This window comes from Pseudoalteromonas sp. SR41-4 (assembly GCF_014163985.1).
GTDB lineage: Bacteria > Pseudomonadota > Gammaproteobacteria > Enterobacterales > Alteromonadaceae > Pseudoalteromonas > Pseudoalteromonas rhizosphaerae.
The window spans coordinates 115,344-173,014 of sequence record NZ_JACJEI010000003.1; the positions used below are offsets into that span (position 1 = coordinate 115,344).

57 protein-coding genes (2 of these 57 cut by a window edge) are annotated in these 57,671 nt (G+C 40.4%); 26 read left to right on the forward strand and 31 right to left on the reverse strand.

All coding sequences use genetic code 11. The annotated features are described in order from the left end of the window. The 3 genes from H5180_RS03550 to H5180_RS03560 all read right to left on the reverse strand — a co-directional run. A protein-coding gene (locus H5180_RS03550) for a response regulator transcription factor (protein ID WP_016709350.1) crosses the window boundary here: on the reverse strand, positions 1–552 show its 5' portion. It extends 123 nt beyond the left edge of the window; 552 of the gene's 675 nt are visible here — the first part of the coding sequence; it begins with the start codon at positions 550–552; its stop codon lies beyond the left edge, outside the window. A 3-nt stretch (positions 553–555) separates the two neighbouring features. Beyond that, the gene (locus tag H5180_RS03555; RefSeq protein ID WP_145233630.1) at positions 556–819 is read right to left on the reverse strand and encodes a PepSY domain-containing protein; all 264 of its coding nucleotides are present in this window, start codon (positions 817–819) and stop codon (positions 556–558) included. Between the two features lie 218 nt (positions 820–1,037). Beyond that, positions 1,038–1,340 (reverse strand): YciI family protein, encoded by a 303-nt coding sequence (locus H5180_RS03560; RefSeq protein WP_145233632.1) that lies wholly within the window; start codon positions 1,338–1,340, stop codon positions 1,038–1,040. 316 nt (positions 1,341–1,656) lie between these two features. Here H5180_RS03560 and H5180_RS03565 point away from each other — a divergent pair, with 316 nt between their 5' ends. Further along, positions 1,657–3,081 carry a sodium-dependent transporter gene (locus tag H5180_RS03565; protein WP_145233634.1) on the forward strand — a complete coding sequence of 475 codons (1,425 nt, stop codon included), beginning with the start codon at positions 1,657–1,659 and terminating at the stop codon, positions 3,079–3,081. 66 nt (positions 3,082–3,147) lie between these two features. Here the strand turns inward: H5180_RS03565 and H5180_RS03570 are convergent, their stop codons facing one another. Both H5180_RS03570 and H5180_RS03575 read right to left on the reverse strand, forming a co-directional pair. Further along, complete coding sequence (locus H5180_RS03570) at positions 3,148–3,789, reverse strand: CPBP family intramembrane glutamic endopeptidase (RefSeq protein ID WP_145233636.1); 642 nt, start codon at positions 3,787–3,789, stop codon at positions 3,148–3,150. 60 nt (positions 3,790–3,849) lie between these two features. Further along, positions 3,850–4,443 (reverse strand): inner membrane-spanning protein YciB, encoded by a 594-nt coding sequence (locus H5180_RS03575; protein ID WP_182757683.1) that lies wholly within the window; start codon positions 4,441–4,443, stop codon positions 3,850–3,852. A gap of 174 nt (positions 4,444–4,617) precedes the next feature. Here H5180_RS03575 and H5180_RS03580 point away from each other — a divergent pair, with 174 nt between their 5' ends. Then, positions 4,618–4,887 carry an HU family DNA-binding protein gene (locus H5180_RS03580; RefSeq protein WP_145233641.1) on the forward strand — a complete coding sequence of 90 codons (270 nt, stop codon included), beginning with the start codon at positions 4,618–4,620 and terminating at the stop codon, positions 4,885–4,887. A 60-nt stretch (positions 4,888–4,947) separates the two neighbouring features. Here the strand turns inward: H5180_RS03580 and trpA are convergent, their stop codons facing one another. From trpA to H5180_RS03610, 6 genes are read right to left on the reverse strand one after another with little or no spacing between them, the layout of a single operon-like run. After that, the gene (gene trpA / locus H5180_RS03585) at positions 4,948–5,778 is read right to left on the reverse strand and encodes a tryptophan synthase subunit alpha (protein WP_145233643.1); all 831 of its coding nucleotides are present in this window, start codon (positions 5,776–5,778) and stop codon (positions 4,948–4,950) included. Beyond that, a complete protein-coding gene (gene trpB / locus H5180_RS03590; protein ID WP_145233645.1) occupies positions 5,775–6,959 on the reverse strand; it encodes a tryptophan synthase subunit beta in 1,185 nt (394 codons plus the stop codon). The genes trpA and trpB overlap by 4 nt, the downstream gene beginning before the upstream one ends. 7 nt (positions 6,960–6,966) lie before the next feature. Further along, positions 6,967–8,331 carry a bifunctional indole-3-glycerol-phosphate synthase TrpC/phosphoribosylanthranilate isomerase TrpF gene (trpCF, locus tag H5180_RS03595; protein ID WP_182757684.1) on the reverse strand — a complete coding sequence of 455 codons (1,365 nt, stop codon included), beginning with the start codon at positions 8,329–8,331 and terminating at the stop codon, positions 6,967–6,969. After that, complete coding sequence (gene trpD, locus H5180_RS03600) at positions 8,324–9,352, reverse strand: anthranilate phosphoribosyltransferase (RefSeq protein ID WP_149981183.1); 1,029 nt, start codon at positions 9,350–9,352, stop codon at positions 8,324–8,326. The genes trpCF and trpD overlap by 8 nt, the downstream gene beginning before the upstream one ends. Positions 9,353–9,405: 53 nt before the next feature. Beyond that, positions 9,406–10,023: an aminodeoxychorismate/anthranilate synthase component II gene (locus tag H5180_RS03605; RefSeq protein WP_145233649.1), complete on the reverse strand. Its 618-nt coding sequence runs from the start codon at positions 10,021–10,023 to the stop codon at positions 9,406–9,408. Between the two features lies 1 nt (position 10,024). After that, on the reverse strand, positions 10,025–11,593 hold the full coding sequence (locus H5180_RS03610; RefSeq protein WP_145233651.1) for an anthranilate synthase component 1: 1,569 nt from the start codon (positions 11,591–11,593) through the stop codon (positions 10,025–10,027). 423 nt (positions 11,594–12,016) lie between these two features. On the opposite strand from H5180_RS03610, the gene H5180_RS03615 reads away from it, so the two are divergent. The 5 genes from H5180_RS03615 to H5180_RS03635 all read left to right on the forward strand — a co-directional run bounded on the left by H5180_RS03615 (position 12,017) and on the right by H5180_RS03635 (position 15,658). Further along, positions 12,017–12,874, forward strand: coding sequence for an RNase RNM (locus H5180_RS03615; RefSeq protein ID WP_145233653.1), 858 nt, complete (start codon positions 12,017–12,019; stop codon positions 12,872–12,874). Continuing rightward, the gene (locus H5180_RS03620; protein ID WP_145233655.1) at positions 12,867–13,487 is read left to right on the forward strand and encodes an L-threonylcarbamoyladenylate synthase; all 621 of its coding nucleotides are present in this window, start codon (positions 12,867–12,869) and stop codon (positions 13,485–13,487) included. The genes H5180_RS03615 and H5180_RS03620 overlap by 8 nt, the downstream gene beginning before the upstream one ends. A gap of 15 nt (positions 13,488–13,502) precedes the next feature. Beyond that, positions 13,503–14,336, forward strand: coding sequence for a ScpA family protein (locus tag H5180_RS03625; protein ID WP_182757685.1), 834 nt, complete (start codon positions 13,503–13,505; stop codon positions 14,334–14,336). Between the two features lie 185 nt (positions 14,337–14,521). After that, positions 14,522–15,076, forward strand: coding sequence for a cytochrome b (locus tag H5180_RS03630; protein WP_182757686.1), 555 nt, complete (start codon positions 14,522–14,524; stop codon positions 15,074–15,076). A 3-nt stretch (positions 15,077–15,079) separates the two neighbouring features. Further along, entirely contained in the window at positions 15,080–15,658 is a 579-nt protein-coding gene (locus tag H5180_RS03635; protein ID WP_145233661.1) for a YceI family protein, read from the forward strand. Between the two features lie 50 nt (positions 15,659–15,708). Here H5180_RS03635 and H5180_RS03640 read toward each other — a convergent pair whose 3' ends face one another. Together H5180_RS03640 and H5180_RS03645 are read right to left on the reverse strand one after the other, a co-directional pair. Then, the gene (locus tag H5180_RS03640; RefSeq protein ID WP_145233663.1) at positions 15,709–16,566 is read right to left on the reverse strand and encodes a TIGR02285 family protein; all 858 of its coding nucleotides are present in this window, start codon (positions 16,564–16,566) and stop codon (positions 15,709–15,711) included. 126 nt (positions 16,567–16,692) lie between these two features. Then, positions 16,693–16,836, reverse strand: coding sequence for a hypothetical protein (locus tag H5180_RS03645; RefSeq protein ID WP_182717921.1), 144 nt, complete (start codon positions 16,834–16,836; stop codon positions 16,693–16,695). Positions 16,837–17,285: 449 nt separating this feature from the next. Between H5180_RS03645 and H5180_RS03650 the strand changes: the two genes are divergently transcribed. The 5 genes from H5180_RS03650 to H5180_RS03670 all read left to right on the forward strand — a co-directional run bounded on the left by H5180_RS03650 (position 17,286) and on the right by H5180_RS03670 (position 26,229). Further along, positions 17,286–17,837, forward strand: a complete 552-nt coding sequence (locus H5180_RS03650; RefSeq protein ID WP_182734834.1) for a dienelactone hydrolase family protein — start codon at positions 17,286–17,288, stop codon at positions 17,835–17,837. Between the two features lie 69 nt (positions 17,838–17,906). After that, positions 17,907–18,863 carry an acetoacetate decarboxylase family protein gene (locus H5180_RS03655; protein WP_182757687.1) on the forward strand — a complete coding sequence of 319 codons (957 nt, stop codon included), beginning with the start codon at positions 17,907–17,909 and terminating at the stop codon, positions 18,861–18,863. A gap of 9 nt (positions 18,864–18,872) precedes the next feature. After that, on the forward strand, positions 18,873–21,119 hold the full coding sequence (locus tag H5180_RS03660; RefSeq protein WP_182757688.1) for an NAD(P)-binding protein: 2,247 nt from the start codon (positions 18,873–18,875) through the stop codon (positions 21,117–21,119). A gap of 106 nt (positions 21,120–21,225) precedes the next feature. Beyond that, positions 21,226–23,496, forward strand: a complete 2,271-nt coding sequence (locus H5180_RS03665) for a TonB-dependent receptor (protein WP_182757689.1) — start codon at positions 21,226–21,228, stop codon at positions 23,494–23,496. 30 nt (positions 23,497–23,526) lie between these two features. Next, entirely contained in the window at positions 23,527–26,229 is a 2,703-nt protein-coding gene (locus tag H5180_RS03670) for a 7TM diverse intracellular signaling domain-containing protein (RefSeq protein WP_182757690.1), read from the forward strand. Here H5180_RS03670 and H5180_RS03675 read toward each other — a convergent pair. Next, positions 26,218–27,030, reverse strand: coding sequence for a hypothetical protein (locus H5180_RS03675; RefSeq protein WP_182734826.1), 813 nt, complete (start codon positions 27,028–27,030; stop codon positions 26,218–26,220). The two genes, H5180_RS03670 and H5180_RS03675, sit on opposite strands and share 12 nt — an antisense overlap. A gap of 167 nt (positions 27,031–27,197) precedes the next feature. On the opposite strand from H5180_RS03675, the gene icd reads away from it, so the two are divergent. Next, positions 27,198–28,457: an NADP-dependent isocitrate dehydrogenase gene (icd, locus tag H5180_RS03680; protein ID WP_182757691.1), complete on the forward strand. Its 1,260-nt coding sequence runs from the start codon at positions 27,198–27,200 to the stop codon at positions 28,455–28,457. Position 28,458: 1 nt separating this feature from the next. Here the strand turns inward: icd and H5180_RS03685 are convergent, their stop codons facing one another. Beyond that, entirely contained in the window at positions 28,459–28,908 is a 450-nt protein-coding gene (locus tag H5180_RS03685; protein WP_149981184.1) for a hypothetical protein, read from the reverse strand. A gap of 149 nt (positions 28,909–29,057) precedes the next feature. Next, positions 29,058–30,005 carry a LysR family transcriptional regulator gene (locus H5180_RS03690; protein WP_145233680.1) on the reverse strand — a complete coding sequence of 316 codons (948 nt, stop codon included), beginning with the start codon at positions 30,003–30,005 and terminating at the stop codon, positions 29,058–29,060. A gap of 104 nt (positions 30,006–30,109) precedes the next feature. Here H5180_RS03690 and aceK point away from each other — a divergent pair, with 104 nt between their 5' ends. From aceK to H5180_RS03710, 4 genes are all read left to right on the forward strand, one after another. Next, on the forward strand, positions 30,110–31,897 hold the full coding sequence (gene aceK / locus H5180_RS03695; RefSeq protein ID WP_182757692.1) for a bifunctional isocitrate dehydrogenase kinase/phosphatase: 1,788 nt from the start codon (positions 30,110–30,112) through the stop codon (positions 31,895–31,897). 82 nt (positions 31,898–31,979) lie between these two features. Continuing rightward, a complete protein-coding gene (locus H5180_RS03700; RefSeq protein WP_182757693.1) occupies positions 31,980–32,372 on the forward strand; it encodes a hypothetical protein in 393 nt (130 codons plus the stop codon). A 21-nt stretch (positions 32,373–32,393) separates the two neighbouring features. After that, positions 32,394–33,356 (forward strand): zinc-binding dehydrogenase, encoded by a 963-nt coding sequence (locus tag H5180_RS03705; RefSeq protein ID WP_182757694.1) that lies wholly within the window; start codon positions 32,394–32,396, stop codon positions 33,354–33,356. Positions 33,357–33,418: 62 nt separating this feature from the next. Next, positions 33,419–33,673 (forward strand): DUF2999 family protein, encoded by a 255-nt coding sequence (locus H5180_RS03710; protein WP_145233688.1) that lies wholly within the window; start codon positions 33,419–33,421, stop codon positions 33,671–33,673. Between the two features lie 54 nt (positions 33,674–33,727). On the opposite strand, the gene H5180_RS03715 is transcribed toward H5180_RS03710, so the two are convergent. Then, complete coding sequence (locus H5180_RS03715) at positions 33,728–34,453, reverse strand: flagellar brake protein (RefSeq protein ID WP_259397101.1); 726 nt, start codon at positions 34,451–34,453, stop codon at positions 33,728–33,730. Between the two features lie 163 nt (positions 34,454–34,616). Here H5180_RS03715 and lepB point away from each other — a divergent pair, with 163 nt between their 5' ends. Together lepB and H5180_RS03725 are read left to right on the forward strand one after the other, a co-directional pair. Beyond that, on the forward strand, positions 34,617–35,267 hold the full coding sequence (gene lepB / locus H5180_RS03720) for a signal peptidase I (RefSeq protein ID WP_182757695.1): 651 nt from the start codon (positions 34,617–34,619) through the stop codon (positions 35,265–35,267). A gap of 347 nt (positions 35,268–35,614) precedes the next feature. Next, positions 35,615–36,043, forward strand: a complete 429-nt coding sequence (locus H5180_RS03725; protein WP_182757696.1) for a hypothetical protein — start codon at positions 35,615–35,617, stop codon at positions 36,041–36,043. A 636-nt stretch (positions 36,044–36,679) separates the two neighbouring features. Here H5180_RS03725 and metG read toward each other — a convergent pair. Next, entirely contained in the window at positions 36,680–38,704 is a 2,025-nt protein-coding gene (gene metG / locus H5180_RS03730; RefSeq protein WP_182757697.1) for a methionine--tRNA ligase, read from the reverse strand. A 176-nt stretch (positions 38,705–38,880) separates the two neighbouring features. Between metG and apbC the strand changes: the two genes are divergently transcribed. The 3 genes from apbC (at position 38,881) to H5180_RS03745 (ending at position 43,290) form a co-directional block, all read left to right on the forward strand. Continuing rightward, a complete protein-coding gene (apbC, locus tag H5180_RS03735; RefSeq protein WP_182757698.1) occupies positions 38,881–39,960 on the forward strand; it encodes an iron-sulfur cluster carrier protein ApbC in 1,080 nt (359 codons plus the stop codon). A 3-nt stretch (positions 39,961–39,963) separates the two neighbouring features. Continuing rightward, complete coding sequence (dcd, locus tag H5180_RS03740; protein ID WP_145233702.1) at positions 39,964–40,551, forward strand: dCTP deaminase; 588 nt, start codon at positions 39,964–39,966, stop codon at positions 40,549–40,551. Positions 40,552–40,821: 270 nt separating this feature from the next. Beyond that, a complete protein-coding gene (locus H5180_RS03745; RefSeq protein WP_182757699.1) occupies positions 40,822–43,290 on the forward strand; it encodes a bifunctional diguanylate cyclase/phosphodiesterase in 2,469 nt (822 codons plus the stop codon). On the opposite strand, the gene H5180_RS03750 is transcribed toward H5180_RS03745, so the two are convergent. Together H5180_RS03750 and H5180_RS03755 are read right to left on the reverse strand one after the other, a co-directional pair. After that, positions 43,241–44,020, reverse strand: a complete 780-nt coding sequence (locus tag H5180_RS03750; RefSeq protein WP_182757700.1) for a CLCA_X family protein — start codon at positions 44,018–44,020, stop codon at positions 43,241–43,243. The genes H5180_RS03745 and H5180_RS03750 overlap by 50 nt on opposite strands. Then, positions 44,017–44,622 carry a tRNA-uridine aminocarboxypropyltransferase gene (locus H5180_RS03755; protein WP_145233708.1) on the reverse strand — a complete coding sequence of 202 codons (606 nt, stop codon included), beginning with the start codon at positions 44,620–44,622 and terminating at the stop codon, positions 44,017–44,019. Before H5180_RS03755 ends, H5180_RS03750 begins: the two co-directional genes overlap by 4 nt. A 150-nt stretch (positions 44,623–44,772) precedes the next feature. On the opposite strand from H5180_RS03755, the gene H5180_RS03760 reads away from it, so the two are divergent. Together H5180_RS03760 and H5180_RS03765 are read left to right on the forward strand one after the other, a co-directional pair. Further along, positions 44,773–45,117 (forward strand): Hpt domain-containing protein, encoded by a 345-nt coding sequence (locus H5180_RS03760; RefSeq protein WP_145233710.1) that lies wholly within the window; start codon positions 44,773–44,775, stop codon positions 45,115–45,117. Positions 45,118–45,223: 106 nt separating this feature from the next. Then, positions 45,224–46,441 (forward strand): pyridoxal phosphate-dependent aminotransferase, encoded by a 1,218-nt coding sequence (locus H5180_RS03765; RefSeq protein ID WP_145233714.1) that lies wholly within the window; start codon positions 45,224–45,226, stop codon positions 46,439–46,441. 71 nt (positions 46,442–46,512) lie between these two features. On the opposite strand, the gene H5180_RS03770 is transcribed toward H5180_RS03765, so the two are convergent. From H5180_RS03770 to H5180_RS03785, 4 genes are read right to left on the reverse strand one after another with little or no spacing between them, the layout of a single operon-like run. Then, entirely contained in the window at positions 46,513–46,980 is a 468-nt protein-coding gene (locus H5180_RS03770) for a glycine zipper 2TM domain-containing protein (protein WP_149981188.1), read from the reverse strand. Positions 46,981–47,000: 20 nt separating this feature from the next. Next, positions 47,001–47,636, reverse strand: coding sequence for a penicillin-binding protein activator LpoB (gene lpoB, locus H5180_RS03775; protein WP_145233716.1), 636 nt, complete (start codon positions 47,634–47,636; stop codon positions 47,001–47,003). Positions 47,637–47,647: 11 nt separating this feature from the next. Beyond that, positions 47,648–48,073: a YcfL family protein gene (locus tag H5180_RS03780; RefSeq protein ID WP_182757701.1), complete on the reverse strand. Its 426-nt coding sequence runs from the start codon at positions 48,071–48,073 to the stop codon at positions 47,648–47,650. 8 nt (positions 48,074–48,081) lie between these two features. Further along, positions 48,082–49,446: a tetratricopeptide repeat protein gene (locus H5180_RS03785; protein ID WP_182757702.1), complete on the reverse strand. Its 1,365-nt coding sequence runs from the start codon at positions 49,444–49,446 to the stop codon at positions 48,082–48,084. Between the two features lie 340 nt (positions 49,447–49,786). Here H5180_RS03785 and H5180_RS03790 point away from each other — a divergent pair, with 340 nt between their 5' ends. Further along, positions 49,787–50,668: a DMT family transporter gene (locus tag H5180_RS03790; protein ID WP_182757703.1), complete on the forward strand. Its 882-nt coding sequence runs from the start codon at positions 49,787–49,789 to the stop codon at positions 50,666–50,668. Here the strand turns inward: H5180_RS03790 and H5180_RS03795 are convergent. The 7 genes from H5180_RS03795 to H5180_RS03825 all read right to left on the reverse strand — a co-directional run bounded on the left by H5180_RS03795 (position 50,649) and on the right by H5180_RS03825 (position 57,308). After that, the gene (locus H5180_RS03795) at positions 50,649–51,350 is read right to left on the reverse strand and encodes a M15 family metallopeptidase (protein WP_182757704.1); all 702 of its coding nucleotides are present in this window, start codon (positions 51,348–51,350) and stop codon (positions 50,649–50,651) included. The two genes, H5180_RS03790 and H5180_RS03795, sit on opposite strands and share 20 nt — an antisense overlap. Continuing rightward, entirely contained in the window at positions 51,347–52,477 is a 1,131-nt protein-coding gene (gene dapE, locus H5180_RS03800; protein ID WP_182757705.1) for a succinyl-diaminopimelate desuccinylase, read from the reverse strand. Before dapE ends, H5180_RS03795 begins: the two co-directional genes overlap by 4 nt. Next, positions 52,474–52,821, reverse strand: coding sequence for an ArsC family reductase (locus H5180_RS03805; protein ID WP_182757706.1), 348 nt, complete (start codon positions 52,819–52,821; stop codon positions 52,474–52,476). The genes dapE and H5180_RS03805 overlap by 4 nt, the downstream gene beginning before the upstream one ends. 5 nt (positions 52,822–52,826) lie before the next feature. Beyond that, a complete protein-coding gene (locus H5180_RS03810) occupies positions 52,827–53,321 on the reverse strand; it encodes a PTS glucose transporter subunit IIA (RefSeq protein WP_145233732.1) in 495 nt (164 codons plus the stop codon). Continuing rightward, complete coding sequence (locus tag H5180_RS03815) at positions 53,321–53,719, reverse strand: ACT domain-containing protein (protein WP_182730970.1); 399 nt, start codon at positions 53,717–53,719, stop codon at positions 53,321–53,323. Before H5180_RS03815 ends, H5180_RS03810 begins: the two co-directional genes overlap by 1 nt. A 224-nt stretch (positions 53,720–53,943) precedes the next feature. Further along, positions 53,944–56,094 (reverse strand): phosphate acetyltransferase, encoded by a 2,151-nt coding sequence (gene pta, locus H5180_RS03820; RefSeq protein ID WP_182730969.1) that lies wholly within the window; start codon positions 56,092–56,094, stop codon positions 53,944–53,946. 2 nt (positions 56,095–56,096) lie between these two features. Further along, positions 56,097–57,308 carry an acetate kinase gene (locus H5180_RS03825; RefSeq protein WP_145233739.1) on the reverse strand — a complete coding sequence of 404 codons (1,212 nt, stop codon included), beginning with the start codon at positions 57,306–57,308 and terminating at the stop codon, positions 56,097–56,099. Positions 57,309–57,626: 318 nt separating this feature from the next. Here H5180_RS03825 and yfbV point away from each other — a divergent pair, with 318 nt between their 5' ends. Next, positions 57,627–57,671, forward strand: the 5' end (the start) of a protein-coding gene (yfbV, locus tag H5180_RS03830) for a terminus macrodomain insulation protein YfbV (protein ID WP_145234096.1). Its footprint extends 402 nt past the window's final position; only the first 45 of its 447 coding nucleotides appear in the window; it begins with the start codon at positions 57,627–57,629; its stop codon lies off the right edge, out of view.

A 57,671-nucleotide genomic window follows, 5' to 3' on the forward strand; every position in this document is an offset into this window, starting at 1 on the left:
ATCAAAGTCCTGATCGTATATGTGCTCTGTTAGCTCAGATTTGGAAATCACTTTTTGTGGATTAACCATTAAATACTCAAGCACTTTGTATTCGTATGCGGTGAGACTTAGCTCTCGGTCATCAACCCAAACTTGTTGTGAGCGGGTGTGAATTTTAATAGGCCCAGCAGTCATTTCAGGATTTGCTTTACCTGCGCTACGACGGATCAACGCGTTACACCGCGCTATTAACTCTTCAACATGAAATGGTTTAGTTAAATAGTCATCAGCACCAGCATCAAGTCCTTCAACTTTATCTTGCCAACGGTCACGTGCTGTTAAAATCAGAATTGGAATTGTAATCCCTTGTGCGCGGGCTTTATTGATCAGTTCAATACCGTCAATTTTTGGTAAGCCTAAATCAACTACCGCCATATCAAGAGGATATTCTGTGATGTGAAATAAACCAGCTTCGCCATCATGACAGAGATCGACACTATAACGTTCTTTTTCTAATGCATTACGCAGATTGTCTGCTAAGTGTAAATCATCTTCAATTACTAAAATTCGCATTTCTTAATCCTTCTTCACTTCGCCGGTCTTTTTATTGACATGAACGTCGACGACATGGCCGTCCGATTTTAATATTCTTACAGTATAAATATCGTTAAGTACGGTAATTTTAAGAGTTTTACCATCTTCGACTTTTTTAGCAAGCTCAACAGCTTGTTTTTTATTTATCTCAGCTTTATTGACTTGAGATGCAGCTTGGCTACTAGTCGAAAAAACACTCGAGAATAGCACAGTGATGGCGACGCTGAGAGCTAACACAGTACGCATGATGAGAAACTCCTAAACCAGACCTGAATAGTTTAATGAACCAAGTAGCTATAATTCAAGTGAAAAATCACTAAATCTGATGATTCAATGCAGCAGAGTTTAATTAACATCCGGTGAACAAACACTGAATTGTGGTGATTTGACTCAAAGTCTTATACCCATTGCATTAAAATCTGGTTCATTTAAATAGTATAATCCTGTTTGATTGTTGGTTTTACTTAGCCAGGAAAAACTTTTTTAAACGGTTTAACTTGTGAGTTTTCATATACGCCGCCGTTGACGTAAGGATCTGCTGCAGCCCATTCGCGAGCTGCTTCTAATGAGCTAAATTCTGCAATCACTAAAGAACCAGTAAAACCAGCGTCAGCTGGCTCGGCGCTATCAATGGCAGGTAATGGACCTGCTGTCAGTAATCGGCCTTGCTCGTCTAATTCTTGTAAGCGTGCTAAATGAGCAGGGCGGGCGGCTTTTCTTAATTCTAAGCTATTTTCAACATCAGTTGAGTAAATCATATACAACATGGTGTGTTCTCTGGATTTGAATATTATTGGAATTATGCTGATATTAGCACAGCAAAATTAATAGGCGAATAAATTACGATTAGTTTAGAGCGCTATTAAAGCGCGAAAGCTTTACGCAGTTTTTAGTTAACTTTCGAGGCTGTAAATTGATGCTGCGATTTAATCACTGTTAGCTTGAACAAATTTTAATCTTAAAAGAACAACAACCTCTAAGGTTTACAGTATCATTATATTTTTAAGCGGAATCTGCTTGAAAAGCCCAGCACAACACTGGTAGAGTCGCTTGAATGGTACAAAATAATAATAAGGTTTTTAAATGAGCGATACTCGTGAGCATTTTAGCTCCCGCCTTGGATTTATATTAGCAGCTGCTGGCTCTGCGGTCGGTATTGGTAATTTGGTTGGTTTTCCAGTCTCAGCAACAAAAAATGGTGGTGGTGCTTTTTTGCTCGTTTACGCGCTGTTTGTTGTGTTTATTTGTTTGCCAGTAATGATGGCAGAGATGGCAATGGGACGCCAAGCACAAAAAGATCCATTAGGCTCTTACAAGTTATTATCTGGTAATGATACTAAGTGGAGTTTTGCTGGCTTTTTAGCAGTATTAACCCCGTTTATGATTGCTGTGTTTTATATGGTTATCACGGTATGGATTTTTGGTTATTTAAGCCAAGTTGCGGTTGGTAACTTAGATGTGTTGGCTGATCCAAAAAGCTTTGGGGTGTTTATTAATAGTTCCAGCGTGTTTGCGTATATGGCTGCTGTGGCATTAATTGTTAATTTGATTTTAGTCGGTGGTGTTAAGCAAGGGATTGAAAAAGCAGCTAAGTTTTTAATGCCAGCATTGTTCGTATTGCTAATCGCATTAGTGGCGTATGTATTGACGCTAGACAATGCTATGGCTGGCGTTAAGTACTATATTATCCCTGATTTTTCTAAGATGAATGCCAGTGTCTTGAACGGTGCATTAGCGCAAGCGTTTTTCTCATTGTCGTTGGGTATGGGTATATTGATGACTTACGCTTCATATATCTCGAAAAAGGATGACATTGTTGGCAGTGCTAAAATGGTTGCACTGACTGATTCACTGGTGGCGTTTATTGCCGGTCTTATGGTGCTACCAGCTATATTTAGTTTTAACCCAGATACTGATCCTACTAAATTGTCTGACTCATCTGTGTCGATGATTTTTGAGTTTTTACCAAAGATTTTACTCGCGCTACAAACTGATATTGGCTATGTTGGTGCATCAATTGTTGCGTTTGTGTTTTTCTTGCTGGTATTTTTTGCTGCAATTACCTCGTTGGTATCCATCGTTGAGGTGCCAACAGCTACGCTAAGTGACCGTAAAGGCATAAGTCGTAAAATGGCGTTACTGATATTAACTGGTAGCATCGGTGTACTGACAGTGTTATGTACTATGTCGTTTGGTATGGTTGAAGGGTTAACTTCATTTACTAACTATGGCGGAGCGTCTAAAAGCTTATTTGATATTGTGTATGATGTATTTTACGACACTATCTTGCCATTGAATGGTTTAATGGTGTGTTTATTCGTGATGTATCGCTGGAAAAAAGTACGTTTAAGTGAAGAGCTTAGCCAAGGTTGTCCAGGCTATGCAGGTAGCTTTACTGAAAAATACGTTAACTTTTCGCTATCAACCTTTATTCCGGTAATTTTAGTAGTTATATTTATTAATACCGTAGCGACTAAGTTTTTTGCTATGAGCATTTTCGGTTTTTAATTAATACAACTAATTGAGCTTCCCATAATTAAGCCGTGTTAAGTATCATTAGCACGGCTTTTTCAGTTAAGAGATTGTTGCAGAATCTAAGTACTGACCTATTCCTAATGTAAACATCCACAGTCCCCATAAGCTGTGTTCGATAACGCAGACAAACGTGGAGCGGCTTTGAGCATAGGTAAATGCAAATAATAACCCGCCTATAAATGCCAGTAGTACTGCTACCCAATTAGCATAAACAATATGCGCTAAAGCAAATACTGTGGCGCTAACAATTATGCGCACCGTTTTTTTTGGCATGATGCGTTTATAACGATGAAAAAAATAGGTTCGAAATATCAACTCTTGCGGCATGACTGACAATAATGGATAGAACGCGAGTAACATTAACCAGTCATTAAATGAGTTTCGAGGCAGCATAAACCAATTACCTTGATTAATGATCCCGTAAAAAACCCCTGAAAACAGTGCGCCGATAAAAAAGAAACTAAACAGTCGGCGTTTCACTGCGGAAAATTGACCAAGGCTGGTAAGTCTAAAGCGTTTAAAGTGGGGATCGCCTAGCAGCAACATACCGCAGACACTCATTAACACGATTAACGCGGGGATCAGCCAATTAGCAAGGTAGGCACGAAGGTAAAAACCCAGCAAAGGAAGGCATACAAATATAAAGGTAAATTCAAACCAGCGGTATTGATTGGCGTTCAAGGTCGTCTCAGCGTGATTTTGTATACTAGGCTAACAAGCTAAGACGACATATTTATGACATTAAGAGCGCTTTTTATTGTCTACTTTGGGCTCATCTTCATCGGGTAAATATTTATACAACATGATGATAGTGGCAAAAAGACTGACAAATGTGATCCCCATTAAGCCAAACACTTTAAAGTTAACCCAAAAATCGAGAGAAAAGTTATAAGCGATATAGATATTTAACGCTGATATTCCCGCTGTGATCGCTATCCACAATATGTTGAGTTTATCCCAAAGCGACTCAGGTACGGTAATTTCTTGCTCAGAGTTTGATGCATTATTTAAAATGGCACTGAGTGCTTGTTTAACTAAATTTTTACCAAGAAAGTAGCGACTGATCAATAAGCTTAATGAGAGCACAGCGTAGATGATAGTGGCTTTCCACTTCACAAATTGTTCATCATGAAACACCAGCGTAAGAGTGCCTAAAATCACTGCAATGGCAAAAAACAACCATTGGCGTGTAGGTACTTTGCCTATTTTAAAATAAGAATAAGCGACCTGCAGAAAAGTGGTGCCCATTAATAATGCCGTTGCCCAGTAAATATCAACTAACTTGAATACCGCAAAAAATAAAATTAGCGGAATAAACTCAATTATTGCATGCATAGAATGCCCAAAAATTTAAAACCAAAAATAGTTGCAGAGGTTGTATCAACTTATTGTGTTGTTTACAAGGTTGACTTAGTAGTTACTAACCCTTAGCCTGCGTGCCTTTGTATTCAATCATTACCAAAATCTGCTGAACAGTGACTGAGTAAGCGGTATTTTTAGGAGCATTTTATGAATAAAGCACAACTGATTAGTGCAATGTCTGCACACAGTGAATTAACTAAAAAAGATTCTCAAGCGGCGTTATCAAGCATGCTTGCAGCCATCACTAAATCATTATCAGAAGGTGATCAAGTGCAAGTAAATGGCTTTGGCACGTTTGCGTTAAGTTATTATCCCGCACGTACAGGACGCAACCCACAAACGGGAGAGGCAATAGACATTGAAGGCGCTAACAAACCTGTATTTAAAGCAGCAAAAGCGTTGAAAGAGAGTCTTTAACGCGTTTGATTACCAGAAAAGGGCCGCAACAGGCCCTTTTCTTATTTTCGAAGTATGAACTTACAGCGCAGTTGCAGCTTTCATGCTCGCTACGAACTCTTGTAAACCACTGAGCATAGCTTGAGGGGTATCGAGATTCGCTTCAATAATTTTCACTACCGCCGAGCCAGATATAGCACCTGCTGCACCGGCATTAAGTGCTGCTTTTACATCATCAGGGGTTGAAATCCCAAAACCTAATAACGCAGGGGCGCTGTGGTATTCTTTTAGTTTAGTGACAATTGATGTCGCCGGCATTTGTGCTTTAGTTTCTGTGCCTGTTACACCCGCACGAGATAGCAAATAAGTATAACCACGGCCATAAGAGGCACATTCGCGTAAAGTGTCATCAGGTGCGTTAGGCGTGGCTATAAAAATGGGGTCAATGCCATTACTCACTGCCGCTTTGCGAAACATTTTAGATTCATGAAGCGGCACATCTGCAACTAGAATTGAGTCAACGCCGACTGCTTTTGCATCTTGGTAAAAAGCCTCTAAACCGCGTTTAAACACTAAGTTCGAATACAACAATAAACCAATTGGGATATCAGCATTGTACTGGCGTACTTGCTTGATGATATCAAAGCAATCTTGGGTATTTATATTTACTTTAAGGGCCCGAATATTGGCAGCTTGAATAACTGGGCCATCTGCTATTGGGTCTGAAAATGGAATACCCAGCTCTAAGCCATCAGCGCCGCCATCAATTAAGCTTTTGATTATTTCAACGCTCAGTTCTTTATTTGGATCGCCAATTGTAACAAACGGCACAAATGCACCTTGATTTAGCTCGCTTAAACGGGCGAACATTTTACCGTAGCGGTCTGTTTTTTGGATTGCTGTCTGGCTCATAACTGATCCCCTTTAGAAAGTACATCCATAACGTGTGATAAGTCTTTGTCGCCGCGACCACTTAAATTCACTACTAAAATTGACTCTTCAGTTTGCTGCTCTGCATACTTCAGTGCGTAAGCTAGTGCATGACTTGATTCGAGCGCAGGAATAATCCCTTCGTTTTTAGCCAGTAATTGGAATGCTTCTAATGCTTCGGTATCTGTAATACCCACATATTGCGCACGGCCAGTTTCATGTAAAAACGCATGTTGTGGGCCAACAGCTGGGTAATCAAGACCCGCTGAGACAGAATACGATTCCTCAATCTGGCCATCATCATTTTGCATTATATAGGTATAAGTACCGTGCAAAATACCTTTAGTTCCTTTACAGATTGTTGCACCGTGCTCGTGGGTATCAAGCCCTTTGCCAGCGGGCTCTACGCCAATGAGTTTTACACTTGGCTCGTCAATAAAATCTGTAAACATACCAATGGCGTTAGAGCCACCGCCTACACAAGCAAGCACCGCATCAGGGAGGCGACCTTCAGCTTTTAATACTTGTTGTTTTGCTTCTTCACCAATCACTTTTTGGAACTCACGAACGATGGTAGGGAATGGGTGAGGACCTGCAGCAGTACCAAGTAAGTAATGCGCTTCTTTATAATTTGCTGACCAATCACGAAGCGCTTCGTTTACGGCATCTTTTAATGTGCCAGAGCCTGCAGTAACCGGGATCACTTCAGCGCCCATTAGTTTCATTCTAAATACGTTTGGTTGTTGGCGTGCCACGTCTTTAGCGCCCATATAAATACGGCATTTTAAACCAAGTAATGCACACGCAAGCGCCGTTGCAACGCCGTGTTGGCCTGCGCCTGTTTCAGCAATAACTTGTTTTTTACCCATGCGTTGAGTTAATAGTGCTTGGCCTAACACCTGATTCGTTTTGTGCGCGCCACCGTGCAGTAAGTCTTCACGCTTTAAGTATAATTTTACTTTTGGGTTTTTAATTAAGTTACGCGTTAATGTCAGCGGCGTAGGACGGCCAGCATATTCATTAAGTAACTTTTCCAGTTCAGCTTGAAAAGCCGGATCTGTTTGCGATTTATTAAATTCGTTTTCGAGTTGTTTAAGTGCTGGTACTAGCAATTCTGGGACAAACATGCCGCCAAATTCGCCGAAATAAGCTGGATTATTCATATTAACCTCAATATTTACGGATGCTGATAAATGCATCATTTAATTTGTTTGGGCATTTTTTACCGGCGCTTTGCTCAACCCCTGAATTTAGGTCGAGTCCATGCGCACCTTGATATAATGCACCTTGAATATTTTCTGGGTTTAAGCCACCAGCAAGCATAAATGGCTGCTTAGTCTCTTTGAGTATTGCCCAATCAAAGGTCTTACCGGTACCGCCGGCTTGCGTATCGCTGTGAGTATCGTATAAGTGGCGATCAACGCCATTGACAGGTGCTGGCAAGCTATCCTTCACAGCTTGTGCCTTCCAAATCTGGCAATTACTTGGTAGCAAAGGACGCAGTTCGTTTATATAGACTGCATCTTCTTGGCCATGTAATTGCACTGCTGCAAGCTTTAAGCTCTGAGCATGATTGACAACGTCTGCGATTGTTGCGTTTACAAATACGCCTACATAAGCAAGCGGGGCACTTTGCATAACTTGTTTTGCACAATCTAAATCAACAAAACGAGGGGATTTAGGTGCAAAAATTAGCCCCCCATAAACGGCACCACTTTCATAAGCGGCAATGGCATCTTGGCTACGGGTTAAGCCACAAACTTTGTTTTCACCTAAAATTACGCTTCGACAAGCGCGCTCTAAATCACGCTCAGCCATCAGTGAACTACCGATTAAAAAGCCATTACACAACGGGGCCAAGCGTTTTACATCTTGGTGTGTGTAAATACCTGATTCTGAAATAACCACTTTGTTATCAGGAATAAGCTTTCTTAGTGCCTCAGTGGTAGCTAAGTTTGTGCTCAAATCACGTAAATCACGGTTATTAATACCAATAATTTGCGCATTGAGTGCCAGAGCTCGATGTACTTCAGCTTCGTTACTCACCTCGGTGAGGATTGCCATTTTTAGGCTTTTTGCAACTTTTTCAAGCGATTGATATTGCGTATCATCGAGTACTGACAACATTAATAAAATAGCATCGCCGCCATAAATACGGGCCAAATAAATTTGGTATTCATCAATAAAGAAATCTTTACAGATCAATGGTTGCTCTACTTGACTGCGCACAAATTCGAGATAATCAAAACTACCCTGAAAATATTTTTCATCGGTTAACACACTGATGCAGCTAGCGTAGTTTTTATAAACACGGGTGATCTCGGCTAAATCAAACGGCTCTCGAATAAGGCCTTTTGACGGCGAGGCCTTTTTGCATTCCAAAATAAACTGAGTGCCAGGCGCTGCAAGGGCTTTATAAAAATCACGATTTGTGGGTATTGCTTGATGCTTAAAGCTCTCAAGAGGGCGCTTGGATTTGCGTTCAATGAGCTCTATTTTTTTATCTGCAACTATTTTGTCTAATACATTAGCCATTACTTACCTCGGAGTTTGCGTATTCTTTATTACTGCTTATGACAATGGCATTTAAGGTATTCAATGCACGGCCGCTTTGTAAAACCTCTTTAACTTGCATCGCGGCACTTTTAAAATCGTCGGCTTTATTGGTTAAATAAAGCAACGCAGCAACGTTAACAATAATGGCCGCATTGTGCGCGTCGGTGCCGTTACCAGCTAAAATAGCCATGCTAGCCTTGGCGTTATATTCTGGCCCTTCACCGGCAAGTTGTTCAAGTGAATAGTTTGCAAGACCAAAATCAGCAGGGGTAAGTGTGTACTGGCTGATTTTTCCGTTGTTAAGCTCTGCGACGGTCGTTTCACCGTGCAGGGCTATTTCATCGGTGCCCGAGCCATGAACGACCATTGCGCGCGGTGTACCTAACGTTTTTAAGGTGTGTGCCATCGCTAAGCATAAACTTTCATCATATACCCCCAATAATTGCACATCCGGTGCTGCTGGATTTGCCAATGGCCCTAAAATATTAAAAATAGTACGGGTTTTTAAGGTCGTTCGCACACCCATAGCATGGCGTACGCCGCTGTGATAATGCGGAGCAAACAAAAACGTAAAGCCGGTTTGCTCTAAACACTGCGCCGCGTGTGCTGGGTTCATGTCTATATTGATGCCCAATGCTTTGAGTAAATCAGCGGAGCCGGAGTTACTCGAAACACTGCGATTACCGTGTTTGACCATATTTATACCGCAAGCTGCAGCAACGATGGCGGCGGTGGTGCTAATATTAATAGTGTTTGAGCCATCGCCGCCAGTGCCACAACTATCGACAAGGTTGGTTAAGTGAGTAATAAAAGGTATCGCATTAGCACGCATCGATGCGGCTGCTCCTGCGATTTCGTCGCTTACTTCACCTTTTATTTTCAGTGCCACTAAGATGGCTGCCAGTTCGATGTCATTTACTTTGCCTTGCATAATGGCATCAAATAACTGTTGGCTTTGACTAAAGCTTAATGATGTTTGCGTTAATAACACATCAATCATTGAGCCAATGCTCGCCTCACTGGCTGATTGTTGGTTTACTGACATACTATCCTCTACTGCTGTGCACTGGCTAAAAATTGCATACTTTGTTGAAGTAGCGCGGCGCCATTGGGCGTCAAAATAGACTCAGGATGAAATTGATAGCCAAGGGCTTTATCGTCACGATGATAAATTGCCATCGGTATTGACTCATAGTGGGCTATCACTGCAACACTGTCGGGTACTTTCGTGGCCATCAGTGAATGATAACGTGCCACAGGCATACGTTCTCCCATACCTGCAAATACTGGGTGCTCACTAAGCTCAATGATTGATGACTTACCATGAACGGTTTCTCCAGCATGGCCAATAATACCGCCATAACTTTGTGTTAGTGCTTGTTGACCAAGGCAAATCCCCAACATTGGAAAACGGCCTTTGCATAGTTCAATCAATGCCATTAAACAGCCCGCCGCAGTGGGGGTGCCTGGACCCGGCGACAGTACTAAGATCACTGGTTTAGTTTCCGCACACATTTTGTCATAAATCACCTGCGCGTCTATGTTGTTACGATATACCACTAAATCGCTGCCTAACATAGAAAGTTCATCGACTAAGTTATAACTAAATGAATCAAAATTATCTAAAAAGTAGATTTTTAAGTCCGTTAAGTTGTTGATGTTTTCACTCATTTTAGTGTCCTTGGTACGTCGATTGAATGGCTGTAATAACCGCTTGTGCTTTAGCACGAGTCTCATTAGCTTCAGATTGAGGGTCTGAGTCAAACACAACTCCGGCACCGGCTTGTACATACGCGGTATTATTTTTAACAAAGGCCGAGCGAATAACAATGCAACTGTCCATGGCGCCGTCACCGGTTAAATAACCTACCGCACCACCGTAACTACCACGGCGCTTACCTTCAGTTTGCCTTACCAACTCTGCCGCGCTGACTTTAGGCGCACCAACTAAAGTGCCCATGTTCATACAGGCTTGGTAAGCGTGTAGGGCATCCAGCTGAGGTTTTAATGTGCCAACAACGCGTGACACTAAATGCATTACTTGCGAATAACGGTCGACCTTTAATAGCTCTTTTGCGTGGCGAGTTCCCGGGACACTGATACGAGCTACGTCATTTCGTGCTAAATCAACCAACATTAAATGCTCAGCACGCTCTTTTTGATCGTTGCGCAGTTCCAGTTCAATACGACTGTCCAAATCAGGATTAATTTGGCCATTAGCAAACTTTCCTCGCGGGCGAGTTCCTGCAATTGGATATACTTCAACTTGTTGTGATGTAGCACAAAACTTTAAAGCTGACTCAGGAGAGGCACCAAATAACGCAAATTCACTGTCGCGCATATAAAACATGTACGGGCTTGGATTTTGTTTTTTTAGTTGGCTGTAGGCATGTAATGGGTTAGCGCAAGCTAACGAGAAGGTACGCGATGGCACAACTTGAAAAATATCGCCATCGACAATGTGTTTTTTCAAACTATTGACCTGTTGGCAATAGAGCTCGTCACTAATATCAACACTGACGTCACTGATGCCTGCACTTTGCTGCGCACTATAGCTATCGGCTTGGTCGCATAAGGTATTTAAACGTTCGAGCTTTTTACCCACTTCAAAACAGTTTGCATGCACATCAGGGCCATTAAAAACGTTACCAATCAGCTCAGTGGTTTTAGCTTGGTGATCAATTACCACTAAGGTTTCAGCTAAATAAAATACGTAATCAGGACAGCTATTTTCTCCATCTGGTACATCACTCAGTTGTTCAAAGTTGGCTACCATGTCGTAAGCAAACACACCGCCTAAAAATAACGAAAATGGATTGTTTGTGGTGCTGCTGATACTATTTATACAACAGCGCAAGGCACTAAAAGCATTATCGGCAATCAGCTTTGAGGCTTCATCAATATTATGATCGATACCTTGATATTCGATGCTGAGAGTTTGCTTGTTTAATTGAGTATGGCAGTTTTCTAATTTAGTTTGTAAATAAGGCAGTAATTGCTGACCATTATTAGATTGCGCCGTTACTGTGACTGTTTTACCTGTGCAGATTATTTTTAGTGCACAATCTACCAAAATTAAACTTTTGACACTGTCTTTAGAATCAATTTCTGCTGACTCTAACAGTAATGAATTATCTTTATCAAGCAATCCATATAGTGCCAATGGGCTATGTATATATTCTCGCACTTCGGTGATGCTAGTAACTTCACCTGGCGTTGTTGTTATATGACTAAAAATCAAACCTCATTCCCTCAAAAAAATAAAACCCCGCAAGCTAAGCTATGCGGGGTTTGAATAACGATACCTATGTTTTAGATAGACCATTACCGTCCCGCTATACCAGGCGCCACCACCAATGATGTGTAAAAGTTGCTACGTTATTCATGTTTGTTACCCTAAAATTTAAATATAAAAAAACCCGCAATAAGCGGGTTTAGAATGTGTTAGACACGACAATTCGTCACCCGATAATTTACGAGTGCCACCACCAGATAGTGTTTTGGATTGAATTGATCATTATTGTAGTTCTATTTGTGTCTCAAGTGACTACAGTAAACCGTATCAACGGCGTTAGTGTCAAGTATTTATTTAAAACAATTTATTAAAAAATTTTGTTATACTTAATAACAACTTTCGCACATTTAATATGAGCAGTCTTCTGTTTTGATAAAATACGATTTACACAGTCATACCACACATTCTGACGGGCAATTAACTGTTGAGCAATTATTATTGCGTGCAGTTGAAAAAAATATAGATGTGTTTGCGATCACTGATCACGACACCACTGCTGCGGTTAAACCTGCACAAGCATATATAGAAAGCGAATCTCTACCATTAACCTTGATATCAGGGGTTGAAATTTCCACTAAGTGGGAAAGTTTTGAGATCCACATCGTGGCATTAAACGTAGATATTGACGAGTCAACACTGACCAGCTTATTGACTATCCAACAGCAAAAACGTGCTGATAGAGCTGTCGAGATTGGTCGTCGTTTAGAGAAAAATGGCTTTGATGGCATTTATCAACAAGCGCAAGAGCTTGCCGCAGATGCACAAATTACCCGTGCACATTATGCAAGAGCACTTATTGCTCGTGGCGTTGCAACCACAATTCCTGGGGTGTTTAAAAAATACCTTGGCCGCGCTAAAACGGGTTACGTACCAAGCGATTGGTGTGATATGCAAACCGCCATTGCCGCCATTCATGCCGCAGGTGGCGTTGCTGTGATTGCCCACCCTGGGCGTTATCAAATGTCAAATAAATGGCTGCGCAAATTATTGAGTCAGTTTAAAGATGCCGGTGGCGATGCAATGGAAGTTGCACAACCACAACAAGCACCAACTGAGCGACAGTTTTTAGGCGAATTGAGCCGTGAATACGATTTACTGTGTTCGCAAGGATCTGATTTTCATTTTCCTACTAGTTGGCTAGAATTAGGAAAAAACTTATATTTGCCAAAAGATTGCCAAGGCGTTTGGCAAACTTGGGAAGGGCAAACAGGAGAACTAAATGAGTGATTTTTTTCATATTCATCCAGATAATCCACAACCACGCTTAATTAATCAAGCGGTCGACATTATCAAACAAGGTGGTGTGGTGGTATACCCAACCGATTCAGGCTATGCAATAGGCTGTAATTTAGGTAACAAACAAGCAAAAGAGCGTATTGAGCGCATCCGTGGTATTGAAAAACACCATAACTTTACCTTAGTATGTCGTGATCTATCTGAGCTTTCTACTTATGCTCGAGTAGATAACCAACTGTTTAGATTAATTAAAAACAATACACCCGGGCCTTATACGTTTATCTTTAAAGGCACTAAAGAAGTACCAAAACGTTTGTTAAACGACAAGAAAAAAACCATTGGTATTCGTGTAATAGAACATCCAATTACCTGCGCATTGTTAGCCGAGTTAGGTGAGCCATTGATGTCGTGTTCATTAATTTTACCTGGTGAGCAGTTTACTGAGTCTGATCCGGACGAGATACGTGATCGCATAGGTAATCAAGTTGATTTAATTATTCATGGCGGCTATTTAGCTGAGCAAGCAACCACAGTAATCGACCTGTCAGAAGATACAGTTGAGGTGCTGCGTGTAGGCTGTGGCGATACAGCTCCATTTGAATAACTACGCCGATAAACCATGAACGAACTACATTCTGATGATGTAGCTCAAATACGAGAGCCGGCGCAACAAAAGTTGCCGCTGGCTTTTTTGCATGGCAAAGAAGTAATGAATACCCCGGAAGATTTGTATATTCCGCCAGACGCTCTAGAAGTAATTTTAGAAACCTTTGAAGGGCCACTTGATTTATTACTATATTTAATAAAAAAACATAAGTTAGATATTCTGGAATTGTCGATTTTTAGTATTACTGAACAATACGTCCGTTATGTTGAAATGATGACCGAGTTTCAATTGGAGCTTGCTGGTGAATATTTGGTGATGGCGGCATTACTTGCACAAATAAAATCACGACTATTACTGCCAAAACATGAAGAGCTTGAGGAAGAAGAAGATCCACGGGCTGAATTAATTCGTCGTTTACAAGAGTATGAACAATTTAAGCTAGCTGCGCAGAACCTTGATGATATTCCACGTGTTGGCCGTGATATTTTTATTGCCCACGCATTAGTGCCTGAGCAGAGCGAGCATGCTCAATTGTTACCGGATGTTGATTTAAAAGATTTACTATTTGCGCTCAGTGATGTGATGGCGCGAGCTAAAACTTTTGAGCATCATCAAATAACCGCTGAAGCTTTATCAACTCGCGAAAGAATGAGTTTAATTTTGCAAAAGTTATCGACAGCCGGCACGCAACTTCCTTTCACTGACTTATTCACTTTTGACGAAGGCCGCAGTGGTGTAGTGGTTAGCTTTATTGCTATGCTAGAGCTCATCAAAGAAAACCTTATCACTTGCTTGCAAGTCGATCCTACAACACAAATTTATATCGGTTTGATTGAAAATAATTAAACAATTATTAGGGTGATGATGTTTATCATTGATTAACTTGCTAACTTGCTAACTTGCTAACTTGCTAACTTGCTAACTTTAATCTTAATTGTGCATATACGCACATAACTTGTTTGTTATTAGCTATTTTCTTCTATCTAGGTACGCGCTATTCTGATGTCATTCGATAATGGAATTAATAACACATGCTTAAAAATACAAAATCTTCGTACGGTGTGGTTGCCATTTTATTACATTGGTTAATGGCGGTAATGGTGATTGGCTTATTTGGCCTTGGCTTGTACATGGTTGAACTTACTTATTACGATAGTTGGTATAAAGGTTCTTTGGATTTACATAAAAGCGTAGGGATCACCTTAGTTGCTTTATTAATTTTTAGATTTGCTTGGCGTGCATTGGGCACGCAGCCTGAGCCAGTAGCGGGCAGCAGTAAAGCGTTAAATAATGTAGCGCATACAGTACATATATTTTTATATCTACTGCTTAGCGTCATTGTGATTTCAGGCTATTTGATTTCTACTGAGGATGGTCGTGCAATTGAGGTGTTTACCTTATTTAGTATTCCCGCAATTGATTTTTCAGTAGCTAATCAAGCAGATATTGCAGGTAAAGTTCACTACTATGTGGCATGTAGCCTCATAGGATTCGTGGTTTTACATGCTCTTGGGGCGTTAAAACATCACTTTATCGATAAAGATAAAACCTTAGTTAGAATGATAAAACCACAAAAGGATGATTAATAAATGAAAAAAATATTACTTTCAGCTGCAGTAGCAGCAACATTGTTTGGTGCTAATACTGCACACGCTGCAGATTATGTTATTGACACTCAAGGTGCCCATGCATTTGTAAATTTTAAAATTAAGCATCTAGGTTATAGCTGGTTACACGGTCGTTTTAATACTTTTGACGGCGGCTTTAGCTACGATGCAGCTAACCCAGATGCATCACAGATCATGGTTAATATTGATACTAAAAGTATCGATTCGAACCATGCTGAACGTGATAAGCATTTACGTGGTAAAGAGTTTTTAAATGTTGATAAGTTTCCAACAGCGACCTTCAAAAGTACGTCAATTAAGTTTGATGAAGAGGGTGATGAAGCTGATGTAACAGGTGAGTTTACCCTTCATGGTGTAACAAAAACGATTACCTTTGAAATCGATAAAATTGGTGAAGGTAAAGATCCATGGGGTGGTTACCGAGTTGGCTTTGAAGGTGAAACCAGTTTAAAGCTTGCTGATTTTGGTATTGATTACAACCTAGGTCCTGCATCTACACATGTTGATATTGGTTTATATATTGAAGGTGTGCGTAAGTAAAACCTAACCTGAATTCAGGTTAAATAAATATGCTAATATTGATAAACGCCTCACTCAGTTGGGGCGTTTTTGTTTGCTTGTAAACGTTGCTCTAGTAACGGTTTTAAATTATCTGGTAACCAACGTAATAACACTTCATGGTAGGCTGGTTGTTGTTTTATTTCTTTCAGTGCTGCATTAAGCACTTCAACTTGTGCGATACCTTGCTCGGTATTAGTACAGCCAATATAGCCATAACTCAGATCGGGAGCTTCAGTCAGAGGCAATTGCATTAACTGATCTTCAAACCCCATCGATTTTGCTAAATAGTAATGCTCGCTTGGGTAGCCCAATAAAATATCAATGCGCTTTTTCTTTAACATGTAAGTCAAACTGGCAAGGGTATCGCGACCAGGTCGAATAATTATGGATGCGTCGGCACTATTATTAATTACTGCATCAATAGCATTACCGTATGATCGGCTCATAGAAATCCCCAGTGCAAGTTGGTATTGATTGAGTAGGGTTTTCAATGATACAGGTGTACTTGTTTCAAGCTTGAGATGTTGCACAAGCTCTTGGTGAATAGCAATAGAAGGCGATAAGCCAACTGTCGAAGTCTGTTCACTAAAGCTGATGTGTTGTTTGCGGTGCGGGCTTTGGTATAGCGAGAGCATGCAGTAAGTATGATTTGGGTTAGACAGCTCCTGTATTGTGCGACTTGATGGAAAAATAGTACGGTTGAATGTATAGCTAGGAAGCTGTTGTTCTAATAAGGCGATAACACCTTCATCGCGGCCTGTTCCTGCGTATTGATCGTTAAAAATATAATAAGGGGCAAAGTCAGTGACTATCCAATCAATTGTTTTAGCATGCAAAGGAGTGCTAATTAACAATGATAAAAAAGCATAACGAAAGGCATAATGCATTAATTCAACCACAGATAAATTATTAATATACTAAGTGTAGCAGCTGTTGAATAGTTAGCTTAAAAAAAGCAAAACGCCAGCATTAGCTGGCGTCATTTAAATTGCGAGGAAGCAAATCAGTATCGATTAATTGGCTTTTAACCATTTAACAAATTGACGTGCGTCACTTGCTTTTGTAAATAAGGTATTTTTTAAACCTTGTGTATCAGAAAAAATAACACGTTGTTTATTTACTGAAATTGATTGCACTGGATGTGCGATTTGGATCATAGATCCGTTGTAACTATAAGACATAATAAAACTCACTTTTTTCTTGTTATCTTTAATGTGCGCTAATTTCTTTATTAGCTTTCAAAGCACAATTAGATAGACCGTGTTGTGTTTAGCTTCATTACAGTGTTGACGATCTTTATGACATTTATGCGACTATTTAAAAATATGCCGTAGTCTGAATTGGGGTTCTCGCCGTACAATAACTTAGCTCTATAATATACGTTTTGCGGGGATTACTGGATCAGGGTAAAGAGGTTAACCGCGAGGCTTTTTTAGGACCAAGAGGATAATTTACCCCAGTAATTTTATTTACGCAAGCATTATTTTAACTTTATTCTAGCCATTGTATTTTAACTGCTGTATTTTAATTAGCTAATCTGAAAAAGGCGTTTAGCGGTATTTTAACTGTTGTGCGGTAATTTAACTGTAAATAATAAGATTTGGCTATGGAATACATTATCGTTAGTGATATTTTTGGTAAAACCGCTCATTTGAGTCACTTTGCACGGCAATTTAACGCTAAAAGCATAATTGTCGATCCGTACGATGGGCAATTGCAGCCAGTGATTGATGAGCAATTACAGTATGATTTATTTATCACTGAGTGTGGTCACGATAACTATTTCAACAAGCTTAATACCATTCTTAGTAGAGTAACTAAACCAACTACGGTAATCGGTTTTAGTGCTGGTGGAGCCGCTGCGTGGCGAAGCCAAGCAACTGTGAAAAATTCACAGATAAAAAGATTAGTAGCATTTTATCCAAATCAAGTTCGTCATTATTTAGATTTGTCTGCCAGCGTGGCCTGCGAGTTTATTTTTGCGAAGCAAGAAGTGCACTTTGATATTCTTCCTGTGCTCGCTTGTTTAGAGCAGCAAATCAAAGTGCAATGCCAGCGTGCAGACTACGGTCATGGGTTTATGAATCCCTTGTCAAAAGGCTTCGATAGCTTTGGTTATCAACAATATAGCCAATACTTGCTCACTGAAAATAATTAACTGAAATTACTACCTTGTAAAAAATCTTGGCTATACTTATTTTTTTATCCAATAAAATAATTATAAATCATGACCGTACAACTACCTCCTTATAGTCACTTTTTATCAAACCCTGTTGCAAAGCCACCATGTCGAATGACTAATGCAAATATGTATGGTTTTTTTGCAAAAATAGATCAGGATAAAGTTCAACAGTATATCGATACAACGCTTAATATTGTTGCAACGGATGAGTTATATTTTAAAGGCATAGGCGAATATGCATTATTAACCTTTACCGACATAGAAAAAATTGCCTCATTAACGCCGCCTTTTAGTGAGCACGGTTGGATGCAAGAGACTGATATTATTATTTGGTTACCAGTTGCAAAGGTAGAAAAGCAAGGCAATGATGAAGATATTACTCATCTTTATTGGTATCCGGCGTTTATTTGCGTAAATAATGTTTATGCATTAATAAACGGCAGAGAAACATGGGGTTACAATAAATATTTATGTGATTACCAGATGCCCAGTTCGGTAAGTGATATAACCGACTTTTCAGTTTCACTGGATTGTTTTAAGCATTTTTCGCCAACGTCAAAATTACAATCACAGCATTTATTTTCAGTCACCAAAAACGTCAAGACGCAAAGCGATGGCTTATTATCTGTATTAGAGGACTTTGGCGAGCATGTCGCCAATTTGTTTGATGGGGATCATCTTGGTATTGATTTTTCGCTATTAAAGCAGCTGTTACAGGGTTTTGTGAATCCACAGATGGATCAAATACTATTTAAGCAATTTCCTGACGGGCAAGGCGATAAGGCTGTTTTTCAAGCAGTTATGCACTCTCCTTCAGAAATAAAGAAAATCCATCAATTTAAGCTACTCAGTGGGGCTTATCAGCTACATTTACAGCAACTAGATAGTTTTCCTTTAGCGCAAATGTTTGGTTTACAGCTAGGAGCGCAAGCTGTGTATTTGCCGTTTTATATCAAGATGGATTTTGACCAACTTCAAGCTACACAAATACTCCCTAAGTAAGGATCCATTATGGAGCAAGAAAAAATAGTTATTATAGGCGGTGGTGTTGCCGCAATGACGGCTGCTTTATACCTGACTGAACAACCTAATTGGCAGCAAAAAAGACATATTACAGTGTACCAACAAGGTTGGCGTTTAGGAGGAAAAGGAGCCAGTGGCCGTAATGCTGTTATGGGGCAGCGCATAGAAGAGCATGGTTTACATGTCTGGTTTGGTGCCTATGTTAATAGTTTTAAAACCATTGAAACTGTATACGACAAGCTACAGCGTCCGCCAACGAGTGCACTGAGTACCTGGCAACAAGCACTTAAACCGCATAGTTTTATTGCCCTTGAGGAGCACATTGATGAACAGTGGCAAACGTGGCCTATAGACTTTCCTGTTTTACCTGGCAATCCTGCGAATGGGAGTTTAGATATTACCGTGTGGGACTTTGTAAAAATGACCCTTGCATGGCTAAAAAAATGGATACCACAATTTGAACTGGCCGCCAGAGTCCAAGCTAAGCGCACACAATTAACGACAAAAAAACCACGAGATAAATACCTACTACGCCATTTTCATCAACAAATTCAGACCTTGGTTTCTGATGGCAGTGATGCATGGCAAACCTTTACCAACGATATACAAAATCTCAATCAAGAAATCACTTCAACACCTAGCTTACTTGTCGATAAATTAAATAGCTTTGTGCAAAGTAACAACACACTGCAGCCACAAATTTCTGAGAAGAAAGATAGTTTAGTGATTTGGTATATTGTCAGAAAACTAAAACGCTGGATTAACCAAGAGTTAACCGAGTTACTGGATGACAATGCAGAGTTGAGGCGTATTTATATTTGTGCCGATTTAGCGATAGCGATGCTGGTTGGATTGATTAAAGATAAAGTTTATCGCGATGGTTTTGGGGTCATTAACAAGTATGATTTTCGTCAATGGTTATTAAAAAATGGTGCGAATAAACAATACAGTGTCGATTCTGCGCCCGTGCGTGGTTTTTATGATTTAGTATTTGCCTACCCACAAGGTGATTTTAAAAAACCAAATGTAGAAGCTGGAGTTGCTGCACTTGCCATGCTTAGAATCGCATTGTGTTATCGCGGTGGGGTAATGTGGAAAATGCAGGCGGGAATGGGCGATGTTATTTTTGCGCCATTGTATGAACTATTAAAACAAAGAGGCGTTAACTTTGAATTCTTCCATCAACTACAGCAACTTACACCTGGGGTTGATGAAAGTGGCCAAAACTGTGTTGCTTCTGTGTTATTACAACAGCAAGTGAGTTTAAATAACTCATCAGAGTATCAGCCATTAATTGATGTGAAAAACTTAGCTTGCTGGCCAAGTGAGCCTCTTTATCAGCAGATAAACCACGAGCAGGCCCTGTTACTAAAGCAGAATAATATTAATTTAGAATCATTTTGGAGTGATTGGCCCAGCTGTTACCAAGCACATTTTGGCGCACAACTACCAACTAAAACACTGCAGTTTAAAGATGATTTTGACCGGCTGATCCTTGGGGTCTCAGTTGCTTCATTAGAGCATGTTTGCCCACAATTATTAGCAATAGACGACAACTTTGCTGCTCAGGCTAAAAATGTTCTTTCGGTAGCTACACAAGCCAGTCAGATTTGGTTAAATAAAACAGATCAACAGTTAGGTTGGCAGTATATGCCGCCAAGTGAAGAAGGGCCTATTTTGAGTGGTTTTAGCGAACCGTTTGATACTTGGGCTGCAATGCAAAACTTAATTGATAAAGAGCAGTGGCCTGCAAGCAATAGTCCGCAGAATATTGCCTATTTTTGTAGTGCATTTCCTTGTCAAGAGTATCCACCACAGAGTGATCATGGTTTCCCTGCACGGGCAAAAGCACAAGTAAAAACTAACTTAACACAACTATTAACAACTAATATGCAGCCATTATGGCCGTTAGCTTATAACGATAATGACTTTGATTGGTCCATTTTATATACACAGCATGACGTGCCAGAATCAGCGCGCTTAGATCAACAGTACTGGCGAGTGAATGTTGATCCAAGTGAGCGTTATGTGCTGTCGGTTTCAGGTTCCAGTCAATATCGTTTAGCAACTGATGGCACGCAATTTAGTAATTTATTTATTACCGGCGATTGGATCAAAACAGGTGTTAATGCAGGTTGTGTTGAAGCTGCGGTTATGGCTGGAATGCAAACAGCACGAGCACTGTGTGGGTATCCGCAGCAGATCAGTGGTGAAAATGCCTTTGAAGCGCAGTAAAACTAGCTAATTAATGGATAACTTGGCGACTTTAATCAATAAATTAGTCTATAATCGTAAATAATTACAATATCTTTACATTGTCGGTATTAAGGTTCACCATCTAATGAAAAGCCAACGTTATCCTTTTTCAAATCATATATTGCTGCTGTGCTCGTCGAGCCTCGTTTTTGCTGTGGCTGCACAGGCAAAAAATGACGATTCGAGTGGCTCTAGCCAAAGCCTCGAAGTCATTGAGGTGTTCGCCCAAAAACGCGCGCAGGCAATTGAAGATGTTAGTATTGCCATTAGTCAGGTCAAAGGTGATAGCCTTAAAAATCAACATTATAAAGATTCAACAGAGTTATCGGTATTCGCGCCTAATTTAAAAATCAGCCAAAATGCGGCTGAAGGTACGCCACCGGCGGTAAATATCCGGGGGGTTGGTTTAGTTGACTACAATACGGCGAACACCTCGCCTGTGGCTATTTATGTAGACGACATTGCCGTAGGATCTGCAAGTAATCAGATCGTTAACTTCTTTGATATTGAGCAAGTGGATATTTTGCGTGGTCCGCAGGGGACTTTATTTGGCCGCAATTCAACTGGCGGAGCAATTTTAATTCGCACTAAACGCCCTGAATTTAACGAGTCGGGGTATTTAACAGCGGGTATAGCAAATAATAACGCGTTTAGTATTGATGCTATGTATAACAATCAATTAAGTGATAACAGCGCGTTTCGTGTAGCTTTAAATCATCAAGACTATGACTATTCAACCACCAATACTTTTGCACAATCACCTACCGCTGGAATGCAACAAACCAATGCACGGCTATCACTATTAAGTGAGTTTGATACTGTACAGGTATTGTTACAAGCGCACCTCGAAGATTGGCAGGGTATTGTGCAGCCTGTCGGTAATATCGGTGTAGTGGCGGATCCATTAACAGGTCAGTTATGTAGTCCTATCGAAGCTGGTTCGACAAATTGCTATGATAACTTTGGCTTCAATGATGCCAGTGATGACTTTTACACGGTTAAAGTTAATAACGATTCTCCGCATAAAACGGATGGTAAAGGGTTTAGTGCACATATTAATTGGCAATTAAATGAGTTTAACGAAATTATTTCGATTAGTAGTTATAACCAATTAGAGCGCGATCATGCATTTAATTGTGATGGCTCACCAGCGCGATTATGCGAAGGAAATCTAGGTTTAGATACTCACTTATTTAGCCAAGAGTTACGCTTGCAAACGCAATGGAACAAACATACTTTAACCAGTGGTTTATATTACGCAGATGAATCAATCAAACAAGATAATATTAACGATATTTTAAGAGATTATCGCGGTATATTAGCCACCGACTTAACCGCAACCTTCTTCTATGATAACCAAATTGACACGCAAAATATTGCCGCTTTCAGCCAGTTAGACTATCAACTTAATTCAGATTGGTTGCTAAGTGTTGGACTACGTTATTCCTATGAGTCACTTGATTATGACTCAGTGGCACAATTAAATATGGTAGTTGATCCGAGTGATTTAGCAGGGGTTTTAGTGCCATTTTATCATGTGCAAGGCGAGCAATCTGATAATGGTTTTTCTGGCCAGTTTGCTGTGAACTACCTTATTAACGATACAACCCATGGCTATTACCGTTTTGCAAATGGGATTAAAAGTGGTGGTTATAATGGCGGGTTTTTATCTTCCCCAGAGCAAGCCGAATTAGCTGACTATGGCAAAGAGCGTCTCAATGCGCATGAAATTGGTACTAAATCATGGTGGCCTGAGCAAGGTGTGCGGTTTAATTGGGCTGCTTTTTATTATGATTATAATGATCAGCAAGTGTTTATGAACCAACCATCAGACTCACCACAAAAGCCACCCGTGCAATTATTAGAGAACGTTGGTGATTCAGTGATCTATGGCCTTGAAGCTGAACTCGATTATCAAGCGACTAAAGCACTTTCAATGCGTTTTGCGATGGGTTACATTCCCCATGCGGAATTTGAAGAATTTGTTGATCCTTTGGGTAACAGTTTGACTCATAATCGGCTGCCATTTACATCAAAGTGGAATGTTAGTGCAGGCGTAGAATATCGTTTAGAGCTTGCTGGTAATCCCTTAACAACACAATTACTAGTGGATTATCAATCAGACTATTATTTTGATCAAAACCAAAATCCGTATGCTATGCAAGATGGTTACAGTTTAGTCAATGGTAATATTCGTTATCAATTAGATAACCTAGGTTTTGTACTGTGGGGGAAAAATTTATTTGCCAGTGAGTACAGTAATTTGAAGTTTGATTTGAGCTCTTTCCTTGGCATGTTGGAAGATTTTAAAGGGGAAGGTCGCCGCTATGGTTTGGATATCAGTTATCAGTTCTAATCTTTTTGTCATTAAACTGAGGCGTATTGTATGCTGTTAAAAGCAATACAAGGTTTTTGCTATGTAGTCTTTTTAGGCTTGCTAACAATATATGTCTGCGAAGTGCGAGCAACACAGTCAGCGGGTGTGTTTGTTTATACAGAGCAACAACAAGATATAAATTTGTTTCAAGTTGGTACCTTATTAGCGGCAAGTTATGAAGGGTTTCCTGATAACAGTACTCAGATTGCGACGTGGCTTGACAATAAAAAACCACAAACAAGTACCACATATTATGGCGGAAGTTATTGGTTAGTTGTGGAACTTGAAAATCAGACTCAGCTAGCTGAATTAGTGTTGTTCCCTTACAACACCTTAGTATCGCGTATTGAAACACGTGTATATGATATGGCCGATCCCACATCTGAGGCCGCGCGTTACATAACAGGGGGGATTGAAAAAAACGAATTTGCTTTTCATTACGGCAATAAAATAGCACTTACACCAGGCAAGCGTTACTTTTTGATCACCAAGTATGAAAGTGACTACTTTTACACTCCTCCTAAACTGGTATTAAAACCCTATGCAGACTTCTTTACCCAGATCACCATCGAAAATATGGTGATGATGTTGTGCTTTGGGGTAGGCATTGCGCTGGGTTTGTATAACTTATTAATATATTTTGGCGCACGAGATGTAACTCACCTTTATTACGCCTTATTTACAGCATGCTGGGTATTTGCCTGGAGCCAGTTTTTCCATATTCCAGATCAACTATTTGGTTTTTATAATGCCCATTTTCATTGGCTAGGGTTTGTTTTAATACCATTAACTAACATTTTATTTTTCAATAATTTGCTTAAGCTAAAAGACAGTTTTCCACAATTAGCCAAAGCATCAATTATATTAGCTGTGGTGGCAACCGCAGGTTTGCCTTTCGCTGCTATGTGGCCAGGTTTTGGGTTTATTTGGGCAACCATAGTAACGGGGTGCACCTTATGCTTAGGCATGTACATAGGGGTTCGCAGTTGGATGAGTGGTTTTAAACCCGCGCGATACTTTGTCTTTGCTTACCTAGCGATGGCAATTCCTAATATGGTGGGAAATTTAACTAATTTAGGTGTACTGACGCCGATTGCAATCGATTTGTACCTATTAGGTTTGATTGGCACCGCCTTAGATGCGATGTTACTCGCGTTTGCAGTGGCAAATAAATTTAGTATCTTACATGATGAGAATGTTGAGCTTACTAAAAACCTCGAGCAAAAAGTGCAATTGCGTACGCAGGAGTTACAACAATTGGCGTCAGAACTCACTGATGCCAGTGAAGCTAAGAGCCGTTTTTTAGCAAATATGAGTCATGAAATACGTACGCCAATGACCTCTATTATAGGCTACGCAGATGGTATTATTTTAGGCGATATTAAGCCTCACGAACGAAATCATGGTATTCGGGTTATTTTACAAAACAGCCGCCATGTTTTAGGACTCATAAACGACATACTTGATATGTCAAAAATAGAGGCCAATCGCCTTGAAATTGATTTAGTCGAGACTGACTTATTTGCAACCATTGCGCATATAGAATCGCTATTAGGCAAACAAATTCGTGATAAAGGTCTTAAATTTAAAGTTGATTACCAATTCCCACTGCCTGATTGGATTATTTCTGATCCAACCCGATTACGACAAATATTGTTAAACTTAACAGCTAATGCATTAAAATTTACCACGGTAGGGCATATTCAATTAGTGGTGAGTTGCACTAAAGAGCAGCTTGTCATTAAAGTTAAAGACACCGGCATCGGGATGACAGAGGCTGAGCAACAAGACTTGTTCACGCCGTTTTATCAGGCTGACTCATCGATCTCACGTAAATATGGCGGTACAGGACTCGGTTTAAATATTTCAAAAAGTTTAGCCGAAAAGTTAGATGGTAATATCACCGTTCATTCCCATGTTGGCAGTGGCAGTGAGTTTAGCCTCAATATCGCGCTATATATGCCTGAACGAGTACGTTGGATCAATAGTTTTGATGAGATCTCTATAAGCAAAGAAAAAGAGCTGCCAAGTCAAGATCAGCGAAATCTCGTGGGTGAAGTGCTGGTAGCGGAAGATCATCCTGAAAACCGTGAATTGATCAAACGTATTTTAGAGCGAATGGGGTTAACGGTTACTGCGGTAGAAAATGGCAAAGATGCAGTGCAAGCGACCCTAGATCATCAATTTGATTTGATTTTATTAGATATTCAAATGCCAGTAATGGATGGCGAACAAGCGATTCATATTATGCAGGCAACAGGATTAACGACCCCCATTGTTGCCCTTACAGCAAATACTATGAAGCATGAAGTTGATCGCTATCTAAAACAAGGGTTTATTGATCATATAGGCAAACCAATTGACCGCAGTGAATTTAGTCATAAAATTGCTAGTTATTTAGATATCGAAATGCTTGAAGATGTAAAATTGCCAGAGCATGAATTTGAGGTGCTTAAACAGGTGTACATAGAAGGGCTTAAAAAGCAGCGAGAAACAATAACCAAGCAATATACAGATGGCGATATGACAGGGTTTGCACAAAGTGTTCATATGCTAAAAGGAACTGCTGGAATGTTTGAGTGCGAAACATTGTACCAACATGCAATCAAGTTAGACAAAGCCCTTAAAGCCGATAGCGTGATGTTAGATAGCCATTTAGTTTATCAAGTGTTTGATGAAATTGATGATATTTTATGTCACTCACCTCAGTAAAATAAGCTGCTCACGGGTAATGTCCGGAAAATCAGTACGCTGTGTATAACGGGCATATAAGGTTGAAAAAATGGCGCTGCGTGAAAGCTGATCAAATGTTGTGATCAGTTTTTTTGCTGTTGTTTTTGAGCTATAACAACACTCGTTATAGCGTTTTATTAATTGTGTCAAGCTTTGTCCTTGTTGCTGTAAAGCCAGCTCTGCTTCAATAAAAAAAGCGCTACCACTCCAATAAACTCTTTGTTGTGCACCTTGTTGCCACATATCGTCGGCAAGTTCACTTAATGGCTGTTGCTTTGTTCGCGTTTGCTGGCGTCCGCGTTCAAGCCCTGCAGATAGTCGATGTATAAATTGCTTCCTAGTGATCACTTTACTATCACGCATTATTATATTTTGCATATAGGTTGCAAATCCTTCACTTAACCAGAAGCCCGAATAGGGTAGTAACGGTAAGTAAAGGTGTGCCATTTCATGGTAGAGGGTCCAGTCATCGCGTAATTGTGTAAAACTGGCAAAGCGATCAAAATGTAACTCTATGCCATCTGGATCACCACGGCGCACACTTCCCCAAGGCACGGGTTCAAATGCAATATACCGAGGGTGTAAATAAATGGGTAAATTAGAGTATGGCAGTGGGCCTAAAGTTGCCTGAGTTTGCTCAAGACTAAAATTCAGCCATTGCAGTATTATCTGCTGCTTGCTTTTTGACAGCTCGGTTAATCCTTGAGGATCAAGCTGGGCTGCGAAAACAGATGTACTCGCTAAACAAGTAACGAATAAAATTCGATTAAACAGTTTCATACGTGGTACTCAATGGTTTTTAATTGCTCACAGAAGACCGAGTAAAGCATAAAATCCGTTCACTATTTTATTGTTGAATGATAAGTATAGATGCTAAAACCACGACACTCACTGCCAACCATGGTTTAATGTTTATATGATATTTTATAATAAAAATATGGCAGGTTATGGGTTATCAACACATTGAAATCCCACCTCAGGGTGAACAAATTAGCATTGATAATAAAGGCGTGTGGCATATTCCGGCGCAGCCGATCATTGCTTATATTGATGGTGATGGAGTAGGGCAGGATATCTCCCCTTGTATGCGTGACATTGTGAACCATGCTGTGCAGTTATGTTATCAAGGAGTGCGAAAAATTCACTGGATGGAAGTCTTTAACGGTGAAAAAGCTGCGCAGCTATATGATGGGGATTGGTTTCCGCAAGAGACGATTCATGCGGTTCGGCAATTTAAAATAGCGATTAAAGGGCCTTTAACCACGCCGATTGGCGGAGGTTTTCGTTCACTCAATGTTGCTCTTCGTCATGAAATGGATTTGTTTGTAAATATGCGGCCGATTAAAGGCTATTGCGCATTACCGTCACCGTTAAAAAAGCCTGAAAATACCAATATTGTTGTGATCCGCGATAGCTCTGAAGATGTGTACTCTGGAATTGAATGGCAAGCTGGCAGTGTCGAAGCCGAAAAAATGCTGGATTTTTTATGCCAAGAAATGGGCGTAACCCGTCTGCGCTTTGATCAACAATGTGGTATTGGCATTAAAAATATTTCTAAAGAAGGGTCAGAGCGGCTAGTGCGCTATGCAATAGCGTATGCGCTTGAACAAAATAGTGACTCGGTAACGGTAGTGCATAAAGGCAATGTACTTAAATTTACTGATGGTGCGTTTAAGCGTTGGGGGTTTGCCGTGGCGCAAACTGAGTTCTCAGCAATACCACACAGTAATGGCCGTTGGCTAGAAATACCGCGTGAGGGCTTGGCACCGTTAGTTATTAAAGAAGTGATTGCAGATAACATGCTCCAGCAAGCGTTAATGAATCCTGAGCAATTTGATGTAGTGGTAACAACCAACCAAAATGGCGATTATCTAGCAGATATGTTGACTGCACAAGTGGGTGGTATTGGTATTATGCCCGCAGCAAATTTAAATAATGAAGTGGCTTTTTTTGAACCAACTCATGGTACGTTTGAGCGTATTGCTGGACAAAATAGTGCAAATCCTACCAGTAGTATTTTAAGTGCGGTGATGATGCTACGGTTTATGAATTGGCACGAAGCGGCCAACAGTTTAGAGCTGGCTTTGCAACAGACATTTATAGCCGGTGAAGTGACCTTTGATTTACAGGCAGAGCAGCAAAACTCGACCATCCTCAGTTGCAGTGATTTTACACAAAGGATAATCGAGCGTTTAAAAGTTTCATGAACTACGCTGCATTGGCGTTGTAGAGCTTTGCACGATACATGCAAGGGCGATTAGTCAGTGTTGCAGCACGTTGATAAATTGCTTTTGCATTGTGTTCATCGCTTGGTGTACCGCTTAATGTATCCATTAAAGCAACAACAATAATAGCTGGCACCTGACAGCAATATTCATCTAATACCGCAGTTGTTGTTTGTGCATCAACATGACAATGCGGGTGATTATGCTCAACTTGATACGCATGCAATAACGTTTGTACATCTAAACTGTCATTGTCAAAATGTTTGTTTTTACGACATTGACAGCCAAATTCATCAACCAGAGTCGCCAATGCTTGGTAAACATCATTACACTCAAGGGTGGTTTGCTTACAAAGTTGTTGTTCGATGAACGCATGTAAATGGCCGTCGATAAATAATCCGTCTTGTTGGGTGAAGCTTGCTGTAGTTTGCATCATAATGTTGTCTCTCAGTGTTAGTGGTTAACTCATTTGGTATGACTTCACTGTAGCTCTAAGCACACTATTTATGAAATTGTTGTTTTCAATAACTGATATTGATTTAATCAATAATAACTAGATATCTCCATTTTAATTAGAGCTTTCTAGCGATCAGCAATCGTATTAGCGAACGCTTGCAGCTCGCGGCGTAACCATTGGTGTGGGCTGGCATGATGCAGTAATGGGCTCCAAAGCATTTTTACTTCAATTGGGACAATTTGAAACGGCACAGGACTAATCACTAACTCGGTATGTTTAGTTAGCAGCATTGCTTGTCGTCTTGGTAGTGTGGCGATCAGTTGTGGCGATTGGCATAGCAAACTTGCCACCATGTAATGACGAGTAAACACCCGAATATGACGGGTTTGTTCAAGCTGCCAAAGAGCTTCGTCTACCCATCCCAGCTTTTGGCTACCTGATTTATTCGTGACGGCAGCTTCAGCCCCCCAGCCTGCACGATTTACCCAAATATGCTCTGACGCTAAGTATTGCTCTAGATCAGGCTGTTTTAAGTATGGGTTAGCTGGATGCATTAAACAGCAATAGTTATCGCGCCAGACACTGGCCTGATGAAAAGACCGTGGTAGGCCGTTGAAGCGATTGATGGCTAAGTCAATGCTGCCCTTTTCCATATCTTGCAGGCTAACATCGCTGGGGCTAAGCACATCAAAATTAAGTCCTGGATGTTTATTGAGTTGCTGGGTAATAAAAGGGGCGACTAGCGTTGATTCTAAATAATCATTCGCCATAATTCTAAAGGTGAGTTCGCCAGTGGTTGGATCAAACATATCACTGGGTTGAGTTATTGCCTCAGCCATTTTTAACAGCGCTTCTATTTCAGGTTTTAAACTCAGCGCTTTTGCAGTAGGAGTCATAGAGCCTGCGGCACGAACTAGGAGCGGATCGTCAAATAAATCACGTAAACGTTTTAGTGCATTACTCATTGCTGGTTGGGTTAATGCTAATTTATTTGCCGCTTTCGAGACATTTCGCTCATCTATCAGTACATTTAAGTACACAAGCAAGTTGAGATCGACATTTCTTATATTCATTTGATCAATCTTATTCATTCGCTGTATTAATTATCTAAATTAAAGCGTGCTTGCTAATGTGTGTAAACCACTAAATAGACATAGTCATCATAAGTGATAGAAATATGCTAGAGCTAAAAACAGCAAATACGTTATCGACTCAAACTAACAACGCAATTGAGCAAGTCATTGCGACCAAATTAGCGCGTGCCGTATTCGCAGGCTTTGAAGCGATGTTTGCTGAGTTTTTAAATATTACCTTAGGTGCACAAAGTCGTTTTGAGCAACGGCAATGGCAAAGTGTACAATCGGCAATGCGTGAGCGTTTACAAGTATATGAAAGGCAAGTTAAAAATGTTAGTGAAGCGGTGCGAGTCATTGCATTTAAAGAGCTCAACGATCCGCGACTGTGGCAGCAGGCAAAGCATATTTATGGCCAAATGGTGCAAGATCATGAAAACCAACCGATTGCGCATACATTTTTTAATTCAACTTTTGGCTCGATTTGGGATGATAAAAAAATTCGCACCGTGCATTTATTTGTTTTAAAAGCCAAATACCGCGCTAAATCTCGGCCATTTGATAATTTAGTAAGTCGTATTTCATTGCAAAATGGCTTTAGCCAGGCGGTGGAGCAACTTATTTATCGACAAGCTTTTCGGGTTGGATTTACAGATTTAGCTCATGATGTTGATATTTTGCAGCGTACTTTGGCGTTAGGTGCGCAGCAGCAATGTCGTCAAGTGTATGAGCTGATGAATTTAAACGATGGCTATATTGAATACGCTAATTCACTGTTTTTTAGAAATAAAGCCTGCTACTTAATAGGTCGTTGCATTGCTAAAAATGGCGATAACATGCCCTTTGCTGTCGCTATTTTACATACCCAAAGCGGTTTAAAGCTTGATGCGGTGATGATGGGCGCAGATCAACTGAGTTTATTATTTGGCTTTGCTCGCACCTACTTTATGGTTGATACCGACCAACCCGCGCGCTATGTAGATTACTTATCAGTGCTAATGCCACATAAGCAACGATTTGAATTATTCAATGCCATTGGCTTTATTAAACATGCCAAAACAGAGTTTTATCGCTATAAGGTCGACACCACCAACAATAGTCCCATAGATGATAAGTACATTATTGCCCCCGGCACGCCAGGCATGGTGATGCTAGTATTTACCACTGCTGGCTCAGATTATGTTTATAAGGTAATAAAAGATAAATTTAGCGCGCCTAAAACATCAACCAAAGCACAGGTGATGGCAAAATACGACTTTGTAAAACAAGCGGATAGAGTCGGCCGTTTAGTCGACACCCATGAATTTCGCTATTTAGCATTTGATTTAAATCGTTTTAGCGATGAATTGCTCACCCATATGCGAGCGAGTATCGGCTCAAGCATGGCTATTGCAAATAAAGCCTTAGTGCTTAAGCATGTATACGTTGAGCGCAAAATGACACCACTTAATTTATACATCAATCAATGTGACGATAAACAACTGAATAATGTAATGCTTGATTACGGCAAGGCGATTAAAGAGTTAGCCGGGGCTAATATTTTCCCCGGTGATATGTTGATGAAAAACTTTGGTGTGACCCGTTGGGGGCGCGTGGTATTTTATGATTATGATGAAATTTGCCCATTAACGGATTGTAACTTTAGAGACTTACCGAGCAGTGAAAATAGTTTTGATGAACTAAGCAGCGAAAGCTATTTTGATGTTGCCGAAAATGATGTATTCCCGAGCCAGTTTAAAGTGTTTTTTAGTGCTGATCAGCAAGCATTTAGTCATTTTTGCCAGCAACATCAAGACTTATTTAGTCCTGATTTTTGGCTGCAGTGCCAAGCTGATATCAATGCTGGGCAATTGGCTGATGTGTATCCATACAAACAAAGTTGGCGATTTTAGCCGGGGGTTATTACCCATAAGTCTGATTAATTTTGGGTGTGTAAAAAGGTAAGCTTACATAAAATAAAAACCAAGGAAAACCATGAAATCTTTATTATTAGCAAGTTTATTTATCACCTCACCGCTGGTTATAGCTAACCCGCTATTAGGCAGTTGGGAGTTTGTGGAAGGGAAATATGCAGTTGAACAAGGTTATGTGACTGCCAAAGCGCCAGAGTTGACCTCAGTTAAACTAATAACCGCCACTCATTTTAATTACATCACCCAAAAAAATGGCCAGTTTCATTATGCAGGTGGCGGGCAGTACACCTTAAAAAACCAACAATTTGTAGAGACTTTTGCTTACGGTAATATTGAATCGTTGCTTGGCAAAACCATGGCTTTTGATTACAAAATTGAAGGAGATTTGTGGCATCATTCTTTAACAGAAAATGGTAAGTTAGTCGAGTCCGAAGTGTGGCGCAAAATCGATTAACTCATCAATTCAGGAGCTGCAATGCAATTTATTTCTCATCAAGATCAGCATTTAACATTAAGCGACACCGCTAAACCGCAATTAAAAACTAATGAAGTGTTAATTAAAGTCGCTGCTATCGGCGTGAACCGCGCTGATTGTATGCAACGTCAAGGTAAGTATCCAGCGCCACAGGGCGACAGCCCCATTCTAGGGCTTGAATGCGCAGGCACAGTGATTGAGCTTGGCACCGAGGTTGATCAAAGCTGGCTTAATAAAGCGGTATTTACTTTGTGTGCAGGCGGTGCATATAGCGAATATGTGGCGGTCGATGCAGCACAATTAATGGCTTTACCAAGTGATTTAACTATGGCGCAAGGTGCAGCGATCAGCGAAGTATACTTAACCGCGTTTGGTGCGTTATTTCAACTTGGTAAGTTACAAGCAGGGCAAACAGCACTGATCCATGCAGGCGCAAGTGGCGTGGGTGGGGCAGCTATACAAATGGCTAAACGTATTGGGGCAACGGTTGTTATTACCGCAGGTAGCGATGAAAAGTGCGAACACGCCAAAGCGCTTGGTGCTGATCATGTAATCAACTACAAAACCGAAGATTTTGTTGTTTACATGCAAAACCATGGTTTAACGGCGAACGTGATTGTTGATCCGGTATCTGGGCGCTATTTAAGTAAAAATGCAGCAATCGCCGCCATGGATTGCCAAATAATTATGCTGGCATTTTTAGATGGTCGCTTCGCAGAAGTAGATTTTGCACTCTTGTTACAAAAGCGGATTTCATTTCATGGCTCAACACTGCGCAATCGCAGTCAAGCGTTTAAACGCCAACTACGCGATGAGTTTGTAGCAAAATTTTATGACGAAATAGCAAATCAACAGTTTGATTTAAATATTTATAAAACGTTGCCTTGGCAAGACGCTGGTGAGGCACACGCGATTCTTGAACGAAACGAAAATGCCGGAAAAGTTGTATTATTAGTTCAGTAGTTTAAAAACCAATATTTGCCCATATAACTATGGGCAACTATAAAGCGATTTAAGGCAAAAACATGAACCCAATTATAGCAACATTAAAAGAGCACAATGTTAGCGATGAAAAAGTACACGAACTTTTTCAAGCATTTACTCAAAACCCAATGATGGCAATGGCACTTGTACAGCAACTCGGTATTCCACCAGAGAAGTTACAAGCACTAATGGGCTTGGTAATGACCCAGCCTCATTTAATAAAAGAAGCCGCTGATTCACTTGGTATTGGTGAAGGTGAGCTTGAAAAAGCTAAGCAGCAGTTTAAAAACCAATAACGAGTTATCAATGAGAGTACATTTAGTTACTCTCATTTGTTAAACATGCAATTATTAAGCAATGTCTATCGTGTAAGCGGCCAATAAGTTTTGCATTTTTTGTTGTTCATGTGCGGCAAACTCGATGCCCACACTTAAACGATCTCCCTGCATTTGATTGTTGCGCACATGCGCACTGATCACCACGGCACTGTTGTCGATAGGCGATAGAACATGCACAAACACGGGGCGTTTCTTAAGCGCTAAAAACCCTGAATTAACATGCACAGTAAAGCGACAACCAGTCGGTGAAATATCGATGATCAAACCTTGCAATAGATTTTCACTGCCATAACTATGCGATTTATTAATGCTAATCTTTGCTGGTATATGGGTTTGTAAACGGCTGACTTCACGCAGTTGCCGACTCTCAATATTCTTAGGGTAAGCAAGGTAAAGTAACTTTTCTGGTCGAAAAGAAATAGCTAATATAGTGGTCGAAAAAGCGACGCACTCCCCACGTTCACCTTCGACTATATAGCGTACAATTGCGCCATTGCCTTCTTTTAACACATCAGCATATTGGCTTTTTTTTGCTTGGACAGGGTACTTTAAAATTAAATACTTACCAGCTTCATAGCCAACTAAAGAGAGTTTAAATCTGACACTTAATGGGTTGGTGAACTGAATGTCGATTAATTTACCAGGCAGTAAGTCTAAGCAAAACTTAGCTTTGCTAGCTTGCGCTGGTCTGTCTTGTGTAATTTCCATATATACGTAGTTATTATTATTTGTTTCCAAATAGTATCCATCAAAAGAACTAAAAAATCACTACGAAAAACGACTGGTATTAGTTTATTAGCCTTAATTAATAGAAGTAATACACGCCTTGTTACAAAGTTGATTGAACTGATAAATATCTGCTTTGTCTATTAAATAACATACTAACTTATGGAACAAAACTGTGAAATACCTTTATAAAATATGGAAAAATAATCGCTCGTTAATCGTATTTATCTCGCTGATGTGTGTTTTTAGAAGTGCAGTTGCTGACTGGTACGAAGTACCCACAGGTTCAATGCAGCCAACCATTGTTGAGGGCGACCGTATATTGACAGATAAAATGGCGTATGACCTACGAGTGCCTTTTACTAAAATTTCGCTGGTTAAACTAGCCGAGCCACAGGCCGGCGATATTATTGTATTTGATTCTGTTGCGGCACAAAATCGCCTAATAAAAAGAGTAATAGGTGTACCGGGCGACACTGTTGCTTTAGTTAATAATCAACTTGTTATTAACGGTGAAAAGCTTGATTACGAAACTGTAGCTGAAACCGCCATAAACCGAGTGGAAATAGAGAATTTGCATGGCATAAAACATACTGTAAAACTCGCTAAGCAGCGCTCTTATATGCAAAATTTTGATCCACTTATCATCCCTACAGATATGTATTTAGCAATGGGGGATAACCGTGATAACAGTGCTGATTCACGAGTAATAGGCTTAGTACCAAGAGCTGAATTGCTCGGAAGGGCAAAGCGGGTGATAGTTTCACTGGATTACGATGACTATTATTTACCACGTAAAAACAGGCTTCTAAAAGAATTACAGTAATAGTAAGCGCTGTTATAGTCTGGTAAAGGATAGCACTGATAAAGAATAGTAGTGCAAAAAATAACAGCGCTAAAACTTAAAATAGCTTAGCGATTAAATTTAGCGTTGTTGACTCTCACCTAACAATAAACTGTATATAAAAATAGTGTTTATGATTTTGTCAGATATTACTGATCTCTAGCATTTTGGTGTATTGCTGCATTTATAAAAAATGAGGTGAAGTTAACTAGTTGTTTACAGGTGTTTGTTTGATAGCTAAGATAAATGCATTGTAATATATGGATATTTTTCTGTTTGTAAAAAGATAAATGTCGTAGATAAAATTGTTATACCTTCAAGGAAGCTCAGTGAAACTTTTAGTTTTGTTATTTTTATTTACTTCAATATCAACTTTTTCTTGTGATAAAAAAAGCGAAATAAAGAAAGTAGCGGCGTTTATAACTCAAGATAACTTCGCTGATTTATCAGAAATAACGGTTTATTATCCTGTTAATTATGGTGTTGCTGAGGCTGTAAGAGCTGTAATATCTCTAGGTGAAATTGATAGGGTAACCTTGTATGTTCCTACAATTATTTCTGAACCATATGCTTTTGAAAGCAATCATGAGCTAGCTGATTATAAAGTATCAACCTTTACAATTAAGACTGATGCGATAAATGAGGCTTATATAACTGTGAATTACCGAGCTCCGAAGAAAAATGATGGCTTAATCACTTTTTGTATGGGACCTTTTCGAGTCTATAAAATAAGTGAATTACCGATAAAGAAGGTATAATAAACGCATCAGAAATGACTTCAAACGCTTGGCTGGCGCTCATTCTTCGCTAATTATAGCCAAGCATTTTCCGCAATTTATGCGGGTGTTAACTTAACTAAACATGGTGCCCATATTTAGAGTTTCTGAAAGGCTGAAATATGCAGTCATCTTATCTTTTGCCAGTTGGCCACTATTCATTTGGCTGGGCACAGATCTCGTCGGTAGCTTTTGCGCACTTTCAGGGTTTATAGTTGGTTATTACTTTGCTCCAATAACTCACAGACAAACCAAAAGTACCAAGTACAGCTTTTAGGTTTGGGCATGGGCTTTCTAGCTCTGTATTTATCGAGCTTTTTAAGAAGTATATTTGAGTTAATTTCAGGTGAGCCTTTTAAAGGTGTAGGTTACTACTGAATATCAGCACTAACAGGGCCTTATTTTGGTCTAATGTTTTTCGGTATACCGCTTATAATTTTTTCTTTTACCAATTATATGATTTGGCTATGGTCATCCAAACGTTAAGTTAACCGGGTAGCCGCAGGTCGCTAACCTCAGCACCCACAATTTTATGTGCTGGAAAAACAATTTGTTCTGGCCAACTAAAAAGCCGTTGTTTAAAACAACGGCTTTTTAGTTTTAACTAGTAAAGTCGAGTTACATTACACGCATACCTGGCTCTGAGCCGTCGTCTGGGTTCAAAATATAGATTTCTTTTCCACCAGGGCCTGCTGCTAGTACCATGCCTTCTGACATGCCAAAGCGCATCTTACGTGGCTTCAGGTTGGCAACCATAACCGTTAGTTTGCCTTCAATGTCTTCAGGGGCGTAGGCTGATTTAATACCAGCAAATACTTGGCGTGTTTCGCCGCCTAAGTCGAGCGTTAGTTTAAGTAGTTTATCAGCGCCTTCAACGTGCTCTGCTTTGGCTATTTTAGCTACACGTAAATCTACTTTGGCAAAATCGTCAAATTCGATTTCAGCTGCAATAGGCTCTTTTGCCAAAGGGCTGTTTGGATCGATTTTGTCTTTTGCAGCGAGTAAGCTTTCTTTTGATTCTTCAACCATTTTATTTACTTTATCCATTTCTACACGTTGCATTAACGGTTTAAATTTATTGATAGGGTGGCTAACAAGCGCAGTTTGCGCGCCTTGCCAAGATAGACCGTCATTTAAGAAGTCTTCTACGTTTGCCGCCATACCCGGTAATACTGGTTTTAAGTAAGTCATTAACACGCGGAATAAGTTAAGTCCAAGCGAACACACTTGGTGAGCTTGTTCTTGTTTTGCTTCGTCTTTAATTAATACCCAAGGTGCTGCGGTATCAATAAATTGGTTTGCTTTATCAGCAAGCGCCATTATTTCACGAATAGCACGGCTATAATCACGGTTTTCATAGTGCTGTGCAACGGTATCGGTAGCTGCTTGGAATTCAGCTAATAATTGCGGCTCCATGACAGTGTCACTTAATTTACCGTCAAACTTTTTAGTAATAAAACCGGCGCAACGGCTGGCAATGTTAACCACTTTACCAACTAAGTCTGAATTTACACGTAGTGCAAAGTCCTCTAAGTTTAAGTCAAGATCGGTGATGCCGCTGTTAAGTTTAGCAGCGTAGTAATAACGTAAAAACTCAGGGTCGAGGTTGTCTAAATATGTACGCGCTTTAATAAACGTGCCTTTCGATTTAGACATTTTAGCGCCATTAACCGTTACAAAACCATGCGCGAATACATTGGTTGGCTTTCTGAATTTTGCGCCTTCAAGCATTGCTGGCCAAAATAAGCTGTGGAAGTAGATAATATCTTTACCGATAAAGTGGTAAAGCTCAGCGTCAGAACCTTCTTGCCAAAATGCATCAAAGTCGATGCCTTGTTTGTCGCATAAGTTTTTAAAGCTGGCCATGTAACCAATTGGCGCATCAAGCCAGACATAAAAATATTTACCAGGCGCACCAGGGATTTCAAAGCCAAAGTAGGGCGCATCGCGGCTGATATCCCATTGTTGCAGGCCATCGGCAAACCATTCGTCTAGTTTGTTGGCCATTTCTTGCTGAATAGTGCCGGAGTGAAGCCACTCTTTTAACATGCCTTCAAATGCTGGCAGGTCAAAAAAGTAATGCTCAGAGTCTTTAAGTACTGGCTCAGCACCTGACATCACAGAGCGCGGGTTGATAAGCTCTGTTGGGCTATATGTTGCGCCACATGCGTCACAGCTGTCGCCATTTTGGTCTTCAGACTTACAAGTTGGGCACGTACCAGTTACAAAGCGATCGGGTAAGAAAATGCCTTTTTCAGGGTCAAATAACTGTGAAATAGTATGCTTTTTGATATGACCGGCATCGTTTAAGCGATTATAAATAAGCTCGCTGAATTCTTTGTTTTCTTGGCTGTGGGTGCTGTGGTAGTTATCAAATTTAATATTGAAGTCTGCAAAGTCACGTTGACGTTCAATGCTGACATTTTTTACCATTTCTTCCGGCGTGATCCCTTGCTTTTGTGCATTGAGCATAATTGGCGTGCCATGGGCATCGTCGGCGCAAACATAATAAGCTTCGTGGCCTTGTAGTTTTTGAAAACGTGACCAGATATCAGTCTGAATATATTCCAATAAATGGCCTAAATGTGTTGGGCCGTTGGCATAAGGTAATGCACTGGTAATGAGGATCTTTCGCTGTGCCATAATCATTCCGAATTGACGGTTCCTGTTAAGGAACGGATGAAAATCATAATATTATCAGCAAACCTAAAGGAAACACCTTCGTGGTTGGCCGATTTTCATTAATTGACTGGTGTTAATGCCCTGAATGTTACATAATTCCGAGGCAATTTTCATCAAAGAAACACTATTTTATTGTTATGTTTGGATTGTCGAAACTATTCTCCTCTAAATCGGTGCAAAAACAACCGATTCTTACTGCCTTAGCAGGGTATCGCAGTGCCGCTTTTGCTGTCGGCATTGATGAAAAATTCATTAAAAGCATTGAATCAAAAAATGATAAATCAATATTGCTTCATTTAACGCTGCCATTTGCTGCGTTATCTGAAATGCCAAAGGTAGCAGCGTTTGTAAGCCAACAACTTAATCAAGCAGTGACAATTAACGCAAGCATTGAGCTGACTGAAGCATCTAAGTTCAAAGCGATAAAACATATTGTGTTGATTGCATCAGGTAAAGGTGGTGTAGGTAAATCAACCACCGCGGTAAATTTAGCGGGTGCACTCAAAGCTGAAGGCGCGAAAGTGGGGATTTTAGATGCGGATATTTATGGCCCGTCTATTCCAATGTTGCTAGGCCTTGAAGGAGCAACACCCACGGCTAAAAATGACAAGCAATTGCTACCATTTGACGCTAATGGCATCAAAGCACAATCAATTGGCTTTTTAGTGCCTAGTGATGATGCCACTGTTTGGCGTGGACCGATGGCGTCGGGCGCATTAACGCAACTGTTAAATGAAACTGCATGGGGTGAACTTGATTACCTGATTGTAGATATGCCACCAGGAACTGGGGATATTCAACTTACTATGAGTCAGAAAGTACCTGCCAGTGGCACGGTGATTGTGACGACTCCGCAAGATTTAGCACTTGCTGATGCGCAAAAAGGCATTGCCATGTTTAATAAAGTGAATGTGCCAGTATTGGGCTTGATTGAAAATATGAGTCATTTTTTATGCTCACATTGCGGCAAACCAAATCATGTGTTTGGCAAGGATGGCGCAATAAAATTAGCTCAGCGTCATGGTGTGCCTGTGTTGTCGCAAATTCCTTTGGCGATTGATATTCGCGAATACTCAGAGCAAGGCAAATTAATTGCGATGGATAACCAGGCTGCGGTGAGTGAAACATATGCTGATGCTGCGCGGCTGATTGCCAGTATGCTTTACTATCAACAACCCCATCATAATTCAGTCGAAATTGTGATTACGGATGATTAATTAATGAGATTATCAGATACCCATATTAAAGAATATATTGCCCAACAGCGTATTATTATTGAGCCAAGTCCGACCGACGAAATGATTTCTGGGGTAACGGCAGATTTACGTTTAGGTAATAAGTTTCGTGTATTTCAAGATCATACAGCAGCTTATGTTGATTTAAGTGGTCCAAAAGATCAGCTTAATAAAGCAATGGAATCAATAATGAGCGATGAAATCGTGTTAAAAGAGGGCGATGCATTCTTTTTACACCCAGGTGAATTAGCCCTTGCGATGACCTATGAAAAAGTCACGTTGCCGGCAGATATCGTTGGCTGGCTTGACGGCCGTTCATCTTTGGCACGTCTAGGTTTAATGGTGCATGTAACGGCCCATCGGATTGATCCCGGTTGGTCTGGTAATATCGTGTTAGAGTTTTATAACTCCGGTAAATTGCCGTTGGCATTACGACCAATGATGAAAATCGGCGCTATGAGCTTTGAGACCATGTCAGGCCCTGCTGAAAATCCGTACAACACGCGTAAAGATGCTAAATATAAAGATCAAACCAGCGCAGTTGCAAGTCGTATTAGTGATGATAGTAACTAATTAAAATATAGCTTTAAAATAAAGGCTTATCATTTGATAGGCCTTTTATTACTTAAAAATATAATCACTCGATTTAATTACCATACACTCTACTTAAGCATTTTACTGACATATTATTCCCAAGTTTAGGTTATTTACTGGCAATTTCACTTAATACCTCCATACTTTAATTATAGTTTTATAATGTACTGTTTATATAATGCACATGGAGTGACAGTGGATCAGGCAAGCATATTAGCGCGAACATATTGTATAAAGATTTTGTTAATATTGTTTAGCATCACTGCTACAACGCCTTTGCTGGCTGATGAAGTGATTTCCAGTGGCTGGATAGTGCCAGCAAATACGCCTTTTCAAACTACCAAACCTCTACTAGAACAAGTTGTCGCTACAGACTCAAAAACAGATTTATCACATGTTCGTATCAAGGCAGAGCAAGGCTATTGGTTTATTATTGATTTGGATAAACAGTCGCAATCAAAGATTGAGGTAATTTATGCAGATAACTCCCATTTAGCACAGCTTAATTTTTATACTCTTGATGAGAATTTCAACCCGTTAGTTGAAGTAAATAATGATGCATACCGTTACGTTAATAAGGTACTGCCACATGCAATTTTGCCTACAGAAGAAGATACTCGCTGGGCTGTAGTCTATGTTCGTCACAGTGAAGATGAATGGCTCAGTGTTGGGCTTTCTACAGGTACGCATTTTGCTAAGTTGACCAACACTAAACTGCGAAATTTCTTTTTGATAACAGGATTATTGCTGTTGTGTATTGCTGTTGTTGGCACTGTATACGGTTTATCCTATCAAGCAAAATCACTTTACCTACTTGCATACCTTGTATGTGTGTTAAGCGAGTTCTTAATAGCAAAAGGGGTATTGAATTACTTTAATATTGAATTTGCGTCTTTATGGTATACAAAGCTACAGTTTTCATTTCAAGTGCTGGCATTGGGGGTGATTAATTTTTACTTTATCCATTATTTACAGTCGCAGAACCTTTTAAATGCTCGACAAGATAAGTTAACAGTTTATATAAGTTTATTTTGTTTTGCAGCCATCTTAAGCTGTTTTATGAAGCAATCAGTACATCTAACCGTGGTAATTCTATGTTTAGGTTTTATGTTAGTGATGCTGAGTTATTTATTTTTTTATTGGCTAAGTAATACCAAAAAAGTGGTGCAATTTAAGTTTGTACTTGCCTGGTTTGCAGTGATTTTACAAACGTTATGTTGGCAAGCAACGCTGGTGGCAGGTGCACAGATACAGCAATTTAACGATGTGTTACTGGTGGTAAATGTGATTACTGCTGTGATGGCGTTACTTATTCATGAGCGTAAGTGTGTTAAGCAATATAGTTACAGTCTTACTCATGACGACGATACAAAACTACCCAATAAACAGTTACTAATTAAGCGCCTTGATAGTCAGGTGAAATTATCAACAGAGCATTCTTTACTGTTATTTAGGCCTGCAGTACTGATTAATGCTCGGGCAAATTTTGGCTATGAGCATGTAAATGAGCAGATAAAATTAACCATGGGCAAATTAGCCCAGCAATTAGCGTCAATGAATGTGCTGTGTGTTGAAGCTAATCTTCAGCATAGCCGTTGTATTGCCAGGTTAGATGACAGCACCTATGGGGTTGTAATAGTTGGCAAGTTAGAATTAAGCCAAGTAGAGCAGTTTGTATGTGTGATCAATAGCGTTTTTGCTGAGGGTCTCACTCATAAACGTATTCACTTAATTGATAAAGTTGAAATCGGTGTAGCAAATTATCCTCTACATGCCAGTACATCATTACAACTAGTCCAGCGAGGGCTGCAAGCACTGGCGGTTAAACCCCTTCATGGTGAACGCTGGCATATGTTTAATATAGAGAATGTGACGTTATCGCAACGGCGCATTGCGATTGCTTCAGCTCTAAAAGAAGCCATTGAATGCGATCAGCTTAGTTTATTTTTTCAACCGCAGATATATCTAAACACCGGTAAAGTGCACGGCGCGGAAGCTTTATTACGTTGGGAGCATCCACAATTGGGTAATGTTCCCCCTGATTTATTTATCCCTATTGCTGAATCATCAGGGATAATTTCAGATTTAACCGAATGGGTTATTACGCAAGCACTGCAATATCAAAAGAAAATGATTGTATTATTGCCTGAGCATATTGTATCTATCAATATTTCGGCTAAAGATTTGCTGCGAAAAGATTTACCAGTGTTATTTATAACGTTGTTGAATGAGCATCAACTCAACCCGGCTAATGTAATGTTAGAACTAACGGAATCGGCAACACTCTTTGAGGGGGTTGATATAAAAAATGCCCTGAATGATTACCGTTTAATTGGCGTTAAAATAGCAATTGATGACTTTGGCACGGGGTATTCGTCACTCGCGTATTTGAGCAAAATGGGCTTTGATGAAATAAAAATAGATAAGCAATTTGTAATGAATATTGAATACTCTAAAAATGATCAAACAATTTGTCGTGCTACCTGTGATATTGCCAAATCACTGGGTTCATACGTAGTGGCCGAAGGGATAGAAGATAGCCAAAGTATGGCTAAATTACAAAGCTATGGCTGTGAAGTTGGTCAGGGATACTTTTTTTCACGACCATTACCGTTTGACGATTACATGCAGTGGCTTGAAGAAAATCTTGAAACCACCACTGTATTTGTTAATGATCTTGAAAAAGTCGTTGACCTAATTGGGAAAAATAATTATTAAGTGCGTGATTACAAATTTTCAAGCTATCGTGTTTAGGATAAATAAGTGCTGAGTTATTGAGCCCAGAGACTAAAAAGTGATTAACGATCTGCTCATTACAAGCAATACATGCTTCAAAACTACGCGCAGCTAGCTCTTCAGGCATACTCATATAAAACTGCTGCTGTTGTTTATCAAATTCTATACAGTCTAAAACATATTGATTAGCGTGTTGACCGGTTGGCTCTAGAAATACTCCTTGGTAAAACTTATTTAATGCTAAGTTTAGTGGGTGACTTTGCTCAATCGTGTGCTCCAGCCAAAGTTTAGAGGCAAAATGCTGTGGCGAATGCTGGGGAAATATGTGCTTAGTTATGTGATGATCAAACGCATGAAACCATTCATGCGCCAGCGCGCCACCACCTGCATTTTTTGCCAGCGCAAGAGTTCGAGTACGGCTATTATAATGTGCTTGGACGTGTTGTTGACCGCCATGGCCAAAAGCAAAATTGAGTTTCCCCCTCAGACCAATGGTCTTTGGCGGCACTTGCAGTATTTGCGCTAAATCGGCTAGTGCGTCGTAAATTAAATTAGCACTAATAAAGCGTTCTTCTTTGGTGACCCATTTACCCACCACCATAGTACGAAAACCAAATGTATCGCGGATATCACTAAAGTCAACTTGGTCATCAAATCGATAATCCGGTCCCTGGCGGAAAAACCCGCGCTTTAAGCGATTATTGGCACTCATTTGGCTTGATAACGCGCTTTAACATGCTCAGGCATAAACTGGGTTTGTTTGCTGTTGAGTGCTTCCAGTGCGTGATACAGAGGTTCAGGGTTAATATGCTCAATCAAGGCTAAACTATGTGCAACCGCTTCTAATGTGGAGAGGCTATCTGCACGGGGAGCTTTGCGAATACGATATCGGTTTTGTGGGATCGTCGTAAAGCTGACCTTTTTAAAAGCCGCAAGGGCTGGGGTAAGTTGCATGATCTTAAATGCTTTTTTCCAGGTGCCATCGATTACAATTAGATGACTTAACCGGCTTTTAAATTGTTGTGCTGCGGTACTTTCATCATCCAGTAGGATGGCATTATCATCAGGGTAGAGTAAGGCTGTTGTGGCAACGGGTAGTGTGCTTAGTTGTGCAAAATCAGCCTGCGTTTCTCCTACCATGATGTCGTATTGCGTTAGGCACAGTGTGAGTAAGCGGGCGGTGTTTTTAGTGATTTTTACTTCGCTAGGATGCTGCAAAATTATAACTTTGAGTTTATTTTCCAGTACCGACAAATCTTCACAAAGGCACGTTTGTAGACTAAATTTACAATTAACACACAATGAACGGGACATAAAATAATCTTGTTTAATAGCAATAAGTTGAAAAACCCGCTAATTATACGCTTAATGAGACAATTAGTTGGTTTTTTTTCTATAGAACGATAAAGTATAAAAATAATATAAGTTACTGGTTTAGTGTTGCTAAATACAAAAGGATGAATAATGAATACAATAGTCATTGATGAAAGCGCATTGGAAAGTATGGAATCGTTATTAGGCGAGCAATTTAGCGATACGCTGACTTTTTGTTGTGCTGAATTTGAACGATTAGGCTCTGAAGTATTGGCTACAATACATAGTGATATCCAAGTCGCAAGTCGCCATGCTCATAGTTTAAAATCAAATGCTGCGCAGTTTGGTGCCAGCAGTCTATCTCAGGTGGCCAGAGAAATTGAACAAAGCTTAAATAATAATGATGTTTCTCAGGCGCTTGCGGCAGCTCAGCAGCTTGACAACCAAGTTGCCGGTTCAGCAGCTAAGTTAACTGATTGGTTACAAAGCCGTTAGTTAGCTATACCCAGACGTGAATTTATTTCAGTTTTGAAGTATTAAATCCACTGGTATTTAGCCCCTTTACTAGGTTAATCTAGCTGTTCCACTAGTAGAGGTAAAAATGTCAGAAATTAAAAAGAGTCATAAATTACAAGGCGTTTGTTATGACATTCGTGGGCCGGTGTTAGTTCAGGCTCGCAAAATGGAAGATGAAGGCCAAAAAGTTTTAAAATTGAATATTGGTAATCCTGCGGCATTTGGGTTTGATATGCCTGAAGATATGCACCGCGATATTATTCGTAACTTGTATTCAGCCCAAGGCTACTGTGACTCCAAAGGCCTCTACTCAGCCCGTGTGGCTATTTATCAGCACTACCAACAACGTGGTTTATATAATCTAGACGTCGATAATATTTATATTGGTAATGGGGTCAGTGAATTAATTCAAATGACGACCCAAGCTTTGCTGAATAATGATGATGAGGTGTTGATCCCAGCACCTGATTATCCATTGTGGACCGCTTCAGTCAAACTTGCGGGTGGTAATCCAGTCCATTACCTATGTGATGAAGAGCAAGATTGGTTCCCTGATATTGCTGATATTCGAAGTAAAATCACGTCAAAAACTAAAGCATTAGTGCTGATCAACCCTAATAATCCGACGGGTGCAGTATACGACGACGCACTTTTACAGCAGTTAATTGATATTGCACGTGAACATAAATTACTGTTATTGAGTGATGAAATCTACGAGAAGATTTTATACGATGGGATCACGCACAGCTCCATTGGTGCACTGTGTGATGATGTGCCGATCATTACTTTTAATGGCTTAGCAAAAACCTATCGCGCAGCGGGTTTGCGTATGGGGTGGATGGTATTAAGTGGCCGTACTGCATTGATGGATGATTTACGTAAAGGTTTAGATATCTTAGCCTCTATGCGTTTATGTGCCAATGTGCCGGCACAATATGCGATCCAGCAAGCATTAGGTGGCGTACAGTCGATTGATGATTTAATAAATCCCGGTGGGCGTTTATACGAACAACGTGATATTGCATGGCGTGGTTTAAATGCGATAGAAGGTATTTCGTGTGCAAAACCAAAAGGAGCATTGTACGCATTTGCCAAAGTAGATACTGAGCGTTTTAATATCAAAAATGATGAAAAAATGATTTTAGATTTACTCAAAGCAGAAAAGATCTTACTGGTTCACGGAAGAGCATTTAACTGGCCAAATCCAGATCATTTCAGATTGGTATTTTTACCTAACAAAGATGATTTAACGACTGCTATGAGTAAGATGCAACGCTTTTTCAGCGATTACAGACAAAGCTAACGTAGTAATAAAGTTATAAATACTAAAAAGCGAGCATTAATACTGCTCGCTTTTTAGTTTAATGTAATAGCTTAATAGGCTTTATCAACGCGGACTGTATTATCTGATAAATATACTAAGCGCACGCTGTCGCCAGTTCTAAATATCATTTGATTGTCTTTGTCTTGTACCACCATAAATTGTTCACCATTTTCAACTTTGATCATTAACTCGACTAAGTGGTATTGATTATAATGGCTGCTTTGTTGCCTGTTGTTCGCCACACTGCCACCGATGACCGAGCCTAAAATAGTCGCTGCGGTGCGACCACTGCCGCCGCCAAATTGGTTACCAATAACGCCACCAAGTAATGCACCGCCAAAGGTTTTCCAGCCACTATTTTTGTCTTGAACAAGTTCTTGCTCGGTAATATTACGTACAGATTGAACACTGCCAAATAGTACTTGCTGGACAGGAACGGCTTTATTGCGTTCGTATGCGGCAAAGCTTGGATTACTGATGAGCAGGGCTGTACACAGCCCAAGTATGAGTTTATTCATCATTTACCTCCTCAGCTGAATTACCAGCCAAAGGTTGATTTTTCGCGGGTTTTACGAATTTCTGTTTCGTCCGCCCATTCTACTAAGCCACTTTTTAAATCCATTAAGCGCATTGTGAATTTATAGTATACGTCGGCTTTATCGGCATTCGATTTTACGATGCTCGACAGGTTGCCATAAAGCATATACTGCGCGCCAACTTGTTGGCCAAATGCAATCGCTTTAGTTGGGTCTACTAGGGCATCATCATTTTGAAAGTTCAATTGTTCTCGAGCGGCTTCTACGCGGCCCATATCAACAAAACGAAATTTACCACTGCGCAATAATTGTGTTGAAATTGAATCGGTAATTGATTCAGTATCAATGTGTTCACTGGTTTTGTTTTTTATACGTTCAACAAATACGATTGGTCGAGTATTAGCTGTTAATGTGCCGACCACAGGTGATGCCAACAGTGAATCCGTCATTTGGCTGGCGACTTTTTGTAAGTCAGTTGAACCGAAGTTAATATCAGTTGTTTCTACAGCTTGTGCGTCTCCGTAGCTGACTACGGCTTTATTGGCACAGCCACTGAGGGCAAGCGCACTCAAACCTAACAACGCAAAACCCGAGAGTGTTTTAAGCGTTGGTTTTTTAGTTGTGTTTACTGTATTCATAATGGTGTCCTTTAATCTTTAAATTCTTGTGCTTGTGTCGATACTTCGCGTACCGCTAATGAAAATGTAACCGCATCAGATGTAGGTGCAAGGCCAGGCAGTTGCACCTTAGCAAAACCAAATAAAGTCAATGATTGCCAAGGAGAATGATTGCCTTTGATCACAAAACCATCGCCGTCATACCAGGTAAATTGATACTGTAAATATTGTGATTTTTTATACTGACTCGAAAGTGTGACAACAACATCAGTTAATTGATTCGTTTGGCGAGTCTTTACATCACTAATGGCCAGCTTTTTACCTAGTGCAGGATTATCGACTTTTAGCTGTTGTTGGTATTGCGCTGAAGCTTGTTCAACACTTATACCTGATGTAGTCGGTCTACTGGTACAGGCAGCAAGTAGACAGACCGTTAATAATGGCACTAAATATTTCATGATAGCTCCTAAAGTTGCACTACATGGGAATTAAAATAGTTGTTAATAGAGGTTAGATAAATCAAGGTTAACCCTTGCTTACTAACCGTAAAGTTTATGTCGTTCTGATTGGCAAGTTTTAAAACATGGTCTCCTGCTGTTAACTGGGTGCGCGCAACACTTATTTGATTAGGTAAAGTTAACCAACTGCGGGTATCTGCTTGCTCAGAGGCTAGGTTGTATAGATTAGCGAGTATATTACCCACATCGCCGCCACTTCTAGCCAGCTCTGCCCGTACTTTTTCTTTAGCGACTAACCTTAGTATTTGCCTCGATACTCTTGCCGGTGTTTGTTCTTCAAGTGTTTTAGCCGCTAACGCTTCTATTCTTACCAATGGACTCAAAGGTAAAGTCTGTGTTCCGATACTAATGTCATTAACCGTTGGTATATAGGCTCTATCTTTATAAACGGGCATCGCTAAGCTATAAAAACGAGCATCACCACCGGATGTATTAATCGGCAGGCGCAACACAAATTCATCTTTTTCTGGCACTAAACCTTGTTCGATCAAGACCACAACGTCACCGCTGTTGGCGACTTGTTTTGGCAATTCAGCTAAGCGTTTTTTATACTCGGCAAAATCTTGATCAAATCCTTGCTGTTTTGCTAATTGCAGTACAACCTGCTGCAAATAGGTGTTTTCAGGGTTGATCTCTAATGCCTTTTTATAATCAATATAGGCATCATCGTATTGCTTATTACTTTGATAGAGCAAACCTGACAGATAAAATGTAAACGCATTTTGATAGCCATTTTTTACGTTTTTGATCACCTCATCCATACTTGGGTAATGTTTTTGTGCTGCTTTTACGCTAGCATCTATGTCGTCTTGATTAGCCGTTAACGCATCTGTTTGTACTTTATTTGCACGGCGAACTTCGACTAATGCGCCCTCAATATTATGTTGATATATATAATTAAGTGCTTGGTAACTGTGCAGCATACTCATTTCATAAGCCGCTGGCGTATAGCTAATGACTGAATCATTGGTAAAAAGGGCGTTACTTTGTTCAAGCCCTGCGCTTACTTGTATTTTTGCTGCTTGGCGTTTTATTTCCATTTGCTGATATACCGCTTCGTACTGTGGTCTTGCAGCCTCATTTTGATTATTTAAATTGCTTAAACGGGCCTGCTCTAATTGATTGAGCAAGTAGTTACTATGTGACTGCCCATTAGTCGGCAAAAGCTGTTGGGCTTGGTCGATATTGTTGGTCTTAATAGCTTGGCGTACAGGCGTCATTTGGGTAGCGTAATCTGAAAACAGATCACTAAACCCAATGGTGCTGCATCCACTTAGCATGACACAAAAACCAAAAATAACACTGCGTTGCACATGGCACTCCTTTTATAAGCGTTAATACAGATTAGCATAATCTAATCCAGAGAAGATGTTAAACAATGTAAAAAAGCGTAGCAATCACCGTGTTTATAAGAAATAGTTACGCGATCATTGGTCACTGAGTTGTTGCACGATACATTCGAATGATCAAAACAATAGGTAAGCTTTGCGCTATTATGGCAATCCTGTATAAATAGATACTTCAGGCAAACAGGTAGCTGATTTTCTTATTATGTTGATTAATTAATGGATCGAGTGGTTGCCGACTACTAAACGATAGAATAACTCACCTCATAGGGTTTAATGCTTAGCAAGATTAAAACTAAGGATCACTTTGAAAGCAACACTGTTTACGGTACTCGCCCTAGTGGCATTTGCAGCTAATTCTCTTTTATGTCGTATGGCATTAGCACAAAATTACATTGATCCATGGAATTTTACAGCTTTGCGGCTATTCAGTGGCGCATTGTGTTTAGGATTTATTTTCCTTATACAAGCAACACCAACAGAGTCTGTAGCTAGGGAAGATAACAATCTTAATAATGCAGAGCATGAACGTGGTAGTTGGCGCAGCAGTGTTAGCTTACTGGTTTATGCGTTATGTTTTTCAATTGCCTATGTAGAATTGGACACTGGAACTGGCGCGTTGATTTTATTTTCTGCTGTTCAATTGACTATGATTGGCTGGGGGATTTTCAACAAGGAGCGACTCACGACTGTACAGTGGTGTGCATTTATTATCGCTGTCATTGGTTTTGTGTATTTAATGCTGCCATCGGCAACGATGCCGTCAATGAGCCCAGCATTATTAATGACGATTAGCGGTATTGCGTGGGGGATATACAGTATTCGCGGAAAAGTGTGTCTATCCCCACTGAAAACCACAACGTTTAATTTTGTGCGTAGTTTATTTGCATTACCGATATTGTTGATCGTGGGTTTTGGTTATTTAACGGGGATCAGTTGGCAGGGGATCGCGCTTGCATGTGCATCTGGTGCTCTTGCGTCGGGTATTGGCTATAGTGTTTGGTATGTTGCCGTACCCTTATTAAAAAGCAGTCAAGCCGCAGTGGTTCAGCTGTGTGTGCCAGTGATAGCTGCACTGGCAGGGATGTTATTTTTAGCGGAAGAACTAAGCATTCAGTTTGTTATTGCCAGCGCCGTTATTCTTGGCGCTGTGCTGGTTTTTTTACTGGCTAAACAACCGCAGAGCTGACATTCAGCACGTAACGCTGATACAGTTGCGGCAAATTCGCCAAAATAGCAGCTTTGCCGGCAAGCTGACTGTTATTTATAGTATCAGCTAATACGGTTAAACTCTGATGTTGTAGTAAAATGTCAGATTGCACTATGTGGCTAATATGCCAAGGTTCAGGCGCAACGCCGCCTAAATCATGTTGATAAGGGCGATAAAAGCCATACTTTTCTAAATGACTATCCAGCCACTTGGTCAGCGCTGCAAAAGGGCCATTGTCTTGGTATTCGTGAGGCTCTAACTGCAGCTGATAGTCATCAGAAACACTGGCTTGGTCAAAAATATCAAGATCAGTACCAAAGTGATGGCGACTGCTTCCCGGTAGGGCTGAATAAAGCATAATGGCATGGCATTTTTCAATGTCTGTCATGGAGGCTAAATCAACGGGCTGTTGCTGCTTATTGAGCACAGGTCGATGACCATTAAATTTAGCATTCCAAATCAATGCTTGACGTTCAAAGTTACGAAAGCTTGATGCAATAGTCAGTGCAAAGCCTGCATCGCGAGCTGCATTTTGCAACTGCATAAAGTCATCAATAATGTCTTTATGCAGTTTATGATCTTGATAATCAACAAGCAGTAGCTCGTCTTTACCACAGGCACACTCAGCCAACTGCTGCGATGTGAGCTTAGCAGGGATCATGTTAAAAGTTGCTCTAGAATTTGCTCGTAAATATCAGCAAGTGCAATGAGATCATCACAATTAACGCACTCATTCACTTTATGAATGGTGTCGTTACGTGGGCCAAGTTCAATAACCTTTGCGCCGGTTTGTGCTATAAAACGTCCATCTGAAGTACCGCCAGTGGTTTCAAGTGCGGTATTTAAGCCAGTTATTGATTTGATGGCTGCAACCGTGGCATCAATAAGCGGGCCGCCTTCGGTGATAAATGGCTGACCGTTAACAATCCAACTCAGCTCGTATGCAAAATCATATTCAGCCAGAATGTCGTTAACTCGTTTCTGGAGTTGCTGATGAGTTACTTCGGTACTAAAGCGAAAATTAAATTGCACTTCAAGCTCGCCTGGGATCACATTGCCAGCTCCCGTACCGCCATTAATATTTGAAATCTGAAAACTAGTAGCAGGGAAAAATTCATTGCCGTTGTCCCATACCGTTTGACTCAACTTGGCAAGCATTGGCGCTGCAATATGAATAGGGTTTAGAGCAAGTTGCGGATAAGCCACATGACCTTGTATGCCTTTAACAGTTAAAAAGCCAGTCAGTGAGCCTCTGCGGCCATTTTTAACGACATCACCCAGTACATCACGCGATGAAGGCTCGCCAACCAAACACATATCTATTTTTTCACCTCGGGCTTCCAGCGTATCGATTACTCGCGTGGTGCCGTTGATAAAAGGGCCTTCTTCATCAGAGGTAATTAAAAAAGAAATTGAGCCTTTATGATCGGGGTGTTTAGTTACAAATCGCTCGGTTGCTACCACCATGGCAGCTAAAGAGCCTTTCATATCAGCCGCACCACGGCCATGCAACATGCCATCGGCTAGAAAGCCAGAGAAAGGCGGGTGCTGCCAGTTCTTTTCTGGTCCTGTTGGTACTACATCAGTGTGACCTGCAAAGCAAAAGTGCGGTGAGCTGTCGCCTTTACGCGCCCATGTATTTTGGGTGTCAGTAAAAAACAGTGATTCAATATTAAAACCAAGCTGTGCCAATCGCTCATTCATTATAGTTTGGCAATCTGCATCTTCAGGGGTGACTGAGCGACGCTGTATTAAGGCTTGTGCAAGTTCGATGACGGGATGATTCATGATGCAAAAATCTCATCATATTGCGCTGGTTTAAAACCTAAATGATAGCTGTTGTTGCGAATAAGCACTGGGCGCTTGATCATTGCTGGTTGTGCTACCAAAATTGCCAAGGCAGTGTGTTTATCAAGGTTCTGTTTTTGCTCATCTGATAATTGGCGATAGGTTGTGCCACGTTTATTGACCAGATCTTGCCAGTCGATGTGCGTTGCAAACTCAGTGATCATATCAAGGCTTATGCCGTCTTTACGGTAATCATGAAAATTAAAGTCAATGTTGTTATCGGTTAAATATTTTTTGGCTTTTTTTATAGTGTCGCAGTTACTAATGCCGTAAAGAGTCGTCATATTAATTACTTCTTAGTTAGTGTTAAAAGAGTATCTACCCCAGCTGTAACCTGAGATAAAGAATAATGTATTGGTTTAAGTTGATGCCCGTTAAGTAAAATAAGGCTGGCAAGTAAGGGGCTATTGAGATCTCTAAGATCAAAATAAGCGAGCCGTTGCCCTTTGGTTATTTTACTGCCGTTGAGTTGGGCTATATGAGTGTGTTTAATGTGTTGCTGTTGGTCTAAATATAAATTTAGAAGCACTTTTAAGCCATTGTTGGCTTGTAAAATAAATTCAGTACCGGCATTTTTTACTTGCATTAATGTACCATCAAAGGGCGCTAATATTTTATGATTGCTCAGGGCAACCATTATCCCTGGGCCAAGTGTGCCGTAGCTAAAGAAGGGTTCTGGGTGCTCGCTTAATGGGGCAACTTTACCACTAAAAGGGCTACAAATTGCAATACTGTTAGCCGCTAACTGACGTTGTGGTAAATAACTAATATCCGTGTATTTCATTATGTTAATTTGGGCTCATTGAGAAACTGATAGCCATCTTTTTTTAACGCGCTGATGGCATCTTTAATACGCTGTTGTTTTACTAAAACGTAATCGGTGTCGTAGGTTGAAATAGCAAAAATAGAGATATTTGCTGTGGCTAAAACTCCAGAAATATTTGCCATTATTCCGGTTAATGAAAAACCAAGTGGACCGATCACTTCTAACGCGCGCCAATCGTGCTCAGCATCAAGGCTTTCAATGGCGAACTGGCTAGGGCAAACAATAGATAACTCATCGTTGGTTTTGGCGATAATAAACATTGATTGTTTGAATAAAGCAGCGGGGATCTCGCTATCAACATCAAGGCTATGAATGGTAAAGGCCGTACTATGCAGTTGTAACGTTTGCTTAGACATTGCTACCCCTTTTTTAATTGTGAGACTTCCCATCTGTGTATACTGATCAATAGTATAGATTATCTTACTTAAATAAAAGAGCAATGTTGTCCACAATTTCTGTGGATAAGGTTGGGAATAGGGAGGTATAACAACGCTAAGCTATTTATTTTATTCATAATTTTTATTAGCTAAAGAAATGCACAGGGTAAAGTGATCATCATGAAATCACTTTACCCATGGTGTTAAATATTTTCGGCTTGTGCCGCTTGGATAGCAGTAAGCGCAATGGTATAGACAATATCATCAACCAAAGCACCGCGGCTTAAGTCATTGACGGGTTTGCGCATACCTTGCAACATTGGGCCGATACTTATCAAATCAGCACTTCGTTGCACCGCTTTATAAGTGGTATTACCGGTATTTAAGTCTGGAAATATAAACACCGTCGCTTTACCAGCCACTGGGCTATTTGGTGCTTTTTTAAGTGCGACATTTTCCATAATCGCCGCATCATATTGTAAAGGACCATCGATGATCAGATCAGGGCGTTTTTGTTGCGCTAACTTTGTTGCCAGACGGACTTTTTCTACATCAGCCCCAGTGCCTGACGTGCCGGTGCTGTAGCTTATCATCGCTACTCGTGGCTCAATACCAAATGCGGCGGCTGAGTCTGCAGATTGAATGGCAATATCGGCTAATTGCTCAGCGGTTGGATCAGGATTAATGGCACAATCCCCGTATACCAGTACTTGATCAGGTAGCAACATAAAAAACACCGACGAGACTAATGATGACCCTGGTGCTGTTTTTATTAATTGCAGCGGCGGACGAATGGTGTTGGCGGTTGTATTTACTGCACCCGAGACCAGACCATCGACTTGACCACGCTCTAACATCATAGTGCCAAGCACAACGTTGTCTTGGAGCTGTTCAAGGGCAACCACTTCAGTCAGGCCTTTGTTTCTACGAATATCAACCATAGGCGCAACATAGTCGTTGATCACATCATGAGGTTCGATAATGGTTACATTTTCGTTTAGCTCAACACCTTGTTGTATAGCGATACGTTCAATTTCTTCTCGATCGCCCAATAGAATGGTCTTCGCAATACCACGTTGACCGCAAATAGCGGCGGCTTTTATTGTTCGAGGCTCATTGCCTTCAGGTAACACTATAGTTTTTGCCGCTTGGCGGGCTTTATCCGTGAGTAAATAACGAAATGCTGGAGGTGACATTTTACGAGTTTTGCCGACACTTTTAGCAAGCGTATCTAACCAGTCAGAATCAATATGGCTGGCATTATGATGCTTTACTTTATCAATTCGTTGTACGTCATCGCACGGTACTTCCATATTAAAGTTATGCAGTAGCAATGAAGTACGCCAGGTGTCAGCATCTGTACTGAGGATTGGCAGGCCAGTGGCCATCGCTTGTTCGCACAAGGTCATGATCCGTGGCTCAGGTTTAAAACCACCAGTTAATAAGATAGCTCCTAATTTAGTGCCATTCATGGCTGATAAACAGGCCGCAACTAACACATCTGAACGATCGCCAGGGGTCACCAGCAGTGCGCCTGGGGTAAAATGATTTAAGATATTTGACACTGTTCTGGCACAAAATGTTACGCGGCGTAGACGACGATGAGCCATATCACCTTCGTTGATCACGTCAGCTTTTAAATACGCACATAAATCTTTAACGCGCGGAGCAACCAGCTCAAAATCCCATGGGATCGAGCCAAGTAACATAAACGGATGTTTTCTAAAAATAGGTAAAGATGCTAAGCGATTGAGCTCATTGTCAAGCTCGTCGGGTTTATGTGCTTCTACGAGATCTGCGCGTGCTCTGCCTTCATCATCCAGTGGTGCATTTACTTTATTAAAAATACAGCCTAATACGCGGGCATGGTCAACACTGCCATAATACCCGGCTGCAATTTCTAGGCGGTCTTCAATTTGATCGTTACTGTCATTACCAGGAGTGAGCACAAACACAATGTCAGCGCCGAGAGTTTGTGCTATTTCGCGGTTTACTCTACCTGCATAAGGTTGGCGGCGAGTAGGGACCATACCTTCGATAATTGCGACTACATCGTTGCCTATGGCATTTTCAAAGCGCTCAACAATTTCTTCAAGTAAATCATCACCTTTTCCATCCCCGATCATTTGCTCTGCATAATCAAGCGCAAAAGGAGTAGGTGGTGTAATAGGTGAGCCTTGGGTGACAATTTGTGTTGATTTTTCAGGGCCCGTTTCACCTGAGCGAGGCTGGGCTATGGGCTTGAAAAAATTAACTTTGACCGCTTTTTGTTCTAACGCACGCACTAATCCGACTGAGACCGATGTTAAACCAACCCCAGTAGAGATAGGTACTAGCATAATTCGACGTGCCATAATTATAACTCCTGTGCAATTGAGGCGGCATCAAGAGCAATGACCCACTCTTCATTTGTTGGCATTACTACTGCTTTTGTTTTTGCATTATTACTGCTGATAACCCCTTGTGTGCCAAATCGGGCTGCAAGGTTGGCTGTACTGTCGCAATCAAGGCCAAGATAGCTCAGTTGTGTTATTACTTTATCACGAATAATATCGGAGTTTTCACCAATACCACCGGTAAAAATTAACGCATCAAGGCGTTGCAATGGCACCATAAATGCGGCTATTTGTTTTGCTAAACGATAACAAAACATCTCCAATGCTAAAATGGCTTTTTCATTTCCTGCAACAGCAGCTTCTTCTATTGTACGACAGTCATTAGAAAGTTCACTGATACCCAGTAAGCCACTTTGTTGGTTTAATAAGTCATCAATTTGTTGTGCATCGTAGTTAAGTTGGGTGGTTAAAAAGTTAAATAAACCCGGATCAATATCTCCGCTGCGGGTGCCCATCATTAAGCCTTCTAGTGGAGTTAAGCCCATGCTGGTATCAACACTTTTGCCATTTTTAATTGCACACACAGAGCAGCCATTACCTAAGTGAGCGCTGATAAAATTACTTTGCTCAATAGGCTGGTTTAAAAGGACTGCTGTTTGACCTGCAACATAATAATGGCTGGTACCATGAAAGCCGTAACGTCTAACACCATAATCAGTATAAAGTTTATAAGGGAGGGCATATAAATAGGCAACATTGCCCATGGTTTGATGAAACGCGGTATCAAACACTGCTACTTGCGGTAGTCCCTTGAATGATGCTTGCGCCGCAGCAATGCCTAATAAATTAGCGTGCCCATGTAATGGCGCAAGCGTAGCGGCTTGAGTGATTCCTTTAATTACATCGTCGTCAATCAGTACCGATTTAGTAAAGTGCTCGCCGCCGTGAACCACGCGATGACCTACTGCAATAAGGTTTTCAGCTAAATGGTGTTCGTTAATAAGGCTAACTAAGGTATCGATTGCCGCACTGTGAGCTTGATTAGGCGCAAGTTCAATCAGTTGTTTTTTGCCAAGGTATTTGTATTTCACAGATGGCGACGATGAGCCTAGGCGTTCAGCAAGACCTGAAATGATTTCTTCAGATGTGGTGGCATCTAAAATAGCGAATTTTAAACTCGAACTTCCACAGTTCAGTACAAGAACATGATGAGGTGATGATTGCGAAGACATAACAGGATCCCATTTTTTGACAATTGCGCATTAAGCTTAGTTGTTATATAACCAAGTACTCGAGCATAGTGATTAAAGTAAAAGAGTCATTGGTCGATAAATTGCTATGGATATCTGTAATGACTATACTAAAGTCTAGTTGACTTAACGTGCGCTTATTTTAACTCATTAATTGTTTTAAGGTAAGTTTAAACCATGATCAAAAACACGTTTTGGATGAAAAAGGTGGAAGGGATTTTACACAGGAATGTTACCGTGAATATGATACACTCATTGCGGTAACATTAATAAATATACCAGCGACACCTAGGAGTCATGATGCAAAAAAGTGTGATGTCACAAGTCCAAACTGGTCGTGAATAT

What these genes read in the sequence shown, in the direction of transcription:
- H5180_RS03565 (WP_145233634.1), top strand. Translation starts at nt 1,657, where the DNA reads ATGAGCGATACTCGTGAGCATTTTAGCTCCCGCCTTGGATTTATATTA.
- dcd (WP_145233702.1), top strand. Translation starts at nt 39,964, where the DNA reads ATGAGATTATCAGATACCCATATTAAAGAATATATTGCCCAACAGCGT.
- H5180_RS03690 (WP_145233680.1), bottom strand. Translation starts at nt 30,005, where the DNA reads ATGAATATAAGAAATGTCGATCTCAACTTGCTTGTGTACTTAAATGTA.
- H5180_RS03650 (WP_182734834.1), top strand. Translation starts at nt 17,286, where the DNA reads ATGGAATACATTATCGTTAGTGATATTTTTGGTAAAACCGCTCATTTG.
- H5180_RS03655 (WP_182757687.1), top strand. Translation starts at nt 17,907, where the DNA reads ATGACCGTACAACTACCTCCTTATAGTCACTTTTTATCAAACCCTGTT.
- lpoB (WP_145233716.1), bottom strand. Translation starts at nt 47,636, where the DNA reads ATGAATACAGTAAACACAACTAAAAAACCAACGCTTAAAACACTCTCG.
- H5180_RS03665 (WP_182757689.1), top strand. Translation starts at nt 21,226, where the DNA reads ATGAAAAGCCAACGTTATCCTTTTTCAAATCATATATTGCTGCTGTGC.
- H5180_RS03750 (WP_182757700.1), bottom strand. Translation starts at nt 44,020, where the DNA reads ATGAGTGCCAATAATCGCTTAAAGCGCGGGTTTTTCCGCCAGGGACCG.
- H5180_RS03685 (WP_149981184.1), bottom strand. Translation starts at nt 28,908, where the DNA reads ATGCAAACTACAGCAAGCTTCACCCAACAAGACGGATTATTTATCGAC.
- trpD (WP_149981183.1), bottom strand. Translation starts at nt 9,352, where the DNA reads ATGATTGATGTGTTATTAACGCAAACATCATTAAGCTTTAGTCAAAGC.
- H5180_RS03825 (WP_145233739.1), bottom strand. Translation starts at nt 57,308, where the DNA reads ATGTCTTCGCAATCATCACCTCATCATGTTCTTGTACTGAACTGTGGA.
- H5180_RS03605 (WP_145233649.1), bottom strand. Translation starts at nt 10,023, where the DNA reads ATGAGTGAAAACATCAACAACTTAACGGACTTAAAAATCTACTTTTTA.
- H5180_RS03670 (WP_182757690.1), top strand. Translation starts at nt 23,527, where the DNA reads ATGCTGTTAAAAGCAATACAAGGTTTTTGCTATGTAGTCTTTTTAGGC.
- H5180_RS03755 (WP_145233708.1), bottom strand. Translation starts at nt 44,622, where the DNA reads ATGTCCCGTTCATTGTGTGTTAATTGTAAATTTAGTCTACAAACGTGC.
- trpA (WP_145233643.1), bottom strand. Translation starts at nt 5,778, where the DNA reads ATGAGCCAGACAGCAATCCAAAAAACAGACCGCTACGGTAAAATGTTC.
- H5180_RS03560 (WP_145233632.1), bottom strand. Translation starts at nt 1,340, where the DNA reads ATGTTGTATATGATTTACTCAACTGATGTTGAAAATAGCTTAGAATTA.
- H5180_RS03635 (WP_145233661.1), top strand. Translation starts at nt 15,080, where the DNA reads ATGAAAAAAATATTACTTTCAGCTGCAGTAGCAGCAACATTGTTTGGT.
- H5180_RS03705 (WP_182757694.1), top strand. Translation starts at nt 32,394, where the DNA reads ATGCAATTTATTTCTCATCAAGATCAGCATTTAACATTAAGCGACACC.
- H5180_RS03770 (WP_149981188.1), bottom strand. Translation starts at nt 46,980, where the DNA reads ATGAATAAACTCATACTTGGGCTGTGTACAGCCCTGCTCATCAGTAAT.
- pta (WP_182730969.1), bottom strand. Translation starts at nt 56,094, where the DNA reads ATGGCACGTCGAATTATGCTAGTACCTATCTCTACTGGGGTTGGTTTA.
- H5180_RS03795 (WP_182757704.1), bottom strand. Translation starts at nt 51,350, where the DNA reads ATGATCCCTGCTAAGCTCACATCGCAGCAGTTGGCTGAGTGTGCCTGT.
- H5180_RS03815 (WP_182730970.1), bottom strand. Translation starts at nt 53,719, where the DNA reads ATGTCTAAGCAAACGTTACAACTGCATAGTACGGCCTTTACCATTCAT.
- H5180_RS03580 (WP_145233641.1), top strand. Translation starts at nt 4,618, where the DNA reads ATGAATAAAGCACAACTGATTAGTGCAATGTCTGCACACAGTGAATTA.
- trpB (WP_145233645.1), bottom strand. Translation starts at nt 6,959, where the DNA reads ATGAATAATCCAGCTTATTTCGGCGAATTTGGCGGCATGTTTGTCCCA.
- icd (WP_182757691.1), top strand. Translation starts at nt 27,198, where the DNA reads ATGGGTTATCAACACATTGAAATCCCACCTCAGGGTGAACAAATTAGC.
- H5180_RS03810 (WP_145233732.1), bottom strand. Translation starts at nt 53,321, where the DNA reads ATGAAATACACGGATATTAGTTATTTACCACAACGTCAGTTAGCGGCT.
- H5180_RS03625 (WP_182757685.1), top strand. Translation starts at nt 13,503, where the DNA reads ATGAACGAACTACATTCTGATGATGTAGCTCAAATACGAGAGCCGGCG.
- H5180_RS03700 (WP_182757693.1), top strand. Translation starts at nt 31,980, where the DNA reads ATGAAATCTTTATTATTAGCAAGTTTATTTATCACCTCACCGCTGGTT.
- H5180_RS03760 (WP_145233710.1), top strand. Translation starts at nt 44,773, where the DNA reads ATGAATACAATAGTCATTGATGAAAGCGCATTGGAAAGTATGGAATCG.
- dapE (WP_182757705.1), bottom strand. Translation starts at nt 52,477, where the DNA reads ATGAATCATCCCGTCATCGAACTTGCACAAGCCTTAATACAGCGTCGC.
- H5180_RS03640 (WP_145233663.1), bottom strand. Translation starts at nt 16,566, where the DNA reads ATGCATTATGCCTTTCGTTATGCTTTTTTATCATTGTTAATTAGCACT.
- H5180_RS03765 (WP_145233714.1), top strand. Translation starts at nt 45,224, where the DNA reads ATGTCAGAAATTAAAAAGAGTCATAAATTACAAGGCGTTTGTTATGAC.
- trpCF (WP_182757684.1), bottom strand. Translation starts at nt 8,331, where the DNA reads ATGGCTAATGTATTAGACAAAATAGTTGCAGATAAAAAAATAGAGCTC.
- H5180_RS03620 (WP_145233655.1), top strand. Translation starts at nt 12,867, where the DNA reads ATGAGTGATTTTTTTCATATTCATCCAGATAATCCACAACCACGCTTA.
- H5180_RS03675 (WP_182734826.1), bottom strand. Translation starts at nt 27,030, where the DNA reads ATGAAACTGTTTAATCGAATTTTATTCGTTACTTGTTTAGCGAGTACA.
- aceK (WP_182757692.1), top strand. Translation starts at nt 30,110, where the DNA reads ATGCTAGAGCTAAAAACAGCAAATACGTTATCGACTCAAACTAACAAC.
- H5180_RS03555 (WP_145233630.1), bottom strand. Translation starts at nt 819, where the DNA reads ATGCGTACTGTGTTAGCTCTCAGCGTCGCCATCACTGTGCTATTCTCG.
- apbC (WP_182757698.1), top strand. Translation starts at nt 38,881, where the DNA reads ATGTTTGGATTGTCGAAACTATTCTCCTCTAAATCGGTGCAAAAACAA.
- H5180_RS03645 (WP_182717921.1), bottom strand. Translation starts at nt 16,836, where the DNA reads ATGATCCAAATCGCACATCCAGTGCAATCAATTTCAGTAAATAAACAA.
- H5180_RS03780 (WP_182757701.1), bottom strand. Translation starts at nt 48,073, where the DNA reads ATGAAATATTTAGTGCCATTATTAACGGTCTGTCTACTTGCTGCCTGT.
- H5180_RS03805 (WP_182757706.1), bottom strand. Translation starts at nt 52,821, where the DNA reads ATGACGACTCTTTACGGCATTAGTAACTGCGACACTATAAAAAAAGCC.
- H5180_RS03575 (WP_182757683.1), bottom strand. Translation starts at nt 4,443, where the DNA reads ATGCATGCAATAATTGAGTTTATTCCGCTAATTTTATTTTTTGCGGTA.
- H5180_RS03660 (WP_182757688.1), top strand. Translation starts at nt 18,873, where the DNA reads ATGGAGCAAGAAAAAATAGTTATTATAGGCGGTGGTGTTGCCGCAATG.
- H5180_RS03630 (WP_182757686.1), top strand. Translation starts at nt 14,522, where the DNA reads ATGCTTAAAAATACAAAATCTTCGTACGGTGTGGTTGCCATTTTATTA.
- metG (WP_182757697.1), bottom strand. Translation starts at nt 38,704, where the DNA reads ATGGCACAGCGAAAGATCCTCATTACCAGTGCATTACCTTATGCCAAC.
- H5180_RS03710 (WP_145233688.1), top strand. Translation starts at nt 33,419, where the DNA reads ATGAACCCAATTATAGCAACATTAAAAGAGCACAATGTTAGCGATGAA.